Here is a 56,673-nt window from a genome sequence, read left to right as displayed (position 1 = left end):
CAAGGGCTACACGCCCGCGGTGCTGGCCATCACCGGCACCAACGGCAAGACCACCGTGACCGCGCTCACCGGCCAATTGGTCGAGCGCGCCGGCAAGAGCGTCGCCGTGGCCGGCAACATCGGCCCGACCCTGCTCGACACGCTGTCGGCCCGGATCGACGCCGACGACCTGCCCGAAGTCTGGGTGCTCGAGCTGTCGAGCTTCCAGCTCGACGGCGTCCAGGACTTCGAGCCGACCGCCGCCACCGTGCTGAACCTGTCGCAGGACCACCTCGACTGGCATGGCGACATGGCCGCCTACGCCGCGGCCAAGGCGCGCATCTTCGGCCGCAAGGGCGTGATGGTGCTCAACCGCGAAGATGCCGCCGTCATGGCGATGCGGCCGGCGCCGGTCAAGCTGGCGCGGGGCCAGGTGGCGCGCAGCGTCATCACCTTCGGTGCGGCGATGCCGCTGCGGCCCGGGGACTACGGCATCGAGCGCCTCAACGGCATGGCCTGGCTGGTGCGCGCGCTCGAAGCCGACGAGACCCAGAAACGCAAGCGGGGCGCCGCGGTCGAGGAAGAAGAGATCTTCATCCAGCGCCTGATGCCGGCCGATGCGCTGCGCATCCGCGGCCGCCACAACGCGCTTAATGCGCTGGCTGCGCTGGCACTGGCCACCGCCGCGGGTTGCCAGCTGGCGCCGATGCTCTACGGGCTGCGCGAATACCGCGGCGAGCCGCACCGGGTCGAACCGGTGGCGATCGTCGGCGATGTCGAGTACTTCGACGACAGCAAGGGCACCAATGTCGGCGCCACCGTCGCCGCGCTGGTCGGCCTCGGCGAGGAGCGCCGGCTGGTGGTGATCCTCGGCGGCGAGGGCAAGGGCCAGGACTTCACGCCGCTGGCCGCGCCGGTGGCGCAGTACGCCCGCGCCGTGGTCCTGATCGGCCGCGACGCGCCGTTGATCGAGGCCGCGCTCGCGGCCACCGGCATCCCGCTGCTGGGCGCCGCCTCGTTGGCCGAGGCCGTGACGGTGGCGGCCGGCCGCGCACACCCGGGCGACGCCGTGCTGCTGTCGCCGGCCTGCGCCAGCTTCGACATGTTCCGCGACTACGCGCACCGTGCGCAGGTCTTCTGCGAGGCCGTCGAGGCGCTGGCCGACCTGCCGTCGAACCCCGTGTCGGAGGCGTCATGAACAGCGCGAGCGCCGCCACGTCCAACAAGACCGGCCGCTTCAGCGGCTGGTTCAGCCGCGCGAAGAGCGGCATCGATGCCCTGCCCATGCACCTGCCGGTGCGGCTCGGCAACGCCGGCATGACGCAGACCAAGGCGGCGCCGGTGCGCGTGCTCGGCTTCGACCAGGCCATGGTCTGGGTCACGGTGGCGCTGCTGGCCTGGGGCCTGGTGATGGTCTATTCGGCCTCGATCGCGCTGTCCGACAGCCCGCGCTTCACCCGCGCCGGCTACACGCCGACCTTCTTCCTCACGCGCCACGCGGCCTCGCTGGTGATCGCCGCGATCGCCGGCCTGCTGGCCTTCCAGGTGCCGATGAAGACCTGGGAGCGCGCCGCGCCCTGGCTCTTCGTCGCCTCGCTGCTGTTGCTGGTGGCGGTGCTGGTACCGCACGTCGGCATCAACGTCAACGGCGCCCGCCGCTGGCTGCCGCTGGGCTTCATGCGCTTCCAGCCCTCGGAGCTGGCCAAGCTCGCGATGGTGCTCTATGCGGCCAGCTACATGGTGCGCAAGATGGAGATCAAGGAGCGCTTCTTCCGCGCCGTGCTGCCGATGGGCATCGCGGTGGTGGTGGTCGGCATGCTGGTGATGGCCGAGCCCGACATGGGCGCCTTCATGGTGATCGCGGTGATCGCCATGGGCATCCTGTTCCTGGGCGGCGTCAATGCGCGGATGTTCTTCGTCATCGCGGCGCTGGTCGTGGTGGCCTTCAGCACCATCGTGGCGACCAGCCCCTGGCGGCGCGAGCGGATCTTCGCCTACCTCGACCCCTGGAGCGAGGAGCACGCGCTCGGCAAGGGCTACCAGCTGTCGCACTCGCTGATCGCGATCGGCCGCGGCGAGGTCTTCGGCGTCGGCCTCGGCGGCAGCGTCGAGAAGCTGCATTGGCTGCCCGAGGCCCACACCGACTTCCTGATGGCCGTGATCGGCGAGGAGTTCGGCCTGGTCGGCGTGCTGCTGGCGATCGCGCTGTTCCTCTGGCTGACGCGCCGGATCATGCACATCGGCCGCCAGGCGATCGCGCTCGACCGCGTGTTCTCGGGCCTGGTGGCGCAGGGCATCGGCATCTGGATCGGCTTCCAGACCTTCATCAACATGGGGGTGAACCTCGGCGCGCTGCCGACCAAGGGCCTGACCCTGCCGCTGATGAGCTTCGGTGGGTCGGCCATCCTGTTGAACGTGGTGGCGCTGGCCGTGGTGCTGCGGATCGACTACGAGAACCGCGTCCTCATGCGCGGAGGCCGCGTATGAGCAGAACGGCATTGGTCATGGCGGGCGGCACGGGAGGACACATCTTCCCGGGCCTGGCCGTGGCCGAGGCCTTGCGCGAGCGCGGCTGGCGCGTCCACTGGCTCGGTGCGCCGGGCAGCATGGAAGAAAAGCTCGTGCCGCCGCGCGGCTTCGCCTTCGAACCGGTGCAGTTCGGCGGCGTGCGCGGCAAGGGACCGCTGACCTTGGCCTTGCTGCCCATGCGCCTGCTGCGCGCCTTCCTGCAGAGCATTGCCGTGGTGCGCCGCGTCAAGCCCGACGTGGTGGTCGGCCTCGGCGGCTACATCACTTTCCCGGGCGGCATGATGAGCGTGCTGCTCGGCAAGCCGCTGGTGCTGCACGAGCAGAACTCGGTCGCGGGCCTGGCCAACAAGGTGCTCGCGAGCGTGGCCGACCGCGTCTTCACGGCGTTCCCGAACGTCATCAAGAAGGCGCAGTGGGTCGGCAACCCCCTGCGCGCCGCCTTCCTGAAGCAGGGCGAGCCGGCCGCGCGCTTCGCCGGCCGCGGTGGTCCGCTCAAGCTGCTGGTGGTCGGCGGCAGTCTCGGCGCCCGCGCGCTCAACGCCGTGGTGCCGAAGGCGCTGGCCCTGATCGCCCCGGCCGAGCGGCCGCAGGTCACCCACCAGAGTGGCGCCAAGCAGATCGACGAGTTGCGCGCCAACTACGCCGCCGCCGGCGTCGATGGCGAACTCACTCCTTTCATCGACGACACGGCCGAGGCCTATGCCGACGCCGACCTGGTCGTCGCCCGTGCCGGTGCCAGCACCGTCACCGAAATCGCGGCCGTCGGCGCAGCAGCGCTGTTCGTGCCATTTCCCTCCGCCGTGGACGACCACCAGACCACCAATGCCCGCTTCCTTGTCGACGCCGGCGGCGGCTGGCTCGTTCAACAAACCGAACTGACACCCGAATTGCTGGCCGAATTGCTACAGAACACCGGGCGCGCTGCGCTCCTCGAACGCGCCGTGAAGGCCAAGACAATGCAGAAAACCGAAGCGGTCGACCACGTCGTCCGCGCTTGCGAGGAGCTTGCCAAATGAAGCACGCCATTCGTCACATCCACTTCGTCGGCGTCGGCGGCTCGGGCATGAGCGGCATCGCCGAAGTGCTGCTCAACCTCGGCTACAAGATCTCTGGCTCGGACCTGGCCGACAGCGCGACCCTCAAGCGCCTGGCCAGCCTCGGCATCGCGACCTTCGTCGGCCATGACGCGGCCCACATCGCGGGCGCCGACGCGGTCGTGACCTCGACCGCGGTCAACGCCGACAACCCCGAGGTGGTGGCGGCGCGCGAGAAGCGCATCCCGGTGGTGCCGCGCGCCATGATGCTGGCCGAGTTGATGCGGCTGAAGCAGGGCATCGCGATCGCCGGCACCCATGGCAAGACCACCACCACCAGCCTGGTGGCGAGCGTGCTGGCGGCGGCCGGCTTCGATCCGACCTTCGTGATCGGCGGCCGGCTCAACAGCGCCGGGGCCAATGCGCAACTCGGCAGCGGCGACTACATCGTGGTCGAGGCCGACGAATCCGATGCCTCGTTCCTGAACCTGCTGCCGGTGATGGCGGTGGTCACGAACATCGATGCCGACCACATGGAGACCTACGGGCACGACTTCGCGAAGCTCAAGAAGGCCTTCGTCGACTTCCTGCACCGCATGCCCTTCTATGGCGTCGCGATCCTGTGCACCGACGATCCGGCGGTGCGCGAGGTCGTGACCCAGGTGTCCTGCCCGGTGACCAGCTACGGCTTCGGCGAGGAAGCCCAGGTGCGCGCGGTCAACGTGCGCGCGGTGGGTTCGCAGATGCACTTCACGGCCCAGCGCCGGAACGGCGTCACGCTGCCCGACCTCGACATCGTGCTGAACCTGCCGGGCGAGCACAACGTGCGCAACGCGCTGGCGGTGATCGCGGTGGCGGTCGAGCTCAGTGTGCCCGACGAAGCGGTGCAGCGCGGCCTGGCCGACTTCAAGGGCGTGGGCCGGCGCTTCCAGCGCTATGGCGAAGTGGCGCTGCCGGGCGGCCGTCCGGGCCAGTTCACGCTGATCGACGACTACGGCCACCACCCGGTCGAAATGGCGGCCACCATCGCCGCGGCGCGCGGCGCCTTTCCGGGCCGGCGGCTGGTGCTGGCCTTCCAGCCGCACCGCTTCACGCGCACCCGGGACTGCTTCGAGGATTTCGTCAAGGTCATCGGCCAGGCCGACGCGGTGCTGCTGGGCGAGGTCTACGCCGCCGGCGAGGCGCCCATCGTGGCCGCCGACGGCCGCTCGCTGGCGCGTGCGCTGCGCGTCGCCGGCAAGGTCGAGCCGGTCTTCGTCGACGAGATCGCGGCGATGCCGCAGGCGATCCTGGACAACGCGCGCGATGGCGATGTCCTGATCTGCATGGGCGCCGGCTCGATCGGCGCCGTGCCGGCCAAGGTGGTCGAGATCGGCGCCCTGGCGCCGCAGAAGTCGGAGCGCTTCACGCGCGAAGGGAGGGCGCTGTGAGCGTCGTGGAACCCCAGGCCCTGGGCAAGGTGGCGGTGCTGTTCGGCGGCAGCTCGGCCGAGCGCGAGATTTCCATCATGTCGGGCACCGGCGTGCTGGAGGCGCTGCGTTCGCGCGGCGTCGATGCCCATCCCTTCGATCCGGCCGATCGCGATCTGGCCGAACTCAAGCGCGAGGGCTTTGCCCGCTGCTTCGTCGCGCTGCACGGGCGCCACGGCGAAGACGGCACCGTGCAGGGCGCCCTCGAGCTGCTCGGCATTCCCTACACCGGCTCCGGCGTCATGGCGTCGAGCGTGGCCATGGACAAGGTCATGACCAAGCGCATCTGGCAGGCCGACGGCCTGCCGACGCCGCGCTATGTGCGCCTGGCCTTCGACCAGCAGAGCCGCGAGCAGATCAACGCCGTGCCCGACGTGCTGGGCCTGCCGCTGATCGTGAAGCCGCCGCGCGAGGGCTCGTCGATCGGCGTGACCAAGGTCGAGGGCTACTCGCAGATGCAGGATGCGGTGGCGCTGGCGGTGCGCTACGACGCCGACGTGCTGTGCGAGGAGTTCATCGAGGGCGAAGAGGTCACCTGCGCCCTGCTGGGCAGCGGCCTCGACGCCGTGGCGCTGCCGGTGGTGCGCATCGCCGCGCCCGAGGGCGCCTACGACTACCAGAACAAGTACTTCACCGACGACGTCAAGTACCACTGCCCGAGCGGCCTGCCCGAGGCCGAAGAGCACGAGATCCGGCGCATCGCGCTGGCCGCCTACCACCAGCTCGGCTGCCGCGGCTGGGGCCGCGCCGACCTGATGATCCGGGCCAGCGACCGCAAGCCCTTCCTGCTCGAGATGAACACCTCGCCCGGCATGACCAGCCACTCGCTGGTGCCGATGTCGGCGCGGGCCGCCGGCATCGCCTACGAGGACCTCTGCCTGCGCGTGCTGGCGACGGCCACGCTCGATTCCGGAACGCCGATCCGCAGCGAGGCGAACTGATGGCCGACAGCATCTCCGTCCCCTTCGACGTCAAGCTCATGAACGTGCTCGCGAGCCTCGTGTTCGCGCTGTTCGCGCTCATGCTGCTGGCGGCGGGCGGCTGGTGGGTGCTGCGCCAACCCTTCTTCCCGCTGGCCGGCATCAAGGTCGACGGCGAGGTCACGCACAACAACGCGGTCACCTTGCGCGCCAACGTGGCGCCGCAGCTGGCGGGCAACTTCTTCACGGTCGACCTGGCGCGCGCGCGCGCCGCCTTCGAGTCGGTGCCGTGGGTGCGCAAGGCGGTGGTGCGGCGCGAGTTCCCGAACAAGCTGCGCGCCACGCTGACCGAGCACGTGCCGGTGGCGCACTGGGGCGACGAGGCCGGCTCGAAGCTGATCAACGGCTTCGGCGAGGTCTTCGAAGCCAACGTGGCCGAGGTCGACGACAACCTGCCGCGGCTGGACGGCCCGCCCGAGCAGGCCGGCCAGGTGCTGGGCATGTACCGGGTCCTGGCGCCGCTGTTCAAGCCCTACGACCTCGCGATCGACGAGCTCACGCTGACCGGTCGCGGCAGCTGGCGGGCTCAGCTCGACACCGGCGCCGTGCTCGAACTCGGGCGCGGCCAGGGCGATGAGGTGGTGGCCCGCACAGAGCGCTTCCTGCGCACCGTGACGCCGGTGGCGAGCCAGTACGGGCGCACGGTGGCGGCGGTCGAGGGCGCCGACCTGCGACACAACGAGGGCTATGCGCTGCGGTTGCGCGGCGTGACGACGGTCGTTGCCGACCCGAAGAAAAAGTAGAGAGAGCGAACAGAGGAAGCACATGTCCAAAGAGTACAAAGATCTCGTTGTCGGCCTCGACATCGGCACCGCCAAGGTGATGGCGGTGGTCGCCGAGGTGCTGCCCAACGGCGAGCTCAAGCTGGCCGGGCTCGGCATCGCGCCGAGCAACGGGCTCAAGCGCGGGGTGGTGGTCAACATCGACGCCACCGTGCAGAGCATCCAGCAGGCCCTCAAGGAGGCCGAGCTGATGGCCGACTGCAAGATCAGCCGGGTCTACACCGGGATCACCGGCAGCCACATCCGCGGCATCAATTCGAGCGGCATGGTGGCGGTGAAGGACAAGGAAGTCACGCCGGCCGACGTCGCCCGCGTGGTCGAGACCGCGCGCGCGATCAACATCTCGAGCGACCAGCGCCTGCTGCTGGTCGAGCCGCAGGAGTTCGTGATCGACGGCCAGGACGTCAAGGAGCCGATCGGCATGAGCGGCATGCGGCTGGAGGCCAAGGTGCACATCGTGACCGGCGCCCAGAGCGCGGCCGAGAACATCATCAAGTGCGTGCGCCGCTGCGGCCTCGAGGTCGACCAGCTGATGCTGAACCCGCTGGCCTCCAGCCTGGCGGTGCTGACCGAGGACGAGCGCGAACTCGGCGTGGTGCTGGTCGACATCGGCGCCGGCACCACTGACGTCGCGATCTTCACCAACGGCGCGATCCGCCACACGGCCGTGATCCCGATCGCCGGCGACCTGATCACCAGCGACATCGCGATGGCGCTGCGCACGCCGACCAAGGACGCCGAGGACATCAAGGTCGAGAACGGCTATGCCAAGCAGCTGCTGGCCGACCCCGACACCCAGGTCGAGGTGCCGGGCCTGGGCGACCGCGGCCCGCGCATGCTGAGCAAGCAGGCGCTGGCCGGCGTGATCGAACCGCGGATCGAGGAGATCTTCTCGCTGGTGCAGCAGGTGGTGCGCGAGTCGGGCTACGAGGAAGTGCTGTCCTCGGGCGTGGTGCTGACCGGCGGCAGCGCCGTGATGCCGGGCATGGTCGAGCTCGGCGAGGACATCTTCCTGAAGCCGGTGCGGCGCGGCATTCCGAAGTATTCGAGCGCGCTGTCGGACATGGTCGCGCAGCCGCGCGCCGCCACCGTCATGGGCCTGCTCGAGGAGGCCCGCTATGCGCGCCTGCGCGGCTTCAAGGTGGCGCAGAAGAACGGCTCGGTCAAGACCGCGTTCGGGCGCTTCAAGGACTTCATCGTGGGGAACTTCTGACATGAACCCCCACCGTCTCTGGCTGGCGCGGGGCAGTCCCCCGCTGCATTTCAACGAGCGATGGCGGCGAACCGGACCTCCGCCCTGACAGCGCTCAACTGCATACCCACAACAAATTCATTCATCAATAAACGGCAACTGCAAATTCAAGGAGTCAGAAAAATGGCTATCGAAATGATCGAGATCGAAGAGTTCAACCAGGGCACCCAGATCAAGGTGATCGGCGTCGGCGGCGGCGGCGGCAACGCGGTCGCCCACATGATGGAGCGCGGCGTGCAAGGGGTGCAGTTCGTCTGCGCCAACACCGATGCCCAGGCGCTGTCGCGCAGCAACGCCCACAAGACGATCCAGCTCGGTACCAATGGCCTGGGCGCCGGCAGCAAGCCCGAGAAGGGCCGCGACGCCGCCGAGGCCGCGATCGACGACATCCGCGAATCGATCGCCGGCGCGCACATGCTGTTCATCACGGCCGGCATGGGCGGCGGCACGGGCACCGGCGCGGCGCCCGTGATCGCGCGCATCGCCAAGGAGATGGGCATCCTCACGGTGGGCGTGGTGACCAAGCCCTTCGACTGGGAAGGCGGCCGCCGGATGACCAATGCCGACCAGGGCCTGGCCGAGCTCGAGGCCAACGTCGACTCGCTGATCGTGGTGCTCAACGAGAAGCTGCTCGACGTGCTCGGCGAGGACGTGACGCAGGACGAGGCCTTCGCGCATGCCAACGACGTGCTGAAGAACGCGGTCGGCGGCATCTCGGAGATCATCAACGAATACGGCGGCGTCAACGTCGACTTCGAAGACGTCCGCACCGTGATGGGCGAACCCGGCAAGGCGATGATGGGCACGGCTGCGGCCAGCGGCCCGGACCGCGCCCGCATCGCCGCCGAGCAGGCCGTGGCCTGCCCGCTGCTCGAAGGCATCGACCTGTCGGGCGCCAAGGGCGTGCTGGTGCTGGTGACGGCCTCGAAGTCTTCGCTCAAGCTGAGCGAATCGAAGCTCGCGATGAACACCATCCGCGCCTACGCATCGCCGGACGCGCACGTGATCTACGGCGCCGCCTACGACGACGCCCTCGGCGACGAGATGCGCGTCACCGTGGTGGCCACCGGCCTGTCGCGCCAGGATGCACGCCGCCAGGCACCGACGCTCGAAGTGATCCGCACCGGCACCGACAACATCGCGTTCACCGTGCCGACCCTCGGCACCGGCACCGGCCACGCTGCCAGCCAGCCGAACTACGACGGCATGGCGGTGCCCAGCGTGTGGCGCACCAACCGCACCATGGCCGCGGCCAAGGTCGATGCGCTGTCGTCGGGCGGCATGGACGACTTCGAGATCCCGGCGTTCCTGCGCCGCCAGGCCGACTGAGGCGTGCCGGGGTGACGGCTATCGGGGACATAGCGAGGCGTGCGGCGCTGCGGACGGCACGCGCCTCTAAAATGCCCTCCGTGCTGTCCCAACGAACCCTCAAGTCGATCACCCGCGCCGTTGGCGTGGGGCTGCACAGCGGCCAGCGGGTCGAGCTCACCTTGCGGCCCGCACCGGTCGACCACGGCATCGTCTTCCGCCGGGTCGACCTGCCGGAGCCGGTCGAGATCGCGATGACGGCCGAATCGGTGACCGACACCCGGCTGGCGTCGACCGTCTCGGCGGGCGGCGCCAAGGTCCAGACCGTCGAGCACCTGATGTCGGCCTGCGCCGGCCTCGGCATCGACAACCTGCTGATCGACATCACGGCCGACGAGGTGCCGATCCTCGACGGTTCGGCATCGTCCTTCGTCTTCCTGCTGCAGAGCGCGGGCATCCAGCCGCAGGCGGCGCCGCGGCGCTTCATCCGGGTGAACAAGCCGGTCGAGGTGCGCGAAGGCGAGGGCGCGGATGCCAAGTGGGCGCGGCTCGAGCCCTACCACGGCTACAAGCTCAGTTTCGAGATCGACTTCGACCACCGGGTGGTCAACTCGACCGGCCAGCGGGTCGAGTTCGACCTCGGCAGCGGCTCCTACAGCCGCGACATCGCACGCGCGCGCACCTTCGGTTTCACCAAGGAAGTCGAGTACATGCGCTCCAAGGGCCTGGCGCTCGGCGGCGGGCTCGACAACGCGATCGTGATGGACGACACCAAGGTGCTCAATGCCGGCGGGTTGCGCTACGACGACGAATTCGTCAAGCACAAGATCCTCGACGCGATGGGTGACCTGTATGTCATCGGGCGGCCCCTGCTGGCCGCCTACAGCGCCTTTCGCTCCGGCCATGCGCTCAACAACAAGCTGCTGCGCGAGTTGCTCGCCCATCCGGAGGCCTACGAGGTCGTGACCTTCGACGACGAGAAGCGGGCCCCGGCCGGCTTCGCCGAAGTCGCGCGCGCCTGGTAGCGCAGCGCCGCCGATGCTGCTGTTCCGCTGGGCCATCCTGCTGCTGCTGCTGGCGGCCGGCGTCTCGTTCGCGTTCTACGCCGGCACCGGGCAGCTCAAGTACCGGCGCTTCGGCTGGATAGTGCTCAAGTGGACGCTGCTGGCGGCCTTCGGCTTCTTTGCGGTGCTGATCGCCGAGCGGGCCTTCTGAGACCTTGCGGGACTTCCTGAGACCTTGCGGGACAGACCAAGAAACTGCGCAGCAGTTTTTGCTCTGTCCTCAACTGATTAGATCTCAGCGCGTCCGGCCGTCCCGATAACGCCCGCTGGTGCTGCGCCCCAGGACGGTTGCCTGCCCGAGCCGCGCCAGCGACGCGCCCACGTGGGCATGCGTGATCGCGATGCCGAGCGCGTCGGCCGCATCGCTGCCTGGCAGCCCCGGCAGATGAAGCAGCCGCTTGACCATCTCCTGGACCTGCGCCTTGGCGGCCCGCCCGTGGCCCGCCACGGCCTGCTTCATCTGCAGTGCCGTGTATTCCGACACCGCGAGATCGCGCGTCACCAGGGCCGTGAGGCAGGCGCCGCGGGCCTGGCCGAGCAGCAGCGTGGACTGCGGATTGACGTTGACGAAGATGATCTCGACCGCGGCCGCGTCGGGCTGGTAGCGCGCCGCCAGTTCGCCGATGCCGTCGAACAGCACCTTCAGCCGCGCCGGCAGCTCGCCGGTGCCGAGGTGGCGGGTGCTGATGGTGCCGCTGGCGACGTAGCGCAGCGCGTGGCCGTCGACGTCGACCACGCCGAAGCCGGTGGTCTGCAGTCCGGGGTCGATGCCGAGGATGCGCATGGGCTTCAGACCTGGAAGTACCAGCGCACGGCGTGGAAGAAAACGGGCGCCGCGAAGCACAGCGCATCGACCCGGTCGAGCAGGCCGTTGGCGCCGGTCACGCCGACGCCGCGCCGGCCCCAGTTCGGAATGCCGCGATCGCGCTTGAGCGCCTTCATCACGAGATGGCCCATCGAGCCGGCCACGCAGGCGATCAGCGACATCGCGAAGGCCTGGCCGAACTTGAACGGCGTGATGAAGGAGAACAGGCCGCCGACCACGCCCGCGATCGCCATGCCGAGCGCCCAGCTGGTCCAGTTGAAGCTGCGGCTGACGTTCGGGGCGAAGGGCGGCTGCATGAACAGCCGATGCCGGATCGCGCCCAGCAGGCCAGGCAGGCGCTCGGGTGCCGGCGCGCCCTCGTCCGGCATCGCCTTGCGCCGCGACACCAGGTGCTGCACCAGCATGCAGCTCTGGACCACGATCACCAGGAAGAAGACCAGGAAGGCGCTCTTGCCCTCGTAGCCCGGAAAGGACAGCAGCAGCAGGGCCGGCACGTGGCTCATGCCGTAGACGCAGACCATGATGCCCCATTGCAGCTTGGCGTTGCGCTCGAGGAAGTGGCTCGGGTCGTCGGCCAGCGCGCTCACGACCGGGATGGCAAGGAACACGTAGACCGGGATGAACACCGTGAAGAGGTCGAAGTGGGCGGTCGCCACCAGCCAGAACTGGATCGGCAGCACCACGAAGAAGGCCAGGATCAGGCTGCGATGGTCGCCGCGCCGGGTCGGCGAGAGCGTGATGAACTCGCGCAGCGCCAGGAAGGCGATCAGTGCGAACAGCAGGGTCGCCACCCGTTCGCCCAGGGCCCAGCCGACCCAGAACACCACCACCATGAACCAGGTGGTGCTCAGCAGCGCGCGGAAATGCCGCAGCTCGCGCTGCCAGATCTCGTCGTGGACCGGGTTGCGGCGCTCCCTGAAGCTCAGCAGGAAGGCGACGGTACTGACGATGAACAGCAGCCCGAAGACAATGACGAACAGGGCCGCGACCTGGTGCGTCGGGGAAAGGCTGCGCAGGTAGTTGTTCATCTAGACGTTCCGCAGCGCCACCACGGCCTCGCGCGCCCGGTCGAGAAAGGGCCGGCGTTCCTCGGCCACCTCGAGCTTGATCGGCGCGCCGAAGGTGACCGAACACAGGATCGGCACCGGCACCACCTCGCCCTTGGGCATCACGCGCTGCACGTTGTCGATCCAGGCCGGCACCAGCACGACCTCGGGGAACATCTGGGCCAGCGTGAACAGCCCCGACTTGAATTTCTGCGGCTCACCCGTGTGGCCGCGCGTGCCCTCGGGAAAGATGATGATCGAGTAGCCGCCCTGCAGCGCTTCGATCAGCGGCTGCAGCGGCGCCAGTGCTTCGGCGCTGCCCGGCGGCGCGAGCGGCGAAGGCTCCGGTTCGGGCGCCGGCTGCGACAGCGGAATCTCGAACTGCGCGCCGGCGGGCTCGGCCGCGGCGAATGCGGCGGGCGCCTCGTCGAGCGAAGGTTCGATACGGACCGCGGGCGGTGGCTCGGGCGGTGCCGGCGGCACCACCGGCGCGCCGCCGCCGCGCTCGACATAGATCGCGTGGAACACCTCGGTCGTGATCCAGCGCTTGAAGGGCGTGTTGGCCCAATAGTCGCGCGCCGCGATCGGCCGCGTGATGCCGCGCAGTTCCTCGGGCAGGGCAGCCCAGATCATCACGAGGTCGAGATGGCTCTGGTGGTTGGCGAAGTAGATGCGCTGCTCGGCCTTGGGCGGGCAGCCCCACCAGCGCGCCTGGGCGCCGGTGAGCAGCCGGATCAGGCCCAGCAATCCCCACCCCGTGAACTTTGCAAGCAACATGGGTCCCGATGATACGGGGCAGCTCTCAGGGCAATTCGGCCGCCGGCATGCGCGCAGCGATCGTCGCCGTGCGGCTCGCGAGATAGCCCGATCCCTGCCGGCGCTCGAAGAACTTCGGGCTCGGCAGCATCACGGCCAGCCGGGCCGCCTCGTTGACGCCGAGGCGTGCCGCGGGCTTCTTGAAGTAGTGCTGCGCCGCCGCCTCGGCACCGAAGATGCCTTCGCCCCATTCGACGTTGTTGAGGTAGATCTCGAGGATCCGCTCCTTGCTCAGAAAGGTCTCGAGCGCGGTGGCCAGCACCAGTTCCTGCCCTTTGCGCAGCATCGTGCGCTCGCTCGACAGCAGCAGGTTCTTGGCCAGCTGCTGCGTGATGGTCGAGCCGCCGCGCAATGGCGCCGGGCGCGGTTCCTTGCCGCGCGCCCGCATCTGGGCGGCGCGCCTGGCGGCGATCTCCTCGGCCTTGGCATTGCGTTGCCGGGCCCGCTCGATGGCTTCCCACTCCACGCCCTGGTGGTAGATGAACTCGCTGTCCTCGCTGGCGATCACGGCGCGCTTGAGGCTGTCCGAGATGCGGCTGTAGGGCATCCACTGCTGGCGCCAGTCGCGTTCGCCGTTGCTGCGCCCCTGGGTGGCGAGTTGCCAGGCCTCGGAGCGCTGGAAAGTCGTCGACTGCGGATCGATGGCCGCCATCGCGGCGATCCGGAGGATGAAGAAGAGCTGCAGCGCGAAGGCCGCGATCAGCACGCAGCCGAGCCAGCGCAGGGCGGCGATCACTTGGCCTCGACGAGGGCGCGCAGCTCGGCCAGCACCGGGGCGGTCGGCGGCCGCACGCCGCGCCAGATCTCGAAGGCCTCGGCGGCCTGCTCCACCAGCATGCCGAGGCCGTCGCGCGGCACCGCGCCGTGGGCGCGGGCCCAGTCCATGAAGCCCGCCGCGGCCGCGCCGTACATCATGTCGACCGCCAGCGCTCCGGGCTTCAGCACGCTGGCCGGCACCGGCACCTGGCCGCCGGAGAGGCTCGAAGCGGTCGCGTTCACCAGCACGTCGAAGCGGCCCGGCACGCTGTCGAGCGCCTGCGCCTCGAGCGCGACCCCATGCTGCAAGGCCAGCGCCGCATGCCGCTGCACCAGGGCGATCGCCTTGGACAGGGTGCGGTTCGCCACCACGACCCGGCGGGGTCCGGCTTCGAGCAGCGGCCCCAGCACGCCCGCGCTGCCGCCGCCTGCGCCCAGCAGCAGCAGCTCGCTGTCCGCCAGCGCGACGCCCGCGTGGACCCGGATGTCATTGACCAGCCCGATGCCGTCGCTGTTGTCGCCGTGCACGCCGTCGTCGCGGAAGCTCAGCACGTTGACCGCCTGGGCCAGTGCCGCGCGCGGCGTCAGGTGCTGCGACAGCGCCGCGGCCTCGAACTTGAACGGCACCGTCACGTTGCAGCCGCGCGCCGTGCCCGTGGTCTGGGCGCGGAACGCCGCCACCGCGCCGGCGAAGTCGTCCAGCGGCGCGAGGCGGCGGCCGTACTCCAGCTGCTGTCCGGTCAGCTCGGCGAAGCGGGCATGGATCCAGGGCGAGCGGCTGTGTTCGACCGGGTGGCCCATCACGCAATACAGGTCGGTCATCGTGGCTCGCTCATTGTCTGGACGAGAGCTGGGTCTCCAGCGTCTCGTCGCGGGTGAACTTGAAGCGCGACGGCAGCACGATCTGGTCGGTCTGGCGCCGCATCGCATCGGTGAACTTGCCGAAGCTGCCGATGCTGCGAACGATCGCCTGGGCGCGGCGGTCGAGGGTGCGGTCGCCCGAGCCCTCGACGATGTCGGTCGCGAGGATCGAACCGTCGTGGTTGACGGTCACCATCATCGTCAGCTCGCCGTAGAGCTTCTTGCCCCCCGATTCGGGGAAGTTCTCGGTGCCGCGCACCTCGATCTTGCGGCGCAGCGCGTCGACATAGGCCGCGTAGGCCGCCTCGCGCGTGGCCGGGCTGATGTAGCGCTTCTTGGGCCGCGCGTTCTCTTCGTTGACGCGGCGCTCGATCTCGGCCAGCAGCTCGACCAGCTGGCGACGTTTTTCTTCGCGTGCCGCGCTCTCGCTCGGGTTGCCCTTGGCGCGCGGATCGGGCAACGGCATGCTGGCCAGCTGCTGCTTGATCTGGGCCAGCAGCAGCATCTGCTGCTGCTGCATGGCCTCGACCTGGCGCTGGGCGTCTTCCATCGAATCGCCGATGGCGGTGAAGGTGGAGGGCGGCAGCGGGCTGGTGGCACGACCGCGGTCGAGGTCGCCGCCGCCGGCCAGCGAGGCCTGGGCGATCGCGCGGGCCTTGTCGGGCCGCTCGTTGGTCCGGGCGTTGACCAGGATCACCTCGAGCGGCGTTTCCTGGAAGACCCGGTTGAAGGACTCCGGGTCGACGAAGCGGACCGCCAGCAAGGCGGCATGCGCGGCGACCGACAGGCCGAGCGCGATCTGCAGCGTGCTGAGGTCGCGCAGGTTCATGCCGGTGCGTTCTCCGGAGCGGCCTCGCTGTCGGCGAGGTCGACCGCGATGGCGATCGGCCCGGCGACTTCTTCCTCGTCCTCGCCGCTGTCGTCCGCGGCCGCATCGGCCGGCGCGGCATCGAGCCGTTCGATGACCGTGCCGTGGACGTCGAGCGCGATCTCGTCGATCTCGCCGAGCCGAACGCGCACCCGCGCGCCGCGCTGCAGGCCTTGCGTGCCGGTCACCTCGAACACCAGCGGCAGCTGGTCGGCCCGGGCCAGGGCGCCGTTCGGCAGTTCCTTGATGAGGGTGGCCTCGAGCTCGGTGATGCCTTCCTGCTTCAGGTACTTGAGGGTCCAGAAGCGTTCCATGCCGCCCTGGTGGCCGTTGTAGGTGCTGTAGGCGGCATCGAAGCCCGAGAGGATCGAGAACAGGTCGGCGTCCTTGGGCTTGAACGGCGCCGCCAGCGCGGCGGTCTTGCCGTGGCGCGCCGCCGCGATGATCTGCCACTGGTTCACGAGGTCGGTGTAGCGGCGCAGCGGCGAGGTGCTCCAGGCGTAGCTCTTCACGCCGAGACCCGCGTGCGGCAGGGCCCGCGTGCCCATGCGCACCTTGATGCCGGGCGCCAGGCTGGCCTGGCTGCGGTAGAGGCCGGGCACGCCGAGCTCGCCGAGCCATCCGCCCCAGCTGCTGTTGGCCAGGATCATCGCCTCGGACACGATCAGGTCGAGCGGCGCGCCGCGCTGGCGGGTGCCGATCCGCACCTGCTCGTCGCCGGTCGGCTCGCCCTCGTTGCCGAGCAGGCGGAAGGTGTAGTCGGGCCGGCTGAAGTTCTCGGGCTTGCCGCGCACCACCTCGCGCTGTGCCTTCAGCTGCTTCGCCAGGCGGAACAGGAAGGACAGCGGCGCGCGCAGCGGCGCCAACGTCGCCGGCGTCTCTGCCGCGCCGACGGAAGCGTCTTCCAGCCATTCTTGGTTGATCACCGTGTCGAGCTGGTCGTGGCGCAGGTTGGCGACGATCGGCACCCGCTCGAGCCGGGTCTCGGTGCCCTGCAGCGCCAGCGTCGCCTCGTCGAAGGTCGCGTAGAGCGAGACGGCCGGGCAGTCGCGCCCTTCCTGCAGCGTGTAGGCCTCGACCACGTGGTCGGGCAGCATCGTGATCTTGTGGCCCGGCATGTAGACCGTCGACATGCGCGCGCGCGCCACCTGGTCGATGGCGCTGCCCGGCACCAGGGCCAGCCCGGGCGCCGCGATGTGGATGCCGACCACCACGGTGCCGCTGCCGAGCCCCTGGACCGACAGGGCGTCGTCGATCTCGGTGGTCTGCGAATCGTCGATCGAGAAGGCCTGCACCGCGGCCAGCGGCAGCGCGTCGGCGATCGCCGGCGCCTGCAGCGCCGGGAAGCCCGTGCCTTTCGGGAAGTTCTCGAACAGGAAGCGGCGCCAGTGGAACTGGTAGGCGGAGGCGATCGCGCCGGCCTGCTTCAGCAGTTCGAGCGGCGGGCGCTGGGTGGCGCGGGCGGCGTCGACGACCGCCTTGTATTCGGGCGCGTTCTTGTCCGGCTTGAACAGGATCTTGAACAGCTGCTCGCGCACCGGCGCCGGGCAGACGCCCGCGGCCAGCTGATCGGCCCATTCGGCGATCTGGGCCTGCACCAGCTTCTTCTTCTCGATCGCGGCCAGCGCCTGCTGGATGATCTCGGCCGGCGCCTTCTTGAAGCGGCCCTTGCCGGCACGGCGGAAGTAGTGCGGGGCGTCGAACAGCGCCAGCAGCGCCGCGGCCTGCTGGACCAGCGTCGGACGGGCCTGGAAATACTCGGTGGCCAGCTCGTCGAAGCCGAATTCGCCCTCGGGCGCGAATTCCCAGGCGAGGTCGAGGTCGACCGTGGCGGCGAGCGCGCGGCCCTCGGCGATCAGCTCGGCCGGCGCCGGTTTCTCGAAGCGCAGCACGATATTGGCGCTCTTGACCTTGACCCGCTTGCCGGTCTCGAGCTCGACCTGGGCCGAGGCTTCGGCCTCCGACAGGACGCGGCCGCCCAGGTATTTGCCGGCTTCTTCGAACAATACAAACATGGCGCGGATTCTCCCATGCGCAGCGGCGCAGGCCGCTCAGACAGGGTCGATGAAGGCCAGAACCTCGTCCAGGTGCTGGGCCTCGAAGTCCGACAGCGCGTGGTCGCCGCTTTCGAGGAGCTTGATCCGGCTGCCCGGGTAGCGGTCCGACATGTCGCGCCAGTCGAGCACTTCGTCGCCCTTGGCGATGACCGCGAAGACCTGCTCCGGCCGGTCCAGCGGCCCGACCTGGAGCGCGCGCAGCTCGGCAATGTATTCGGGGCGGAAATGAAAATGCTCGGACGGGTCGTGCCAGAGCGTCTGGTCGCCGATGTGACGCACCAGGTCGCGCGCCGGGTCGACCGCCGGATTGAGCAGCACCGCCCGGCAATAGGTGGTGGCTGTTACATATGTGGCGTAGAAACCGCCGAGCGACGAGCCCACCACCGCCATCGAACTGCGCGGCCAGCCGGCGATGCCCTGCATCACGAGCGCGACCGCCTCGCGCGGCGAGGGCGGCAGCTGGGGGCACCACCAGTGCAGGTTCGGGTGCAGTTTGGCCACGCGCTGCGCCATCTGGCTGGCCTTGGTCGACCGGGGCGAGGAGCGGAAGCCGTGGAGATAGAGCAGGTGGGTGGTGGGCGGCATGCCGCGATTATCCGGAACCGGGGCCGGAAATGGCCCTGGGGCCCATCCGAGGGGCTTCGGGCGGCGATAATCCCGACCCCATGTCGGCCGTCTTCAACCAACCTTCGCTCGCGCGGCGCCTGTTGCCCGTGTTCCAGGGCTTCGACGGCTTCCTCGCCTTTGCCGTGCTGCTGCTGGGCTGTGCCGGCATGCTGACCATGTATTCGTCCGGCTACGACCATGGCACCCGCTTCGTCGACCATGGCCGCAACATGCTGCTGGCCGCCTTCATCATGTTCGTGGTGGCCCAGGTGCCGCCGCAGCGGCTCATGGTCGCCGCCGTTCCGATCTACACCCTCGGCGTGGCGCTGCTGGTGGCGGTGGCGCTGTTCGGCATCACCAAGAAGGGCGCCCAGCGCTGGATCAATGTCGGCGTCGTGATCCAGCCCAGCGAGATCCTCAAGATCGCGATGCCGCTGATGCTGTCCTGGTGGTTCCAGCGCCGCGAGGGGCAGCTGCGGCCGCTCGACTTCATCGTCGCCACGCTGCTGCTGGCGGTGCCGGTCGGCCTGATCATGAAGCAGCCCGACCTCGGCACCGCGCTGCTGGTGCTGGCCACGGGGCTGTCCGTGATCTTCTTCGCCGGCCTGTCCTGGAAGCTGATCTTGCCGCCGGTGGTGATCGGCCTGGTCGTGGTGGCGCTGATCGTCGGCTTCGAGTCCCAGCTGTGCGCCAACGGTTTCGACTGGAAGATCCTGCACGACTACCAGAAGCAGCGCGTCTGCACGCTGCTCGACCCGACCAAGGACCCGCTCGGCAAGGGCTTCCACATCATCCAGGGCATGATCGCCATCGGCTCCGGCGGCGTCGGCGGCAAGGGCTTCATGCAGGGCACCCAGACCCACCTCGAGTTCATCCCCGAGCGCACCACCGACTTCATCTTCGCCGCCTACTCCGAGGAATTCGGCCTGGCCGGCAACCTGGCGCTGATCGCCGCCTTCATCTTCCTGATCTTCCGCGGCCTGGCGATCGCGCTCGACGCGCCGACCCTGTTCTCCCGTCTGCTGGCCGGCGCGGTCACCATGATCTTCTTCACCTACGCCTTCGTGAACATGGGCATGGTGAGCGGCATCCTGCCGGTGGTGGGGGTGCCGCTGCCCTTCATCAGCTATGGCGGCACCGCGATGGTCACCCTGGGGCTGGGGCTGGGCATCCTGATGTCCATCTCGCGCGCCAAGCGATTGATCCAGAGCTGACGTCCTTCTGGCATTCCGCTCCTAGAATGCCTTGATGATCTCCCGCGAACCCACCATCGAGCGCCTCGCCACGGCGCAGAACCTCCTGCTCACGCCCTTCGGTCTCGACGAATCGCACCTGTCGCGTGCGCTCGCCGAAATCACCGCGCACAAGGTGGACGACGCCGATCTCTACTTCCAGTACACGCGCAGCGAAGGCTGGAGCCTCGAAGAGGGCATCGTCAAGACCGGCAGCTTCAGCATCGACCAGGGCGTCGGCGTGCGCGCGGTCAGCGGCGAAAAAACCGCCTTCGCCTATTCGGACGACATCTCCGAGGCCTCGCTGCTCGATGCCGCGCGCACCGTGCGCAGCATCTCCTCCGCCGGCAAGACCGCGCGGGTCAAGGCGCCGGCACGCAAGATCGCCGGCAGCCGCTCGCTCTACAACGGCATCGACCCGATCTCGACCCTGGACAGCACGGCCAAGGTCAAGCTGCTCGAGAAGGTCGAGCAGCTGGCGCGCTCGCGCGACCCGCGGGTGGCACAGGTCATGGCCGGCCTGGCGAGCGAATACGACGTGGTGCTGGTGGCGCGCGCCGACGGCACCCTGGCGGCCGACGTCCGGCCGCTGGTGCGGCTGTCGGTCACCGTGATCGCCGAGCAGAACGGCCGCCGGGAAGTCGGCTCGGGCGGCGGCGGCGGCCGCTTCGGCCTGGCCTACTTCGACGACGCGCACATCGCCGAATACGTCGACCAGGCCGTCAAGTCGGCGCTCACCAATCTCGATTCGCGGCCGGCGCCGGCCGGCGAGATGACCGTCGTGCTCGGCCCGGGCTGGCCCGGCATCCTGCTGCACGAGGCCATCGGCCACGGGCTCGAGGGCGACTTCAACCGCAAGGGTTCGAGCGCGTTCTCGGGCCGCATCGGCGAGCGCGTCGCGGCCAAGGGCGTGACCGTGCTCGACGACGGCACCATCGCCGACCGCCGCGGCTCGCTCAATGTCGACGACGAGGGCAACGCGACCCAGCGCAACGTGCTGATCGAGGACGGCATCCTCAAGGCCTACATCCAGGATTCGCTCAACGCCCGCCTCATGAAGGCCAAGCCCACGGGCAACGGCCGCCGCGAGAGCTACGCCCACGCGCCGATGCCGCGCATGACCAACACCTACATGCTGGGCGGCAAGCGGGTGCCGGAAGAAATCGTCGCCAGCATCAAGAAGGGCCTCTACGCCACCAATTTCGGCGGAGGCCAGGTCGACATCACGAGCGGCAAGTTCGTGTTCTCGGCCAGCGAGGCCTACTGGGTCGAGAACGGCAAGATCCAGTACCCGGTCAAGGGCGCGACCATCGTCGGCAACGGCCCTGACGCGCTGACGCGCGTGACCATGATCGGCAACGACATGGCGCTCGATTCGGGTGTCGGCACCTGCGGCAAGGAAGGCCAGAGCGTGCCGGTGGGCGTCGGCCAGCCTACCCTGCGGATCGACGGCCTCACTGTCGGTGGTACCGCCTGAGCCCGACCTGTGCTAAAGTCTTTCCCCATGTCCGCAGCTCGCGCTTATTACTTTGCCTTCTTTTGGTTCCCGGTTCCCGGCGGACGAGAGGCGCGCGCGTAAAAGCAGCAGACAGCAGAACCCTCCCAAAACCGCCGGTGCCCAAAGCCCCGGCGGTTTTTTTATTGCCTCACGAAACCTGACCCTCCAAGGAAGCACACATGAGCACGAAAGCCGCCCCGCCCAGCGACACCTGGTACGCGAACGTCGAAAAAACCAGCCGGACCGACGACGAACGCATCAAGGACATCACTGTGTTGCCTCCCCCCGAACATCTGATCCGCTTCTTCCCGATCGCCGGGACGCCGGTCGAATCGCTGATCACCCGCACCCGCCATGCGATCCACAAGATCATGGCTGGCAAGGACGACCGCCTGCTGGTGATCATGGGCCCGTGCTCGATCCACGACCCGGCCGCCGCGCTCGACTACGCGCGCCGCCTGAAGGCCGAGCGCGAGAAGTACGCCGGCACGCTGGAGATCGTGATGCGGGTCTACTTCGAGAAGCCGCGCACCACGGTCGGCTGGAAGGGGCTCATCAACGACCCCTACCTCGACGAGAGCTTCCGCATCGACGAGGGCCTTCGGATCGCGCGCCAGCTGCTGATCGACATCAACCGCCTGGGCCTGCCGGCCGGCAGCGAATTCCTGGACGTGATCTCGCCGCAATATATCGGCGACCTGATCTCCTGGGGCGCGATCGGTGCCCGCACCACCGAGAGCCAGGTGCACCGCGAACTGGCCTCGGGCCTGTCGGCGCCGATCGGCTTCAAGAACGGCACCGACGGCAACATCCGCATCGCCACCGATGCGATCCAGGCGGCGGCGCGCGGCCATCACTTCCTGTCGGTGCACAAGAACGGCCAGGTTGCGATCGTCCAGACCAACGGCAACCGCGATTGCCACGTCATCCTGCGCGGCGGCAAGGCACCCAACTACGACGCCACAAGCGTCGCGGCGGCCTGCAAGGACCTCGAGGCCGCCAAGCTGCCGCCCAAGCTGATGGTCGACTGCAGCCACGCCAACAGCAGCAAGCAGCATCAGAAGCAGATCGAGGTCGCGCGCGATATCGCGGACCAGGTCGCGGGCGGCAGCCACAGCGTGTTCGGCCTGATGGTCGAGAGCCACCTGAAGGCCGGGGCGCAGAAGTTCACGCCCGGCAAGGACCCGATCGATGCGCTCGAATACGGCCAGAGCATCACGGATGCCTGCCTGGGCTGGGACGATTCGACCCAGGTGCTGGAGATCCTCTCGCAGGCGGTCAAGAAGCGCCGGAAGTGAAGGGCGGCCCGGCGCCGGTCTGGCTCAGATCAGCGCCGCCAGGTCCGGCCAGTGGTGGCGCAGCAGCGCGGCCTCGTCGCCGTCGGGCTGCATGAAGGCGAAATCGTCGAAGTCGAAGCCCGGTCCGACGGTGCAGCTCACCAGCGTGTAGTCGGGTCCCGCCGGCCCGACGATCGGCCGCGCCGCCTGCCACTGGCCGGCCGGCACGGTGTGCTGGGGCCGGGTGCCGTGGACGTCGACCGGGCCGAGCCGCAGGTGGGCGGGCGGCGTGCGCAGCGCCGCGTCGCTGGTCCACAGTGCCAGTGGCGCGCCTTCGAGATGGATCCAGACCTCGTCGGACTGCACCCGGTGCCAGCGCGAATGCTGGTCGGCTTCGAGCAGGAAGTAGATGGTGGTCAGCGCATCACGCGCCGCCCGGCCGTCGGCCGGCAGCACCTGCGCCGCCGAGCGGAACATCTCGCGGTACCAGCCGCCCTCGGGGTGGGGCTGCAGCTGCAGGGTCTCGATCAGTTGGCGGGCACGCATAAGTCGCTCATTGTGGCGCGCGCAGCGCCGACAGCAGCTTGTCGTGCACGCCGCCGAAGCCGCCGTTGCTCATGCAGACGATGTGGTCTCCGGGTTGCGCCGCCGCCGCGACTTGCGCGACCAGCGGCTCGATGGCATTCGCCACCCGGGCCCGCGCGCCCATCGGTGCCAGGGCCGCGCCCGCATCCCAGTCGAGGCCGCCGCTGTGGCAGAACGACAGCTCGGCGGCCTCCAGGCTCCAGGGCAGCTGGGCCGCCATGGTGCCGAGCTTCATCGTGTTGCTGCGGGGCTCGAACACCGCGAGGATGCGGTCCTGGCCGCGCCCGGCGGCATCGAGCTTCTGGCGCAGGCCGTCGAGCGTGGTGCGGATCGCGGTCGGATGGTGGGCGAAGTCGTCGTAGACCGTGATCGACCCCGTGGCGCGCTCCACGCTGCCGCGCAGTTCCATGCGCCGCCGCACGTTCCGGAAGCTCGCCAGCGCCGCGGCGGCCTCTGCCGGTGCGACGCCGACATGCTCGGCGGCGACGATCGCCGCCAGCCCGTTCATCTGGTTGTGCAGACCCGACAGCGCCCATTCGACCCGCCCGACCCGCTCGCCGCCGCGCAGCACGTCGAAGGCGTCGTGCGGGCCCGCGGCCTGCCATTCGCCGCCGGCGCCGAAGCGCGCGAGCTCGCTCCAGCAGCCCTGGGCCAGCACCCGCTGCAGGCTGTCCTCGGTGGCGTTGACCACCACCCGCCCCTGGCCCGGGACCGTGCGCACCAGATGGTGGAATTGCCGCTCGATCGCCGCCAGGTCGTCGAAGATGTCGGCGTGGTCGAACTCCAGGTTGTTCAGGATCGCGGTGCGGGGGCGGTAGTGGACGAACTTGCTGCGCTTGTCGAAGAACGCTGTGTCGTATTCGTCCGCTTCTATGACGAAGGGGGCCGCCGCATCGGCGCCCAGCCGGGCCGAGACGCCGAAGTCGAGCGGCACGCCGCCGACCAGGAAGCCTGGCGCCCGGCCGGCGCGCTCGAGGATCCAGGCCAGCATCGAGGTGGTGGTGGTCTTGCCGTGGGTGCCGGCGACCGCCATCACGTGGCGTCCCTGCAGCACCTGCTCGGCCAGCCACTGGGGGCCGCTGGTGTAGGGCGCGCCGGCGTCGAGGATGGCCTCCATCAGCGGGAACTTGGGGCTGCCATCCGCCAGCCGGGCGCGGGAGACCACGTTGCCGACCACGAAGACGTCCGGCCTGAGCGCCAGCTGGTCGGCGCCGAAACCCTCGATCAGCTCGATGCCGAGCGAGCGCAATTGGTCGCTCATCGGCGGATAGACGCCGGCGTCGCAGCCGGTCACCCGGTGGCCGGCTTCGCGCGCAAGTGCCGCCACCCCTCCCATGAAGGTGCCGCAGATGCCGAGAATGTGAATGTGCATCAGTCGATTCTAGGGATGCGCAAGGGCCATCCGCATGCAAGCCGCGCAGTCCGGGCAAAATGGACCGATGGACACGTCGAAGCAGGAAATTGCCGCCACCGCGGCCCGCCTCGTGGTCGAGGAGGGGCTCGAATACGGACCCGCCAAGCGCCGGGCGGTGCGCGATCTCGGGTTGCCCGCGCGCACCGCGCTGCCGAACAACGACGAAGTCGAGGCCGAGGTCCGCGACTACATCCAGCTCTACTGCGCCGACACCCAGCCGCAGGAACTGCATGCGCTGCGCCTGCTGGCGCTCGAATGGATGGAGCGCATGGCGCAGTTCCGTCCGCATGTCGGCGGCGCCGTCTGGCACGGCACCGCGACGCGGCTGTCGGACATCTATATCCAGCTGTTCTGCGACGACTCCAAGTCGGCCGAGATCGCGTTGATCGATCATCACGTCGACTACGAGCCGCGGATGGTCACCGGCTTCCACGGCGAGCAGGTCGAGGCGCTCAGCGTGCATGCCGCCAGCCGCGCGCTGGGCGAGGAGATCGGCGTCCACCTGCTGGTCTACGACCTGGACGACCTGCGCGGGGCGCTGAAGCCCGACACCCAGGGCAGGGTGCCGCGCGGCAACCTGGCGGCGCTGCGGCGGCTGATGGAAAAAGAAAAGGACAACGGATGACTTCGAGCCCGACGCGCCGAGGCTGGCTCTATGGGGGCGTGGCGCTGGTCGCCGCGGCCGCCGGGGCCGGCGGCGCCTGGTGGACCCAGCGCCGTGGCGCGGGCGGCGGCGAGAGGCTCGACGCGGCTTTCTGGGCCCAGCGTTTCGAGCGGCCCGAGGGCGGCGAGGTGGTGTTCGACAGTCTCCGCGGCAAGCCGCTGGTGGTTAATTTCTGGGCCACCTGGTGCCCGCCCTGCGTCGAGGAAATGCCAATGATCGACGCCTTCTTTCGCGAAAATGCCGCCAACGGCTGGCAAGTGGTCGGCTTGGCCATCGACCAGCCCAGTGCGGTACGCAAGTTCCTCGCCAAGACGCCGGTCAGCTACCCGATCGGACTGGCTGGGCTGCAGGGCACCGAACTGGTCAAGCAGATGGGCAACACGGCGGGCGGCCTGCCGTTCACCCTCGTGATCGATGCCGGCGGTTCGATCGCGGCGCGTAAAATGGGAAAGCTCGACGCCGGCGACCTTCAGGCATGGCGACGGGCCTAGTTCGCGGCTAGAATCCAGCCCCTACAAATCCGGTAGTTGGCGTTGAAACGCCGAAATAACCGGATCTTCAGGCGAGTTAAATTCAAATGACCGGCAAAGCCGGCGCTGGAGTCCCATGGATCTACGCAAGCTCAAGACACTGATCGACCTGGTGTCCGAATCCAACATTTCCGAACTGGAAATCACCGAAGCCGAAGGCAAGGTCCGCATCGTCAAGGGTGGCGTCGCCGCGCCGGTCCAATACGTCCAGACGCTGTCCGCGCCGGCCGCGACCGGCGCCCAGCCGGCCGCTGGCGCCCCGGCGGCCGCTGCGCCCGCCGCCGCGCCGGCCGTGGCCGCCGCCACCGGCCACGCGATCAAGTCGCCCATGGTCGGCACCTTCTATCGCTCCTCGAGCCCGGGGGCTCCGGCCTTCGTCGAGATCGGCAGCCAGGTCAAGGAAGGCGACACGGTCTGCATCATCGAGGCGATGAAGATCCTGAACGAGATCGAGGCCGACAAGTCCGGCACCGTGACCCAGATCCTCGGCGAGAACGGCCAGGCCGTCGAATACGGCCAGCCGCTGTTCATCATCGAGTGAGCATGTTCAAGAAGATATTGGTCGCCAACCGCGGCGAGATTGCGCTGCGAATCCAGCGCGCCTGCAGCGAACTCGGCATCAAGGCGGTGATGGTCTATTCCGAAGCCGATCGCGATGCCAAGTACGTCAAGCTGGCCGAGGAAGCGGTATGCATCGGCCCAGCGCCGTCGTCGCAGAGCTACCTGAACATGCCCGCCATCATCTCGGCGGCCGAAGTGACCGACTCGGAGGCGATCCATCCGGGCTACGGCTTCCTGAGCGAGAACGCCAACTTCGCCGAGCGGGTGGAGCAGAGCGGGTTCCAGTTCATCGGCCCGTCGCCCGAATCGATCCGCATCATGGGCGACAAGGTGTCGGCCAAGCAGGCCATGATCAAGGCCGGCGTGCCCTGCGTGCCGGGCTCCGAGGGCGAGCTCTCCGACGACGCCGCCACCAACAAGCGCATCGCCCGGGCGATCGGCTACCCGGTCATCATCAAGGCCGCGGGCGGCGGCGGCGGGCGCGGCATGCGGGTGGTGCACACCGAGGCGGCGCTGGTCAACGCGATCCAGATGACCAAGGCGGAGGCCGGCGCGGCCTTCAACAATCCGGCCGTCTACATGGAGAAGTTCCTCCAGGACCCGCGCCACATCGAGATCCAGATCCTCGCCGACAAGCACAAGAACGCGGTCTACCTCGGCGAGCGCGACTGCTCCATGCAGCGCCGCCACCAGAAGGTGATCGAGGAATCGCCGGCGCCGGGCATCCCGCGCAAGCTGATCGAGAAGATCGGCGAGCGCTGCGCGGCGGCCTGCAAGAAGATCGGCTACCGCGGTGCCGGCACCTTCGAGTTCCTGTATGAGAACGGCGAGTTCTACTTCATCGAGATGAACACCCGCGTGCAGGTGGAGCATCCGGTGACCGAGTTCACCACCGGCATCGACATCGTGAAGACGCAGATCATGGTGGCGGCGGGCGAAAAGCTGCCGTTCACCCAGCGCCAGATCGAGGTCCGCGGCCATGCGATCGAGTGCCGCATCAACGCCGAGGACCCCTACAAGTTCACGCCCTCGCCGGGCCGCATCACGATGTGGCACCCGCCGGGCGGGCCGGGCGTGCGCGTCGACTCGCACGTCTACACCAACTACTTCGTGCCGCCGAACTACGACTCGATGATCGGCAAGATCATCGTCTACGGCGATACCCGCGAGCAGGCCATGGCGCGCATGCGCACGGCGCTCAACGAGACCGTGATCGAGGGCATCCAGACCAACATCGCGCTGCACCGCGAGCTGATGGTGGACGCCAAGTTCATGGGTGGCGGCACCAACATCCACTATCTCGAAGAGTGGCTCGCTGCGCACAAGCGCTGAGCGGGCGAATCAGCCATGTTCGAACTCCGCCTGCTGGCGCCTGAAGACCTGGTCGAGACCGTCAGCGACGCGCTCGACGCGCTTGATGCGCTCAGCGTGTCGGTCGAGGATGCCGACGCGCAGACCGACGCCGAGCAGGCCCTGTTCGGCGAGCCCGGCATGCCGCCGCAGAAGGATGGCTGGCAGCGGTCGCGCGTGATCGCGCTGTTCGCGACCGAGGCCCTGGCGCGCGAAGCAGCGGCGCTGCTCGAGGCGCAGGACTTCTTCGCCGAGTGCCGCCTGCTGGGCCTGGCCGAGGTGCCCGAGCAGGATTGGGTGCGGCTGACGCAGTCGCAGTTCGCGCCGGTCGAGATCACCCCCGAGTTCTGGATCGTGCCGACCTGGCACGAGCCGCCGGCGCAGGCGCGCCAGGTGATCCGGCTCGATCCCGGGCTGGCCTTCGGCACCGGCACGCATCCGACCACGCGCATGTGCCTGCGCTGGATCGCCACGCGCGGCGGCCTGACCGGCCAGCGCGTGCTCGACTACGGCTGCGGTTCGGGCATTCTCGCGATCGGCGCGGCGAAACACGGTGCCACCGACATCGACGCGGTTGACATCGACCCGGCCGCGGTCGAGTCGACCGGCCTCAATGCCGACGCCAACGGCGTTCGGCTCAAGGCCGGCCTGCCGGATGCATCGGCCGGCCGCTACGACGTCGTGCTGGCGAACATCCTTGCGACACCGCTCAAGGTGCTGGCCCCGCTGCTCTGCGCGCATGTCGCGCCGGGCGGCGCGCTGGTGCTGGCCGGCATCCTCGAGCGCCAGGCCGACGAGCTGAAGGCCGCCTATGCGCCCTACGCGGCGCTGGAGGTCAGCGACAGCGAGGACGGCTGGATCCTGATGACCGCAAGGCTGTAGAACGCCGAGGCTGTTGCCTCTGGCAACAATACAATCGGCGCCACATGAGCCTGGTCACCCGCTGCCCCGCGTGCGACACCACTTTCAAGGTGGTGAGGGACCAGCTTCGCATCTCGGACGGCTGGGTTCGCTGCGGACGCTGCAGCCAGGTGTTCGACGCCACCATCGACCTGCAGGAAACACCGCCGGCCTCCTCCAGCCCCGCGGTCGCGGCGCCGGAGCCGGCGCCTGAGCCGAGCGAGCCGCCGCCGCACACCGAGTCGGAGCCGCCGGCGGCCACCGCAGCCGAAACGGCCGACACTCCTGCGGAAGCGATCGCCGAGACCGACTTCTTCGACGACGAACAGGCGTCGGGCCCGGTACCGCTGGCCCCCGCTGGTGCTTTCCTTGCTGCGAGCCCCATGTCGTGGCCCGATGCGGATTCGCTGCTGCTCGGCGATCAGGGTCGCACGGCCGTGCGGCCTCCCGTGCCGCCGCCGCTGGCCTTCCCGGACATCGACCTCACACTGCCGTCGCGTCCTGCCCCTTCGGCCAGCGCGGACACGCCGCAGGAGGCCGACGACAGCGGCCACATGCAACTCGAGAAGGCGCTGCGCCGCGCCCGCATCAAGTCGGCCAAGATCGCCCGCGCGAAAGCCAAGGAGCAGGCCGCTGCCGTGGCCGAGGTCGCGCCGGTGGTGCAGGCCGCGAGCGAGCCCGAGCCGGCAGCGGGCAGTGCCGCAGCGGGCAGTGCCGATGCGGCATCGGCTGCAGCGCCTCACGCCGAGCCGATGCCCGCCTTCCTGGGCATCGACGAGGCCCCGACGGGCTGGCGGCGACCCGCGGTGCGGCGTTCGCTGATCGCTGCCGCCGTGCTGGCCGCTCTGCTGCTGCTGGCCCAGGTCCTGCATCAGGAGCGCGACCTGATCGCAGCCCGCCAGCCCGCCTTGCGGCCGCTGCTGGACGGCCTGTGCCGGGTCACCGGCTGCACGCTGACCGCCCTGCGGCAGATCAACGACATCAAGATCGACGGCGCCTCGTTCGCGCGCGACAAGGAGGGCGACGGTTTCCACCTCGGCTTCACGGTGCGCAACAGCGCGACCCTGCCGCTGGCGATGCCCGCGGTCGAGTTGTCGCTGCTCGATACCCAGGAGCGGGCCGTGGTGCGGCGCGTGCTCATGCCTTCCGATTTCGGCGCGCCGGCGGTGCTGCCGGCGCACGCCGAGCGCTCGGCCTCGCTGGCCCTGCGCCTCAGCGGCGACGAGGCGGCTTCGATGCCGCCGGTCGCCGGCTTTCGTCTCGAGGCGCTCTATCCCTGAGCGCCACCGGCTTTCAGCTTTTTCAATCCAACCAGTGGCTCTTCCATGGCAGCAGTGATTTGCGGTTCTCTCGCGTTCGACACCATCATGACTTTCGAAGGGCGGTTCGCGGACCAGATCCTGCCGGACCAGTTGCACATCCTCAACGTGTCCTTCCTGGTGCCGGGCTTGCGGCGGGACTTCGGCGGCTGCGCCGGCAACATCGCCTACAGCCTGAACGCCCTCGGCGGCACCGCGCTGCCGATGGCGACGGTCGGCAGCGACGGCGCCGACTACATCGAGCGCCTGCGCACGCTGGGCATCAGCACCGAGTTCGTGCGCCAGGTCGGCGACACGTTCACGGCCCAGGCCATGATCATGAACGACCGTGACAACAACCAGATCACGGCCTTCCATCCGGGCGCGATGCAACAGGCGCACATCACGAAGGTGGCCGCGCGCGACGACATCAAGCTCGGCATCGTCGCGCCCGACGGCCGCGACGCCATGCTTCAGCACGCCGAGCAGTTCAAGGCGGCCGGCATCCCGTTCGTCTTCGATCCGGGCCAGGGCCTGCCGATGTTCGACGGCAAGGAACTGGCGCATTTCGTCGACCTGGCGAGTTGGGTGGTGGTCAACGACTACGAGGGCAAGATGCTGTCGCAGCGGACCGGCTGGAGCCTGGCGGAGATCTCGAAGCGGGTCGAAGGCCTGGTCGTGACGCTGGCGGCCGAGGGCTGCGAGGTGTGGACGAACGGCGAGCGCGAGCATGTGCCGGCCGTGACGCCCGCGGCGGTGGTCGAGCCGACCGGCTGCGGCGACGCCTGGCGCGGCGCCTTGCTGTTCGGACTCGAACAGGGCTGGGCGCTGGCGCGCTGCGCTGCCTTGGGCAACCACCTGGGGGCGCTCAAGATCGCCCAGCGCGGCCCGCAGAACTACCAGGTCGACCGCAAGGCGCTGGGCCTCTGACCCCATGAAAAAAGCCCGACACCTTTCGGTGTCGGGCTTGTGCCTTCAAGGCCGCTGAAAGACTCAGGGCTTGCTGGCCGTCGGGAACGGCCAGGCAGCCTGCGGGTTCAGCGTGGTCTGTGCAGCAGGAGCAGGCGCTACGGCAGCCTTGGCGGGAGCCTTCGCAGCCTTCTTGGCAGCGGGCTTCTTCGCGGCTTTCTTGGCAGCGGGCTTTTTCGCCGCAGCCTTCTTCGCCGGGGCCTTCTTGGCAGGCGCCTTTTTCGCAGCGGCCTTCTTCGCCGGGGCCTTCTTGGCTGCTGCCTTCTTGGCAGGGGCCTTCTTCGCCGGGGCCTTCTTGGCCGCTACCTTCTTGGCGGGGGCCTTCTTGGCAGGCGCCTTCTTGGCGGCGACCTTCTTGGCCGCTACCTTCTTTGCCGGAGCCTTCTTGGCCGCGACCTTCTTTGCCGGCGCCTTCTTGGCTACGACCTTCTTGGCGGGAGCCTTCTTTGCCGGAGCCTTCTTTGCAGCGGCTTTCTTAGCCGGCGCTTTCTTTGCAGTTGCCATTTCTATTTCTCCTTGATCAAGTTGAAAAAATCAACCTTTTGAAGCACTCCACGCATGTTGGTCAGCGTGAAGCGATTCATGGCGTTGGAACGGATTCCAGCACCATGAACACCGTCGCCCTCAGCAATGCCGCACTCTCCGGTGCAGTGTGTTGCTGAAGGCTATTTCTGAATGCACTTTGTTCTTGTCGGAAAGTCTCAGTCCCAGGAGAGCGCACCGCCCGATTGATACTCGATCACGCGGGTTTCGAAGAAGTTGCGCTCCTTCTTGAGGTCAATCATTTCGCTCATCCAGGGGAAGGGGTTTTCTTCGTTCGGGAAAAGCGTTTCGAGGCCGATCTGCTGCGCGCGCCGGTTGGCGATGTAGCGCAGATAGCCCTTGAACATGGAGGCGTTCATGCCGAGCACGCCACGCGGCATGGTGTCTTCGGCGTACTTGTACTCGAGCTCGACGGCCTTCATGAAGAGGGCCTTGATCTCGGCCTTGAACTCGGCCGTCCAGAGCTGCGGGTTCTCGAGCTTGAGCTGGTTGATCAGGTCGATGCCGAAATTGCAGTGCATCGACTCGTCGCGCAGGATGTACTGGTACTGCTCGGCGGCGCCGGTCATCTTGTTCTGGCGGCCCAGCGCGAGGATCTGCGTGAAGCCGACGTAGAAGAACAGGCCTTCCATGAGGCAGGCGAAGACGATCAGCGACTTCAGCAGGGTCTGGTCGGTCTCGTGGGTGCCGGTCTTGAAGTTCGGGTCGCTGATGGCGTCGATGAACGGGATCAGGAACTGGTCCTTCTCGCGGATCGACGGCACTTCGTTGTAGGCGTTGAAGATCTCGCTCTCGTCCAGGCCCAGCGATTCGACGATGTACTGGTAGGCGTGCGTGTGGATCGCTTCCTCGAAGGCCTGGCGCAGCAGGAACTGGCGGCATTCGGGCGCCGTGATGTGGCGGTAGGTGCCCAGCACGATGTTGTTGGCGGCCAGCGAGTCGGCGGTCACGAAGAAGCCGAGGTTGCGCTTGACGATGCGGCGCTCGTCCTCGGTCAGGCCGTTGGGGTCTTTCCAGAGCGCGATGTCGCGCGTCATGTTCACTTCCTGCGGCATCCAGTGGTTGGCGCAGGTGGCGAGGTACTTTTCCCAGGCCCACTTGTACTTGAACGGCACCAGCTGGTTGACGTCGGTCTGGCCGTTGATGATGCGCTTGTCGGCGGCCTTGACGCGGTGCGCGGCCGGCGCGACGGGCACTGCCGTTTGCGCGGGGCGCAGCGCTGCGCCGTCATCGAGCGTGCGCGCAGCGGAAGAAACTTGGGGAGCAATTTGCGAAGTCGGGAACTCCGACGAGCGGGCGACTGGCGCGCCGCTGTTCGATGGGTGCCGCAATCCTTGAGGCAGATCCTTTGGCAAGGAGGGCTTGACTTCTTCGTCCCAGGTCAACATAGAAAAATCCAATGCTCAAATTATGTGAGCAACGATGTGAGTTGCAAAGTGCTCCTCACATCGCGCTTCAATTATGTGGTCGTTATGTTGTTCGCATGCATCGCAATTTGTCAGTCGATGCCGCGAACCACGACAACTTCAGGCCGACATCACTGGCAGGCTTCGCAGGTCGGATCGTCGACGCCGCAGAACGCGATGTCGGTGGCGGGCATCGCGCTGAGTTGCGCTTGCGCTGCGCGCGCTGCCGCTTCGAGTGCGCTCATGCCCGATGAAGCATCGCCGCTGCCCGACGACACGGCGTTGAGGCGACCCGATTGCACGGTCGACTTCTCGGCGTGCGTCGCGCTCTGCGTGCGCAGGTAGTAGGTGGTCTTGAGACCGCGCAGCCAGGCCAGCTTGTAGGTGTCGTCGAGCTTCTTGCCCGATGCGCCGGCCATGTAGATGTTGAGCGACTGCGCCTGGTCGATCCACTTCTGGCGCCGTGCCGCGGCCTCGACGAGCCAGGTGGTCTCGACCTCGAAGGCGGTGGCGTAGAGCGCCTTGACGTCTTGCGGCACGCGGTCGATCGGGCGCAGCGAGCCGTCGAAGTGCTTCAGGTCCATCACCATCACGTCGTCCCACAGGCCCAGGCGCTTGAGGTCGCGCACCAGGTAGTGGTTGATGACCGTGAATTCGCCCGACAGGTTGGACTTGACCGACAGGTTGCCGAAGCAGGGTTCGATCGAGGCGTCGACGCCGATGATGTTCGAGATGGTGGCGGTCGGCGCGATGGCGACGCAGTTGGAGTTGCGCATGCCGTCGGTCTTGATCTTCTGGCGCAGCGCGTCCCAGTCGAGCGTCGACGAGCGGTCGACCTCGACGTAGCCGCCGCGGGCCTTCTCGAGCAGGTCGAGGGTGTCGGGCGGCAGCACGCCCTTGTCCCACAGCGAGCCCTTGTAGCTCGAGTACTTGCCGCGTTCGCGCGCCAGCTCGGTCGAGGCCCAGTAGGCGTGGTAGCAGATCGCTTCCATGGATTCGTCGGCGAACTGCACGGCGTCCTGCGAGGCGTAGGGGATGCGCAGCTCATAGAGCGCGTCCTGGAAGCCCATCAGGCCGAGGCCGACCGGGCGGTGGCGCAGGTTGGAGTCGCGCGCCTTCTTGACCGCGTAGTAATTGATGTCGATCACGTTGTCGAGCATCCGCATCGCGGTGGAGATGGTGCGCTGGAGCTTGGCCTGGTCGACCTTGCCGTCCTTCAGGTGCTGCAGCAGGTTGACCGAGCCGAGGTTGCAGACCGCGGTTTCGGTGTCGCTGGTGTTGAGCGTGATCTCGGTGCAGAGGTTCGACGAATGGACCACGCCGGCGTGCTGCTGCGGCGAGCGCACGTTGCAGGCGTCCTTGAAGGTGATCCAGGGATGGCCGGTCTCGAACAGCATCGTGAGCATCTTGCGCCAGAGGTCCGACGCCTGCAGCGTGCGGCTCGGCGTGATCTCGCCGCGGGCGGCCTTTTCTTCGTAGGCGACGTAGGCGGTCTCGAAGTCGAGGCCGAACTTGTCGTGCAGGTCGGGCACGTTCGACGGCGAGAACAGGGTCCAGCTGCCCTTTTCCATGACGCGGCGCATGAACAGGTCGGGGATCCAGTTGGCCGTGTTCATGTCGTGCGTGCGGCGGCGGTCGTCGCCGGTGTTCTTGCGCAGTTCGAGGAATTCCTCGATGTCGAGGTGCCACGTTTCGAGATAGGTGCAGACCGCGCCCTTGCGTTTGCCGCCCTGGTTGACCGCCACCGCGGTGTCGTTGACCACCTTGAGGAAGGGCACGACGCCCTGCGATTCGCCGTTGGTGCCCTTGATGTGGCTGCCGAGGGCGCGCACGCGGGTCCAGTCGTTGCCGAGGCCGCCGGCGAACTTCGACAGCAACGCGTTTTCCTTGATGGATTCGTAGATGCCGTCCAGGTCGTCGGGCACGGTGGTCAGGTAGCAGCTCGACAGCTGCGAGCGCAGGGTGCCGCTGTTGAACAGGGTCGGGGTGCTCGACATGAAGTCGAACGAGGACATCACCTCGTAGAACTCGATGGCGCGGGCTTCGCGGTCGATCTCGTTGAGCGACAGGCCCATCGCGACGCGCATGAAGAAGGCTTGCGGCAGCTCGATGCGCGACTTGCGCACGTGCAGGAAGTAGCGGTCGTACAGGGTCTGCAGGCCGAGGTAGTCGAACTGCAGGTCGCGCTCGGGCTTGAGCGCCGCGCCCAGTCGGGCCAGGTCGAACTGCAGCAGCTTCTCGTCGAGCAGCTCGTTGTCGACGCCCTTCTTGATGAAGTGCGGGAAGTAGTCGGCGTAGGCCTGGGCCCGTTCGGCCAGCGGCACTTCGCGGCCGATCACTTCCTTGAAGATCGTGTGCAGCAGCAGGCGGGCGGTGGCGAAGGTGTAGTCGGGGTCTTTCTCGATCAGCGTGCGGGCGGCCAGGATCGAGGCCTTGTAGACCTCGTCGAGCGGCACGCCGTCATACAGGTTGCGCATGGTCTCGGCCACGATCGGGCCGGCCGTGATGCTGTCGCCGAGGTCGGTGCAGGCGGATTCGATCAGGCCCTTGAGCTCGTTGAGGTCGAGCGCGACGCGCTCGCCACGGTCCAGCACGTGCAGCGTGGAGACCGCGATCGGGGCTTCCTGCTCGCCCTGCTTGCTGCGCTCCTGGGAGCGGCGCTCGCGGTACAGCACGTAGGCGCGTGCGATTTCGTGGTGGCCGCCGCGCATCAGGCCGAGCTCGACCTGGTCCTGCACGTCTTCGATGTGGAAGGTGCCGCCGCCGGGACGCGAGCGCACCATCGCGCGCACCACGGCCTGGGTCAGGCTGTCGACCGTCTCGCGCACGCTGGCCGATGCCGCGCCCTGGGTGCCGTGCACGGCGAGGAAGGCCTTCATCATCGCGATCGCGATCTTGTTGGGCTCGAAGGGCACCACCGCGCCGTTGCGGCGGATGATCTGGTAGTGGGCCAGCGCGTTGCCGGCCGGTGAGCCGGCGACATCGCGCTGCTGGAGCGGCGTCGAGGAAGCGGAATGGGAGGCGGAGGGGGTGTTCAGGGCAGTTTGCATGCGAAACCTCGGTTGGCAATTCTTGTTGGGGCGGCGGTGCCAGGGCGGCCATGGGTTTGGGCGTCGGGCGCCGGGCAGGACACACTATATCTAGGGTCCCATGGGTCTACAACCCACTAGATGTAGTGTTTTCCATAAATGTTAAAAAATGTTTTTAGGTGCATGGCGAGGCTGGAATGCGCTTGTGCCCCGTGTCCGTTGATCGACGTTAGCGCAGCCCCCGTCCGACGGGCGTTGCGGCCGTTTTTGGGCTTGGAAACCGCATGGTTGCTGCACTTGGGCCGCTCTGGGCAAGCCGTCGTGCGGACGCATCGCGAGCCGTCCGGCGATTGAAAAAAACTAGCGGCCGATGGTGTCCGGGGGAAACATCGCGCCGTCCCAGCCGAGCTGCTCGCGCAGCAGGCGCCAGTCGAAGCCGGCGCCCGGGTCTTCCTTGCGGCCGGGTGCGATGTGCTGGTGGCCGGCGATGAAGCGGATCGGGTGGCGCTGCGCAATCGCCGGGCAGAGGCTGGCCAGGGTCTCGTACTGGGCACTCTCGAAGGGCCCGCCCTCGATGCCTTCGAGCTCGATGCCGATCGAATCGTCGTTGCAGTTGGCGCGGCCGCGCCAGGACGACGCACCGGCATGCCAGGCGCGGTCGTCGCAGCTCACGAACTGCCAGAGCTCGCCATTGCGCCGCACATAGAAGTGCGCGGAGACCTCGAGGCCGCGGATGCTGCCGAAGTAGGGATGCGCGTCCCAGTCGAGGCGATTGGTGAACAGCTGCTGGACCTGGTCGCCGCCGTACTGCCCCGGCGGCAGGCTGATCGAATGCAGCACGATCAGGTCGATGTCGGCGCCGGCCGGCCGCGGTCCGAAGTTGGGCGAGCGCAGCGGGCGCGCGAAGCGATACCAGCCATCGCGCCAGAGACCGGGCTCATTCATCGGCGCCGTCGCCGTTCGGAGTCGCGATGCCCAGCCGCGCGATCCGATAGCGGATCTGTCGCAGGCTCAGGCCCAGCCGGGCCGCCGCGGCGGTGCGGTTGAAGCCGGTTTCCTGCAGCGCGCGGATCAGGATCTCGCGCTCCTGCTGGTCGAGGTAGCCCTGCAGGTCGTTCGGCACCTCGGCGGCGCCGCCCTTCGGGGGCGATGCGATGGCGGCCGCGGACGGGGCGGCGGCGGCGTAGGCCGGCGCGGCCGGCTCGCGCAGCGGCAGCTCGCTCGGCTGCAAGGTGCTGTCGACGAAGTCGAGGTGCAGCATGTCGCCGTCGCTCAAGGCCACGGCCCGGTGCAGCAGGTTCTCGAGTTCGCGCACGTTGCCGTGCAGCGGATGCTCGGCGAGCAGCTGCAGCACCTCGGCCGACAAGGTCGGCACCGGCATGCCGGCATCGCGCGCGATCCGCGCCAGCAGGGCCTTGCACAGCGCCGGCAGGTCGCCGCGACGCTCGCGCAGCGCGGGCACCGCGATCTCGATCACGTTGAGGCGGTAGAACAGGTCTTGCCGGAACCGGCTGGCCTGGACCTCGGACTGCAGGTCCTTGTGGGTGGCGCTCACGATGCGGACGTCGACCGCGTCCTCCTGGGTCGAGCCGATCGGCCGCACGCTGCGTTCCTGGATCGCGCGCAGCAGCTTGGACTGCATGGCCAGCGGCAGGTCGCCGATCTCGTCGAGGAACAGCGTGCCGCCGCGCGCAGCCTGGAAATAGCCATCGCGGTCTTGTGCGGAGCCCGTGTAGGAGCCCTTACGGGCGCCGAAGAACTCGGCTTCGAGCAGGTTCTCGGGAATGGCGCCGCAGTTGACCGCGACGAAGGGACCGTCGCTGCGCTGGCTGCAGGCATGGACGGCGCGGGCGACCAGTTCCTTGCCGGTGCCGGATTCGCCGCGCACGAGTACCGGCGCCATGCCGCGCGCCACCTTGGCGATGCGGGCCTTGACGATGCGCATCGGCTCGGAGTCGCCGACCAGCCGCTCGAGTGCGGCGGCGCCGCCGCTGCCGACCGCGCTGGCGATCTTGGCGCCGTCGTCGACCCGGTCGTCGACCGGCCGGGCCGCCCGCGCCCCGGCCAGCTGCGCGGTGGCCTGCACCGCGGAAGCCACCACGGCACGGAACTGCTTCAGGTCGACCGGCTTGGTGAGGTAGTCGAAGGCGCCGGCCTTGAGGGCCTCGACCGCGTTCTCGGCCGAGCCGTAGGCGGTCATGACGACGCAGCGCTCGCCGCGCTGGTCTTGCTGGATGCGCTGCAGGATCTCCATGCCGAGCCCGTCGGGCAGCCGCATGTCGGTGATCACGGCGTCGAAGCGGCCGGCGTCCAGGTGCTGGGAAGCCTCGGCCACGCTGCCGGCGGCTTCGACCCGGTAGCCCTCGCGCAGCAGCGTGAGTTCATAGAGCGTGCGCAGGTCGGGTTCGTCGTCGACGACCAGGATCTGGGCGGGGCGCGGCGTGGACGGATGGAGGGTGCTCACGCGGCTATTGTGTCAGCCGGGTCTCGGCGTCGGCAAACGAAACGAAGAACTCGTTGCCTTCGGGCCCGGCCGCCGACAGTGCGCGGCGCTCGTAGCCGATGGTGGCGCCGTGCCGCTCGCACAGCTCGCGGCACAGGAACAGGCCCAGGCCGCTCGAGCGGCTCTCGGACGAAAAGAAAGGTTCGAAGAGATGCCGCTGCACCGCCGGTTCGAGCGGCGCGCCGTCGCTCCAGATCTGCAGCGTGGCCCGGCCGGCGGGGTTGAGCCGGGTCGCCACCTGGATCGAGCCGTCGCGGTCGCCGGCGTAGCGCGCCGCGTTGTCGAGCAGGTTCACGAGGATGCGGCGCAGGTGCTCGATGTCGAAGCGGACGTCGCGACCCGGCGCGTCGAGCACCAGCAGCACGCCCTGCCGCTGCGAATGCAGCACCCATTCCTCGGCCAGCGTGCGCACGGTGGCATCGAGCGCCACCTGCTCGCCCAGCGGCAGCACGCGCTGCTGCCGGGCCCGGGCGACGTCGAGCACGTCGTCGACGATGCGCGACAGGCGCTGGGCGTTCTGCTGCACCATGGTGGTCAGCTGGCGGTGCGCCGGGTCGACCAGGTCCTCGGCCAGCAGGGCGCTGGCCTGGGTGATCGCGGCCAGTGGATTGCGGATCTCGTGCGCCACGGCGGCCGACATGCGGCCCATGGCGGCCAGCTTCTCGGTCCGGATGCGGGCCTCGAGCTCGCGCAGGTCCTGCAGGAACATCACGCACAGGCTTTCCGAGTTCGGGTCCGGCGAGCGGGTCAGCCGGGTGCGCACCCGCACCTCGCGCGCCGCGCCCTGGGCCTGGGCGACCGGGATCTCCTTCGACTGCGGGCTGCGCCGGGCAAAGGTCTGGCGCGCCAGCGCGGCCAGCGCGACCCAGGCCGGGTGGGCGTCGAGCTTGAACGGCAGCTCCATCTGGGCCAGGCCCTGGCCCAGGATCGCATCGGCGGCAGGGTTGGCGGCATGGACCTGGCCCTCCGAATCGAGCACCAGCACGCCCTCGCTGAGGGTCTCGATCACCAGGTCGTTGACCAGCGCGTGCATCTGCGCCGCGCTGCGGTTGCGCTGGGCCAGCGCTTCCTCGCGCGTGAGCCGGCGGGCCATCTCGTGGGCGATCAGCGCGACCACGAACAGGCCGGTGCCGGTCAGCGCCGCCTGCACGAAGCGCGGCGAGGTGTCGCCCGGTTGCTCGAGCCAGTACCAGGTCGCGTGGCCCAGCAGCAGCAGGGTGGCGGCCGCGGTGGTGCCGAGACCGACGGCGCCGCTGCCCAGCACGGCCCCCATCAGCACGGGCAGCGCGAACAGCGGCGAATAATTGATGCCCCCGACCTGCAGCACCTGCAGCGCGGCGAAGACCACGAGGTCGATGCCGATGGTCGCGAGCCAGGTCCGGCCCAGGCTGCGGATCTGCTGCACCGGCGCATAGCGCGCGGCCAGCAAGGTGGCGACCAGATAGCCGGCGCACAGGGCGACGGTGGCCGATTGCGTCGCCTGTCCGAGCACGAAGGCCAGCGCCTGGAGCAGCAGCAGCACCATCGCCACGAAGCAGCGCGCGGCCACGAAGCCACGCCACAGGCGCTTCAGCGCGGTGCTCTGGCCGTTGAAGTGTTCGAGCGAACTCCAGTCGGTCGCCGGCTCGCCCCGGGCACGCAGGAGCGCGGTCATGGCAGGCGCGGCGCGGGGTGTTTCATCGGCTCGCTGCCTGGCGGTGGGCGACGCTGCAGAACACGGCGCCGTCGGGGCCGGCGATCGCGTCGGCGGCGGGCAGGTGGAGGCCGCAGTGCGCGCAGCGGACCATGGCCTGCGGCGCGCCGACGGCGGGGGGTTTTTGCGGCGGCGGGCGCGATTGCATCTCTTCGCGCCGGTTCTTGCGCCAGAGCCAGACCGCGATGAAGACCACCGCGAAGACGAGCAGGTATTTCATGAGGTGGCGCGAGAAAGAACGACTTCGAGCACGAAGCGCGAGCCCACGTAGGCCAGCAGCAGCAGCGCCGAGCCCGCGTAGAGCACCCGCCGCGCGGTGCGGCCGCGCCAGCCGAAGCGGGCGCGGCCGGTCAGGAGGATCGCGAACGTGAGCCAGGCCAGCACCGAGAAGACGGTCTTGTGGTCCCACTTCCAGCCGCGCACCGCGCCGCCGTACAGCGTCTCGCTGAACAGCAGGCCGGCCAGCAGCGTGGCCGACAACAGCACGAAGCCCGCGGTCACGAAGCGGAAGGTGAGCCGTTCCATCGTCAGCAGCGGGACGCCGCCCTGCGGTTCGGCCGCCAGCCGGATCTGCTTTTCGGCCCGCGTCATGAGCCAGGCGTGGACCACGGCGGCGCCGAACAGGCCGTAGGAAGCGATGCCCAGCGCCAGGTGCAGCGGCAGCCACGGCGAGGCCGAGACATGCAGCGGCGTGCCGGGCAACAGCACGGCCAGCATCACCGCGACCGCGCCCAGCACCGCCAGCGCGCGGCGCACCTTGAGCTGGGGATAGAGGCTGCTTTCGATGGCGTAGACCGTCAACACCAGCCAGGCCGTCACCGAAATCGCCGGCGCGAAGCCGAAGCGCGGCGTGCCGCCGGCCAGCCCGGTGGCCAGCGTCAGGCCGTGCAGCAGCCAGGCCAGCGCCAGCAGCCACTGGGTCGAGGAGCGGCTGAGGCGGGAGGCGGCGGCGGCGGTGACGCCATAGGCGGCGGCGGTGGCGATGCCCAGTGCCACGCCGAGCGGGGAGGGGATCGCTAAAATCATCGGCTGGAGTTTAGCTTCTCGCCTTCTGCGGAATGCCGCCGCTCCCGTCTTCATACCGGTCCCGTCCAGCGGGAAGCATCATGGCCAGCGCCCTCACAGAAAAATTCTCCCGCCTCGTCAAACAGGTCAGCGGCCAGGCCCGCATCACCGAAAGCAACGTCCAGGACATGCTGCGCGAGGTGCGCATGGCCCTGCTCGAGGCCGACGTCGCGCTGCCGGTGGTGCGCGACTTCGTCGCCCGCGTCAAGGAAAAGGCGCTCGGCCAGGAGGTGCTGGGCTCGCTGAAGCCGGGCCAGGCGCTGGTCGGCATCGTGAACCGCGAGCTCGCCGCCACCATGGGCGAGGGCGTGGCCGACATCAACCTCGCCGCCCAGCCGCCGGCCGTGATCCTGATGGCCGGCCTGCAGGGCGCCGGCAAGACCACCACCACCGCCAAGCTGGCCAAGCACCTGATCGAGAAACGCAAGAAGAAGGTGCTGACCGTGTCCGGCGACGTCTACCGGCCGGCCGCCATCGAGCAGCTCAAGACGGTGACGAAGCAGGCCGGCGCCGAATGGTTCCCGAGCACGCCCGACCAGAAGCCGCTCGACATCGCGCGTGCCGCGCTCGACCACGCCAAGCGGCACTTCTTCGACGTGCTGCTGGTCGACACCGCCGGCCGCCTCGCCATCGACGAGGTGCTGATGCAGGAAATCCAGCAGCTGCACGCGGCGCTGGACCCGGTCGAGACGCTGTTCGTGGTCGACGCGATGCAGGGCCAGGACGCGATCAACACCGCCAAGGCCTTCAAGGAAGCGCTGCCGCTGACCGGCATCATCCTGACCAAGACCGACGGCGACTCGCGCGGCGGGGCCGCGCTGTCGGTGCGGCAGGTCACCGGCGTGCCGATCAAGTTCGCCGGCGTCAGCGAGAAGATCGACGGCCTCGAGGTCTTCGATGCCGAGCGCCATGCCGGCCGCATCCTGGGCATGGGCGACATCGTCGCGCTGGTCGAGCAGGTCACGGCCGGGGTCGACGTGGCGGCGGCGCAGAAGCTGGCGGCCAAGGTCAAGAGCGGCGTCGGTTTCGACCTGAACGACTTCCTCGGCCAGCTGCAGCAGATGAAGCAGATGGGTGGGCTCTCGAGCATCATGGACAAGCTGCCCGCCCAGATGGCGGCCAAGGCCACCGAGGCCGACATGACCCGGGCCGAGCGCGACATCCGGCGCAAGGAAGGGATCATCAACAGCATGACGCCGCAGGAGCGGCGCAAGCCCGAACTGCTCAAGGCCACCCGCAAGCGCCGCATCGCCGCCGGCGCCGGGGTTCAGGTGCAGGAAGTGAACCGGCTGCTCAACGAGTTCGAGCAGATGCAGACCATGATGAAGAAGATGAAGGGTGGCGGCCTCATGAAGATGATGAAGCGCATGGGTGGCATGAAGGGCATGCCGCCGATGGGCGGGGGCGGGATGCCGCGCTTCTGAGTCCTTGGATCCGCGCAGGCGCCTTTTCTGGCGCACCCCTGGTCCGCTGGGGCGCGTGCCGAGGGCACCGGGTGGCCCCCTCCGCTCATGTCCCCCGGCCTGCGGCCTCCTCCTTTACTTCGCTGCGGGGGCCACCCGGTGCCCTCGGCACGGGTAGCGCCGTGGGGTGCTGCCGAGGATGAACCACCGGCTTGACGGCTCGCGCCGATGGTGTGCTCTGCGCAGCGAAATAAAGGAGGAGCCCGAAGGGCGGGGGACATTCGCGGAGCAGAGTACGCCGTCGGCGTGAGCGCGCCCCGGCCGCAGCCACCAACGAAAAAGCCCCGCATCGCGGGGCTTTTTCTCAAAGGCTCGAACCTGCTCAGGCCGCAACCGGCCGGGACAGCCGAAGCGCATGCATCCAGGCCCTGCGCAGCACCGCCGGCGAGCGCGATTCCTCGGGAATCAGCAGAAAGCCGCGTTCGCGCAGCGCAATGCCGAAGCCGATCTGGCTGGTCAGCACCGTCAGCGGGATCGCCAGCAGCAGCGGCAGGCCCACCGGCATCAGCCAGGTCAGGGCGCTGGCGTCGATCAGCGCGATGCCGACGGCCAGCGCGGCGATCACGAAGGACATCGGTGCCAGCTGCGAGACCGCGATGCGCCAGGACACGGCGGCGGCTTCGCGCGGGGGCGACTTCCAGTCGAGCTTGAGGCCGGTGAGGGCCACCACCACGAACAGGGAGTGGGCCAGCATGCGCACCGGTGCCTGGACGATGGCCATCGCGCTTTCGAGCGTGGCGCTCTTGAGCAGGCCGCCGATGCCGCCGAACTGGCGCTGCTCGCCGCGGATCACGACCGCGACCAGGCCCAGGATGCGCGGCAGGAACAGCAGGCACAGGGTCCACAGCCAGAGGCCGACGAGTTCCATCGGCATCGCGAGCCAGTGCTCGACCACGCTCGAACCGGTCAGCCACAGCGCCGTGCCCAGGGTCAGGAAGGCCAGCCACAGCGGCGCCGAGAAGTAGGCCATGGTGCCGGTGACGAACATGGCGCGGTGCACCGGGTGCAGGCCGGGCTCGGCCATCAGGCGGGCGTTCTGCAGGTTGCCCTGGCACCAGCGGCGGTCGCGCTGCAGCTCGGACAGCAGGTCCGGCGGCTGCTGCTCGTAGCTGCCGACCAGGTCGGCGACCAGCCAGACGTGGAAGCCGGCGCGGCGCATCAGCGCGGCTTCGACGAAGTCGTGCGACATGATGCCGCCCGCCATGCCGCCCTTGCCCTTGATGGGCGCCAGCGCGCAGTGGTCCATGAAGGGCTGGACGCGGATGATCGCGTTGTGGCCCCAGTAGTGCGACTCGCCGAGCTGCCAGAACTGCATGCCGAGCGTGAACAGGCGGCCCGTCATGCGCGAGGCGAACTGCTGGGCGCGGGCGTGCAGCGTGACGTGGCCGATGGCCTGGGTCGCGGTCTGGATGATGCCGGCGGTCGGGTTGGCTTCCATCAGCTTGACCATCGAGGTCAGGCAGTCGCCGCTCATGACGCTGTCGGCGTCGAGCACGACCATGTAGCGGTAGTCCTTGCCCCAGCGGCGGCAGAAGTCGGCGACGTTGCCGGCCTTGCGGTGCGTGCGGCGGGTGCGCAGGCGGTAGTAGACCTCGACCTGCGGCTGGTTCGGGCTGTCGGCCAGTGCGGCGCGCAAGTCTTCCCAGGCGGCGCGCTCGGCGGCCGCGATCTCGGGCGTGTAGCTGTCGGACAGCACGAAGACGTCGAACTGCTTCGCGTGGCCGGTGGCGGCCACCGATTCGCAGGTGGCGCGCAGGCCGGCGAACACGGTCGCCACGTCCTCGTTGCAGATCGGCATGATGATCGCCGTCTGTGCCTCGGGGTTCATCGGATGGTCGGCGACCTGCTTGCCCGACAGGGCGTGCTTGTCACCGCGCACCGAGACATAGAAGCCCATCAGCGCGGTCACGAAACCGGTCACGACCCAGCCGGACAGCACGGCGTAGAGCGCGATCTGGCTGTATTCGAGCCACAGGTTGTCGTAGTCGGGCTGGACCCGGGCGAACAGCGTCGCGGCCGCCACCGTGCTGAGCACCGTCAGCGCCAGGAAGGTGAGGCGGCGCTGGGCCGCGGCGCGCTGCCACGGTTGCCGGGCCGAGGGCGCGGCCTGGGCGGCGGCATTGCGGCCGGCGCCGAGCTTGACCAGCAGGGCGGTGCCGATGCTGTTCCAGAAGCCGCGCCAGGGGCGGGGCGCCATGGAGCCGCGGTTGATCGGGGGCGCCGTCACCGAATTCGGGTGGCGTTCCTCGCGCAGCGGGCTGCGGTGCGAGAAATCGCTCTCGGCCAGCAGCTTCGGTTGGGCGTAGTGGGTGGGCTTCATGTGCTTCAGCCGCGTTGCTTGTCGAAGGAGGGCGTGTCGCCGATTGCCGGAAAGCGCTTGAAGACGCTCTCGGGAGCGCAATGGCCGGCGCCTGCCTGGCTTGCCAGCAACTGACCCGCGGCACGGGGCCGCGAGAGGGAAAACTGCTTTTGACGCAGGCCGTCGCGCTGCGGACGCAGTGCGAAAGAGGGGCTGGTGAGTGCTGTCATGCCTGTACAGGGGCAAACCCTGTGCCAGGGCTGAAAAACCCTTTGAAATCAATCGCTTGGATTGAATTTCCGGCTCTTCGACAGGGTTCGGGCGCCAGAAACGCCCCCCAGACCCCCGAATTTGTCGCCTGGGCCCGACAGCCTGCGAGCCTGACCGACAAAACCCAATTAAATCAACAACTTGGCGTGTCGCTGGTCAGCGACCGTTTTCGCCCCCCGGCGACGGGGCCTCGGCCTTGAAGTGGCCGGGCGTGAGTTCGTGCTTCTGCAGCAGGCGGTAGAACTCGGTGCGGTTGCGGTCGGCCAGGCGGGCCGCGTCGGCCACGTTGCCGTCGGTCAGCTTGAGCAGGCCCACCAGGTAGTCGCGCTCGAAACGCTGCTTGGCCTCGGCGTAGGTCTGGACCTCGACGCTCGGAACGCGCAGCGCGCGCTGCACCAGCGCCAGCGGGATCAGCGGCGAGCTCGACAGCGCGCAGACCTGTTCGACGACGTTGAACAGCTGCCGCACGTTGCCGGGCCAGGAGGCGGTGGTCAGCGCCTTCAGCGCCTCGGGCGCGAAGCCCGACAGCCGCTTGCCGTACTTGGTCGACAGCCGCTGCAGGAAGTGGTTGGCCAGCAGCGGGATGTCCTCGCGCCGCGCCGACAGCGGCGGCAGGCTCAGTGTCACGACGTTGAGGCGGTAGTACAGGTCTTCGCGGAACTGGCCGGCCTCCATCGCGGCATCGAGGTCGCGGTGGGTGGCCGAGATGATCCGGACGTCGACCGCGATCGACTGGCTGCCGCCGAGCGGGCGCACCGCGCGCTCCTGAAGCACCCGCAGCAGCTTGACCTGCAGCGCCGGCGGCATGTCCCCGATTTCGTCGAGCAGCAGGGTGCCGCCGTCGGCCTGCTGGAACAGGCCCTTGTGGTTGGCGACCGCGTCGGTGAACGCGCCCTTCATGTGGCCGAACAGCTCGGATTCGAGCAGCGCCTCGGGGATGGCGCCGCAGTTGACCGCCACGAACGGCTTGTCGGCGCGCGCGCTGGCGCGGTGGATGGCGCGCGCCAGCACTTCCTTGCCGGCGCCGCTGTCGCCGCGCAGCAGCACGCTGGCGTCGGACTTGGCAACCATCCGGGCCTCGGCCAGCAACTCGGCCATGCGGTTGCTGCGGCTCACGATCTCGGCGCGCCAGCTTTCGTCGCCGGCCTTGCCGGGCGCGGCGGCCGGCGCGCCCAGGGCCAGCGCCTGGCCGATCTTCTCGAGCAGCTCGCGGGCGTCGTAGGGCTTGGTGAGGTAGGTGAAGACGCCGCGCGCCGTGGCCTCGACCGCGTCGGGAATGGTGCCGTGCGCGGTCAGCAGGATCACCGGCAGGGTCGGATGGCGCTTGCGGATCTCGTCGAACAGCGCCAGGCCGTCGCGGCCCGGCAGGCGGACATCGGAGAGCACCAGCTGGGGGTGTTCGATCTCGAGCTGGGTCAGCGCCGACTCGGCCGAGGTCACGGCCGTGACCTGGTAGCCGGCCGACATCAGCCGCATCGACAGCAGGCGCAGCATGTCGGCGTCGTCGTCGACCACCAGCAGGCGGGCGCCGCGGGCCGTCGGGACCGCGGCTGTATCGGGCGGCTTCGGTGCCGGGGTCGGCGCGCTGCTCATGAAGTGACCTTCGTGCTTCGCATTGCGCTCATGGCGCCGGCTTCGGCGCCGCCGGCGCCGGATTGGGCCGCGCGAAGCTGCGCTCGATGGCGCGCAGGGCTTCGATGCGGTCGTTGAGCTGGTCGATGCGGCGCTGGCTGTCGCGCAGCTGCTGCGCCTGCTTGTCGCGGTCGTCCTCGACCTTGCGCTGCTCGGCGTAGCGCGCCGCCAGCGTGCGGGCCAGCGGCTGCAGCGGCAGGGCGTCGGCGGAAGGATTGGAGATCACGCGCTGCAGCAGGCCGCTGGCGCGCCCGAGATCGGCGGGGACCCGGGTCTGGGCCAGCACGATCGCCATCTGCATCTGCACCGCGGGCGTCTCGACCAGGTCGCCCAGGCGGTTGAGCTCGGCCGCCAGCTCGGGTGCGCCCAGCGGCCGCACCTTGTCGGCATAGGCCAGCATGGCGCCCACGGGGCCCTGGGTCCATTGCGTGAAGAGGCTGGCGGGCTGGGTCGCGGGGGCCAGGGGCTCGGCCTCGACCGGGGTGATCGCCGGCGGCGCTGGTGTCGGGGCGACCGCGACCGCGACCGGCGCGGGAGGCGGCTTGCGGGGCACGGCGCAGCCGGCCAGCAGCAGGGCGCAGCTCAAGGCGATGGCGGATCCGCGAACGATCGAAGAAAACATGGACTCAGGAATGGGCGCGTGGGCGATGAAGGTCAGGCGGAGCGTGGCAGCGCGATGCGGAATCGCGCCCCCGGTCCCTCGGGCAGCAGCGTGACGCGGCCGCCATGGGCTGCAATGTACTCCTGCACGATCGACAGCCCGATGCCGGTGCCCTTGACCGAGTGCTGGGGCTGCCGCTCGCCGCGGTAGAAAGGCTCGAAGACGCGGTCGCGGTCGCCGTCGGCGATGCCGGGGCCGGCGTCGGCGATGTCGATCTGCGCCGTGTCGGCGGTGCTCGACACCGTCAGCGTGATGGTGCCGCCGCGGGCCGAGAAGCGGATCGCGTTCGACAGCAGATTGGCCACCGCGGTTCCCAGCTTGACCGGGTCGACCACCACCGAGATCGGCTCGCCCTCGGCGCGCACCGTGAGGCCGTTGGCCTGCCACTGCAGCCGCTGGGCCTCGATCTGCTCTTCGATCAGCGGCAGCAGCGGCGTGCGTTCGCGGCGCAGTTCGCGGGCCTCGAAGGCGGCGGCGTTGAAACGCAGCAGGGCCTCGATCTGGCCCTGCAGCGCGACCGTGTTCTGCTGCAGGATCTGTGTCACTTCGTGCTGGGCCGGGTTGAGCGCGCCGGTCACGCCGTCTTCCAGCAGCGAGACGCCTTCGCGCAGGGCGGCCAGCGGAGTCTTGAGTTCATGCGAGACGTGTCGCAGGAAACGTGCCTTGTCGGCATCGAGTTCGGTCAGCCGCAGCCGCAGCCACTCGAGCTGCTGCGACACCCGGCGCACGTCGGACGGCCCGTGGATGTCGATCGGCACGTCGAGCCGGTTCTCGCCGAGGCCGACGATCGCGCGCTCCAGGCGCTTGAAGGGCCGCGCCAGCCAGACGCCGAAGGCCAGCGCCAGCGCCGCCGCCAGCGCGCTGGCGGCGATCACCAGCCGCATCAGCCGCTTGCGCGCGGTCTCGATGCGCTGGGCCAGCTCGTTGTTCTGGGTCTCGATCAGGAACTGCGCCTGCTGCGCGATCTGAGTGTTGAGCGCATCGAGTTCGCGGAACTGCACCGCCATCGAGCTCTCGCGCGCCAGCGAGGTCTCGGGGGCCCCGCTCATCAGGCCCTGGATCACGTCCAGCTGCTCGCGCCACTTGTCGGGCCCGTCGGGACCCAGCCCGTTGGCGGAGAGCCGGCCGAGCACCTGGCGGGCGTCGCGCGCGGCGTCTTCGAAGCGGCGCCGCAGCACGCCGTCGTTGAGCACCAGCGACTGGCGCCCGGCGCGCTCCATGGCGGCGCTGCGCTCGGCCAGGGACTGTGCGGCGCCCGACAGCGTGAGCGCGCGCGCCGCCGCGTCGCGGCTCTGGGTCATGAGGATGTCGTACTGGAACACCGCCCGCAGCGCCACGCCCACCAGCAGCGCGGTGATCAGGAGGAACGCGAACAGCAGCAGTTGCTGGAACGAGCCGCGGGCTGCGCTCAGCTTCGCCATCAGGCGACCGGCAGCGCGGCCGAACGGCCGGCGGCGGTGGATTCGGAGGTGACGACCTCGCCGCGCAGCGTGTAGGCCAGCGAGCGCGTGATGCGCAGGTCGACCATCTGGCCGACCAGGCGTGTGTCGCCCTCGAAGTTGACCACCCGGTTGCACTCGGTGCGGCCCATCAGTTCGCCTGCGTCCTTGCGCGAGGCGCCCTCGACCAGCACCCGCTGGACCGTGCCGACGCGGCTTTCACCGAAGCGACGGACATTGCCGTCGATCACGGCCTGCAGCTGCTGCAGCCGCGCCAGCTTGACCGCATGGGGCGTGTCGTCGTGCAGTGCCGCCGCCGGCGTGCCCGGCCGCGGGCTGAAGATGAAGCTGAAGCTGGCGTCGAACTCGAGCTGGTCGATGAGCCGCATCATCTTGCCGAAGTCCTCGTCGGTCTCGCCCGGGAAGCCGACGATGAAGTCGCTGCTGAGCGCCAGCTGCGGGCGGATCGCGCGCAGCTTGCGCACCGTGCTCTTGTATTCCATCGCCGTGTAGCCGCGCTTCATCGCCATCAGGATGCGGTCGCTGCCGTGCTGCACCGGCAGGTGCAGGTGGCTCACCAGCTGGGGCACCCGGGCATAGGTGTCGATCAGGCGCTGGGTGAACTCGTTCGGGTGGCTGGTGGTGTAGCGGATGCGCTCGATGCCCGGCAGTTCGGCGACGTACTCGATCAGGGTGGCGAAATCGGCGATCTCGGCGGTGTCGCCCATGCGGCCGCGGTAGGCGTTGACGTTCTGGCCCAGCAGCGTGACCTCGCGCACGCCCTGGTCCGCCAGCCCGGCGATTTCGACCAGCACGTCGTCCAGCGGCCGGTTGATCTCCTCGCCGCGGGTGTAGGGCACCACGCAGTAGCTGCAGTACTTCGAGCAGCCCTCCATGATCGAGACGAAGGCGGTGGCGCCCTCGACCCGGGCCGGCGGCAGGTGGTCGAACTTCTCGATCTCGGGGAAGCTGATGTCGACCTGCGGGCGGCCTTCGCGGGCGCCCTGGCTCAGCATCTCGGGCAGCCGGTGCAGCGTCTGCGGCCCGAACACCACGTCGACGTAGGGCGCGCGGGCGATGATCGCCGCGCCTTCCTGGCTGGCGACGCAACCGCCGACGCCGATCTTCACGCCCTTGGCCTTCAGGTGCTTGACCCGGCCGAGGTCGGAGAACACTTTCTCCTGGGCCTTTTCGCGCACCGAGCAGGTGTTGAAGAGGATCAGGTCGGCCTCGTCCACGTTGGTGGTCGGCTCGTAGCCTTCGGCGGCGCGCAGCACGTCGGCCATCTTGTCCGAGTCGTACTCGTTCATCTGGCAGCCGAAGGTCTTGATGAAAACTTTGGGGGTCATAGGGGCTCTCCCGGGAGCAGGTTGGAGACCGGCGCAGGACGCCATGCGCCGCAATGCGGCCCTCGTCAGTACGGCCGCAGGCCAGAGACCGGCAAAGCCGGTCTACTGGCCGAAGATCGGCAGCTGATTGAAGGGCGTCTTGCCGTCGTCGCGCGGGCCGCTGTCGGCCGAAACGAAAGGCCAGAAATTGAGCAGCGGCTTTTCGGCCGAGGCTCGCTTGGCACGGGCTTCGTCCGGGGTCAGGATCCAGACGTCGCGCACCATGCCGGCGGCGTCGCGGGTGTAGTTCACCAGCAGGTTCTGGCCGGTGATCGAGGCCGGCATCACCAGCATGCGGTCGGCGCTGCGGATGCGGGCGCCAGGGGCGAGCCGCTCGGCGTTGCCGTCGAGCTGGATCTCGGGCGGGTTCACGACCATGAAGCTGCCGCGCAGGGTGCCGGGCGGAAAGTTGCGACCGCCGTTGGCGGCTTCGTTCTGGGTCGCCGAAGGGTCGAGCTCCTGGGCCGCGGCGGGGCCGGCGAGGAACGCGCCGGCAGGGATGATCAGGGCCGCGAGGGCGATCGACAGGAGGCTGGAAAAGGGCTTCTTGCAGCGGTTCATGGGGTATATCCAGAGGCTGTGGAGCGCGGATTCTAGCGGCCCGGGGGCGCAGAATGATTCGCTCAACGTGCCATTCTGCCCAGACGCTTTACATTTCTTTACGGCAAGCGCGGGCTCTTTTCCCGGCTCGCTGCTCCAATAGTTGCCGCCGCGATATTTAGTGTGACCGCGCCCCTCGATCCATCCGATCCATCTGGAACCCCATGAAGAAGAATCTCGTTCTCGCCCTTTCCGGCGTGCTGGTCGTGGCCGTCGCGGGAGGCACCTGGTGGTGGTCGGGCGCCAAGACCCGCAGCGCCGCGGCCACCCAGGCCGCAGCCCCCGGCGCCGGCGCCCCGGCGCTGGTCACGCTGGCGTCGGCCCAGCGGCAGAACGTTCCGGTCACGGTCCAGGTCAACGGCAGCGTGGTGTCGCTGAACAGCGTGGACCTGCGGCCGCAGGTGACGAACACGGTGCGCGAGGTGCATGTCAAGGAAGGCGAGTTCGTCAAGGCCGGCCAGTTGCTCTTCACGCTCGACGACCGCCCGGACCAGGCCAACCTGGCCAAGGCGCGGGCCCAGCAGCAGCGCGACGAAGCCATGCTGGCCGACCTGGAGCGCCAGTACAAGCGCAGCCAGGACCTGGTGGCGCAGAACTTCATCGCCAAGAGCGCCGCCGATGCGACGCTGTCGCAGCTGGAGGCGCAGCGCGCCGCGGTGGCGGCCGATCGGGCGGCCGTGCAGTCGGCGCAGGTGGCGCTGGGTTATGCCACGCTCAAGGCGCCGATCGCCGGGCGCATCGGCGCGGTCAACATCTACCCGGGCACGCTGGTGCAGCCCAGCCTGTCGCTGGTCACGATCACCCAGCTCGATCCGATCGCGGTGAGCTTCCCGGTGCCTGAAGGCAAGCTGCAGGACCTGCTGCAGGCGGCCCGCGAGCACACACCGGTCGAGGCCCTGGTGACCGGGCGCAAGGCGCCGCTCAAGGGCACCCTGAGCTTCGTCGACAACACGGTCGACCCGCTGATCGGCACGGTGCGCGCCAAGGCGGTGTTCGACAACGCCGACCAGGCGCTCTGGCCCGGCCAGTTCGTCGAGACCCGGGTCACGGTGCGCACGATCGACGGCGCCACGGTGCTGCCGGCCTCGGCCCTGATGATGCTGGCCGACGGCAACTCGGTCTACGTGGTCGACGCCGAGCGCAAGGCCGCCCGGCGCAAGGTGCAGGCGATCTACAACTTCGGCACCCAGGTGGTGGTGAAGGGCGTCGAGCCTGGCGAGCAGGTGGTCACCGAAGGCAAGCAGAACGTGCGCCCCGGCGGCAAGGTGCGCATCGACGCGCCCCAGGCCCAACCCGACAAGCAGCCACAGCAGCCCGGCAACGCGGCGCCCGGGCCTTCGCCGGGCAGCGCGGCCTCGGTCGCGCCGTCCAGCGCCAGCGTCGTCGCGGACCGGGAGCGCACATGAACATCTCCGAGCTGTGCATCCGTCGTCCTGCGATGACGGTGCTGCTCTCCGCCGCCGTGGTGGTGATCGGCATCTTTGCCTACTTCCAGATTCCGGTGGCGGCGCTGCCGAGCTACAACACGCCGGTCATCAACGTCTCGGCGCAGCTGCCGGGCGCCAGCCCCGAGACCATGGCCTCCTCGGTCGCGCTGCCGCTCGAGAAGCAGTTCTCGACCATCCCGGGGCTGCAGACCATCAGCTCGGTGAACACCCAGGGCGTGACCTCGGTCACGCTCGAATTCGTCAGCACCCGCGACATCGACGCCGCCGCGGTCGACGTCCAGGCGGCGCTGCTGCGGGCCCAGCGGCAGCTGCCGGCCGAGCTCACGCAGCTGCCGTCCTACCGCAAGGTCAATCCGGCCGACGCGCCGGTGCTGTTCATCGCGATGGTGTCGAACTCGATGACGCCGGCCGAGCTCAACGACTATGCCGAGAACCTGATCTCGCCGACCCTGTCGACCATCGACGGCGTGGCGCAGGTGGCGGTCTATGGCCAGAAGCGCTTTGCGGTGCGCATCAAGGCCGACGCCAACCTGCTCAATGCCCGCAACATCACGCTCGATGAACTCGCCAACGCGGTGCGGCTGGCCAACGCCAACACGCCGGTCGGCGTGCTCGACGGTCCGCGCCAGACGCTGACGATCCAGGCCAACGAGCAGATGCTGAAGGCGGCCGATTTCGCCAAGGTCATCGTCGGCCAGCGCAACGGCGCGCCGGTGCGGCTGGACGAGGTGGCGACCATCGAGGACAGCTTCGAGTCGGTCAAGACCGCCAGCAGCTTCAACGGCGAAAGCTCGATCTCGCTGGCGGTCCAGCGCCAGCCCAACGCCAACACGGTGCAGGTGGTGGACGCGGTGCGCGCGCTGATGCCGCGCTTCAAGGCCGAGCTGCCGCAATCGGTCGAGATCAACCTGGTCAACGACCGCTCGCTGTCGATCCGCGAGGCGGTGCACGACGTCCAGCTGACGCTGCTCGGCACCATCTTGCTGGTGGTGCTGGTGATCTTCCTGTTCCTGCACCGGCTGGTGGCGACGCTGATCCCGGCGCTGACGATCCCGATCTCGCTGATCGGCGCGGTGGCGCTGCTCTATGCCTTCGGCTACAGCCTGGACAACGTCTCGCTGCTGGGCATCACGCTGGCCGTCGGGCTGGTGGTGGACGACGCCATCGTGGTGCTCGAGAACATCATGCGCTACGTCGAGAAGGGCATGGAGCCGTTCGCGGCGGCCCTGCGCGGTGCCCGCGAGGTCGGCTTCACGATCATCTCGATCTCGATCTCGCTGGTGGCGGTGTTCATCCCGATCTTCTTCATGCCGGGCGTGATCGGCCTGCTGTTCCACGAGTTCGCGGTGGTGGTCGGGCTGGCGGTGATGGTCTCGGCGATCGTTTCTCTGACCCTGGTGCCGATGCTGGCGAGCCGTCTGCTCAAGCACACGCCGCGCGCGCACGGCACGCTCGACCACGAGGAGCAGCATCCCGAGCCGGGCACCGCCATCGGCCGCGCCTTCGAACGCGGCTACCGCTGGGTGCACGGCAGCTACATGCGCTCGCTCGACTGGACGCTCGGCCACCGCCCGCTGATGCTGATCCTCGCGGCCTCGACCTTCGCGCTCACGGCCTGGATGTTCATCACGATCCCGAAGGGCTTCTTCCCCGAGGAGGACATCGGCCAGATTCAGATCACGACCGAGGCCGCCGAGGACATCTCGTTCCCGGCCATGAAGGCGCTGCAGGACCGCGTGGCCCAGGCGCTGCAGGACGACCCGAGCGTCGACTACGTGAATTCCTTCATCGGCGTCGGCGGCCCGACCGCGACGCAGAACTCCGGCCGCCTGTTCGCGGTGCTGAAGCCGCGCAGCCAGCGTCCGCCGATGGCCCAGGTGCTGGAGTCGCTGCGCAAGCGCTTCCGCGAGATCCCGGGCATCGCCGTCTACATGCAGCCGGTGCAGAACCTACGCCTCGGCGGCCGCCAGAGCAAGGCCCGCTTCCAGTACACGCTGCAAAGCGTGAACGCCGGCACCATGGGGGTCTGGGCCGACCGGCTGATGGAGAAGATGCGCGCCGACCCGGCCTTCCGCGACGTCACCAGCGACTCGCAGAACCGCGGCCTGCAGGCCACGCTGGACATCGACCGCGACAAGGCGGGCGTGCTCGGCGTCGCGGTCGGTGACCTGCGCACCGCGCTCTACAACGCCTACGGCGATCGCCAGATCGGCAGCATCTACGGCGCCAGCAACACCTACCAGGTGATCCTCTCGGCGGCCGACGACGACCGCCGCTTCGAGGAGGACATGTCGCGCCTGTCGGTGCGCAACAAGGCCGGGCAGCTGGTGCCGCTGTCGGCCTTCTCGACCGTCAAGCGCACGGTGGGCCCGACCTCGGTCAATCACCAGGGCCAGCTGCAGGCGGTGACGGTGTCTTTCAACCTCGCGCCGGACGTGCCGTTGGGCAATGCCACCGCCAAGATCGACCAGTTCAAGGCCGATCTGAAGATGCCCGAATCGATCATCACCAGCTACGGCGGCGACGCGGCGGTGTTCCAGAGTTCACAGGGCAGCCAGGCCGCGCTGCTGATCCTGGCGGTGCTGGTGATCTACGTGCTGCTCGGCGTGCTCTATGAAAGCTACATCCACCCGCTGACCATCCTCGCCGGCCTGCCGTCGGCGGCGGTGGGCGCGCTGCTGTCGCTCAAGCTGTTCGGTTTCGACCTGACCCTGATCGCGACCATCGGCATCCTGCTCCTGATCGGCATCGTCAAGAAGAACGCGATCATGCTGATCGACTTCGCGCTCGAGGCCCAGCGCAGCGAGGGCATGCGGCCGCAGGACGCGATCCGGGAAGCCTGCCGGCTGCGCTTCCGGCCGATCCTGATGACCACGCTGGCCGCCATGATGGGGGCGCTGCCGCTGGCGCTCGGTCTCGGCGCCGGTGCCGAGCTGCGCCAGCCGCTGGGCGTCGCGGTGGTCGGCGGGCTGATCTTCTCGCAGGTGATCACGCTCTACATCACGCCGGCGATCTACCTGGCGCTCGACCGCTACAGCGGCAGCGGGCCGCTGCAGGAACTGCCGGGCGAGCACGTCGCCGCGGCCTGAGGGGCGCCGCTCGAACTCAGGAGCTCGCGTGTTCGAGCTTGGTCGCCAGAGAGCTGGCGGCCCGCGGGCCTCGGGCAGATTGCCCGACGGCCGACAGCGCTGACGAGGCCGGGCTGCCATCGCCGTGAATCACGCGCAGTACCCAGTCGCACGTCAACTTCATGAAGGCCTGCTGGGACGCCTGCGAGATCAGGCCGTGATCGATCTCGGGGACGAAACGGTACTCGAGCTGGCGCGCGAAGGGCTCCTTGCCGAAGGGCCCGAGCAGGTCGCGCCGGCGGTCCTTGGTCTGGACGCTGCCGGTGAAGAACATCATCGTCCCGACACCGCGCTCGGCCAGTTGGTTCATCGAGCGGCAGAAGTAGTCGGCCGAGTCTCGCTGCTCCGTCGAGTCGAAGATGTTCTGGTTGCCGGGCGCCTGTTCCTGCGCCGGCCACAGCTTGCGCCGGATCACGCCCACGACCCGGCCGAAGAACGCACCCGGCCTGGGATCCGCGAGCGCCCGGCGCAGGCTGCGTTCCCAGCGTGCGCGCCGGCCGGGGAAGTTGGGCCCATCGAACATCAGGAGGCCGATCAGGCGGGGGTCCGCGACGGCGACGGAAAGGCCGTTGTGGGCGCCGGAACACAGGCCGATCAGCACGAAGCGATGGACGCCGAGCATCGTGCCCACCAGATTCATGGCGGCCTGCACGTCGAGCACTGCCTGGGTCCTGAAGTCCGCCGTCTCGCCGGCCGGCCGGCTGTCGCCGAGTCCGGCCAGGTCCATGCGGATGCTGCTGATGCCGCAGGCAGCCATCTGCCGTGCCAGCTTCACATTGGTGCGCCGGGGGCCGATGCGGTGGATCGCACCCATGTTCATCAGGATGCAGCCGACCGGTGTCATCGGACCGTCGCCAGGCGTCGTGATGATGCCGATCAGCGAGCCGTCGGGCCCGAACTGCACAGGGGTTTCGTTGTAGTCATCCATTGATTTCTGCCACCAAGCGTTGCAAAGCCTCGGCCGGGACCATGGCACTGTTGGGGAACGGGTCGGAAGTCCAGACCAGCGAGTGCTGGAACGGCGACAACCGGACCGGGATCTGGCGCTCGGCCTGCATCTTCGTCCACCGGTCGGCGGCTTCGTCCTCGGGGTCGGCCAGCACGATAGTCTCATGCGATGCCGTCAGCTGGAGCGACTGCGGAGTGAGCGCGCGCAATTGGTTGCGCAGCGTGGGCGAGACGGCGAAGCCGAGCAGTTCGTCGGTGAAGGCGTCCTTGTCGGCCGCCAGACGCCGGCGCCAGGCACGATCGGGAATCCAGTAGGAGGCCTCGAGCGCCGAGACGTGCTTCTCCCGCATCGTGTCGAGGTAACCCGCGCCGTCCACGATCGGGTCCCAGAGGATGACCTTCGACGGGTCGCTGCGGCCGCTGCGGGCCGCCAGCACCGCCAAGGTGGCGCCCAGGCGCGACCCCAGCCACACGATGCGGCGCGGGGCGGTCAGCCGGTGCAACTCTTCGTGCGCGGTGCAGACGTCGCGCCGCCAGCCTTCGAGGTCGCCGTCGATGTCGTCGCCGGACGAGTCGCCGGTGCCGTGGCAGTCGAAGCGCAGCACCGCCACCCCGGCGCGGGCCAGCCGGTCGGAGAGCACGCGGAA

General features: G+C 68.9%; 50 protein-coding genes (2 of these 50 running past the window's edge). 23 read left to right on the top strand and 27 right to left on the bottom strand.

Annotated features, from left to right (window positions below; genetic code table 11):
• From murD to QTI68_RS20180, 10 genes are all read left to right on the top strand, one after another.
• On the top strand, window positions 1–1,177 hold the 3' portion of the coding sequence (gene murD / locus QTI68_RS20225) for a UDP-N-acetylmuramoyl-L-alanine--D-glutamate ligase (protein ID WP_286523862.1). It extends 536 nt beyond the left edge of the window; 1,177 of the gene's 1,713 nt are visible here — the last part of the coding sequence; its start codon lies beyond the left edge, outside the window; its stop codon occupies window positions 1,175–1,177.
• Window positions 1,174–2,466 carry a putative lipid II flippase FtsW gene (ftsW, locus tag QTI68_RS20220; RefSeq protein ID WP_286523860.1) on the top strand — a complete coding sequence of 431 codons (1,293 nt, stop codon included), beginning with the start codon at window positions 1,174–1,176 and terminating at the stop codon, window positions 2,464–2,466. Before murD ends, ftsW begins: the two co-directional genes overlap by 4 nt.
• Complete coding sequence (murG, locus tag QTI68_RS20215; protein WP_286523857.1) at window positions 2,463–3,524, top strand: undecaprenyldiphospho-muramoylpentapeptide beta-N-acetylglucosaminyltransferase; 1,062 nt, start codon at window positions 2,463–2,465, stop codon at window positions 3,522–3,524. The genes ftsW and murG overlap by 4 nt, the downstream gene beginning before the upstream one ends.
• Window positions 3,521–4,972, top strand: coding sequence for a UDP-N-acetylmuramate--L-alanine ligase (murC, locus tag QTI68_RS20210; protein ID WP_286523855.1), 1,452 nt, complete (start codon window positions 3,521–3,523; stop codon window positions 4,970–4,972). The genes murG and murC overlap by 4 nt, the downstream gene beginning before the upstream one ends.
• Window positions 4,969–5,952, top strand: coding sequence for a D-alanine--D-alanine ligase (locus tag QTI68_RS20205; RefSeq protein ID WP_286523853.1), 984 nt, complete (start codon window positions 4,969–4,971; stop codon window positions 5,950–5,952). Before murC ends, QTI68_RS20205 begins: the two co-directional genes overlap by 4 nt.
• Window positions 5,952–6,734: a cell division protein FtsQ/DivIB gene (locus tag QTI68_RS20200; protein WP_286523851.1), complete on the top strand. Its 783-nt coding sequence runs from the start codon at window positions 5,952–5,954 to the stop codon at window positions 6,732–6,734. The genes QTI68_RS20205 and QTI68_RS20200 overlap by 1 nt, the downstream gene beginning before the upstream one ends.
• Window positions 6,735–6,756: 22 nt before the next feature.
• On the top strand, window positions 6,757–7,986 hold the full coding sequence (gene ftsA / locus QTI68_RS20195) for a cell division protein FtsA (protein WP_286368870.1): 1,230 nt from the start codon (window positions 6,757–6,759) through the stop codon (window positions 7,984–7,986).
• A gap of 162 nt (window positions 7,987–8,148) precedes the next feature.
• The gene (gene ftsZ, locus QTI68_RS20190; protein ID WP_286523849.1) at window positions 8,149–9,354 is read left to right on the top strand and encodes a cell division protein FtsZ; all 1,206 of its coding nucleotides are present in this window, start codon (window positions 8,149–8,151) and stop codon (window positions 9,352–9,354) included.
• 80 nt (window positions 9,355–9,434) lie between these two features.
• Entirely contained in the window at window positions 9,435–10,358 is a 924-nt protein-coding gene (gene lpxC / locus QTI68_RS20185) for a UDP-3-O-acyl-N-acetylglucosamine deacetylase (protein ID WP_286523848.1), read from the top strand.
• Between the two features lie 13 nt (window positions 10,359–10,371).
• Window positions 10,372–10,548: a hypothetical protein gene (locus QTI68_RS20180; protein ID WP_286504600.1), complete on the top strand. Its 177-nt coding sequence runs from the start codon at window positions 10,372–10,374 to the stop codon at window positions 10,546–10,548.
• An 84-nt stretch (window positions 10,549–10,632) separates the two neighbouring features.
• Here the strand turns inward: QTI68_RS20180 and ruvC are convergent, their stop codons facing one another.
• The 8 genes from ruvC to QTI68_RS20140 are packed head-to-tail and all read right to left on the bottom strand — an operon-like array spanning window position 10,633 to window position 18,212.
• Window positions 10,633–11,181, bottom strand: a complete 549-nt coding sequence (gene ruvC / locus QTI68_RS20175; RefSeq protein WP_286504601.1) for a crossover junction endodeoxyribonuclease RuvC — start codon at window positions 11,179–11,181, stop codon at window positions 10,633–10,635.
• A 5-nt stretch (window positions 11,182–11,186) separates the two neighbouring features.
• Entirely contained in the window at window positions 11,187–12,251 is a 1,065-nt protein-coding gene (locus QTI68_RS20170) for a phosphatidate cytidylyltransferase (protein WP_286523847.1), read from the bottom strand.
• Entirely contained in the window at window positions 12,252–13,043 is a 792-nt protein-coding gene (locus QTI68_RS20165) for a lysophospholipid acyltransferase family protein (RefSeq protein WP_286523969.1), read from the bottom strand.
• A 28-nt stretch (window positions 13,044–13,071) separates the two neighbouring features.
• On the bottom strand, window positions 13,072–13,821 hold the full coding sequence (locus tag QTI68_RS20160; RefSeq protein WP_286523845.1) for a transglycosylase domain-containing protein: 750 nt from the start codon (window positions 13,819–13,821) through the stop codon (window positions 13,072–13,074).
• Window positions 13,818–14,663 carry a shikimate dehydrogenase gene (gene aroE, locus QTI68_RS20155; protein WP_286523842.1) on the bottom strand — a complete coding sequence of 282 codons (846 nt, stop codon included), beginning with the start codon at window positions 14,661–14,663 and terminating at the stop codon, window positions 13,818–13,820. The genes QTI68_RS20160 and aroE overlap by 4 nt, the downstream gene beginning before the upstream one ends.
• Window positions 14,664–14,673: 10 nt before the next feature.
• Window positions 14,674–15,531 carry an energy transducer TonB gene (locus QTI68_RS20150; RefSeq protein WP_286523840.1) on the bottom strand — a complete coding sequence of 286 codons (858 nt, stop codon included), beginning with the start codon at window positions 15,529–15,531 and terminating at the stop codon, window positions 14,674–14,676.
• Window positions 15,528–17,585, bottom strand: coding sequence for a ribonuclease catalytic domain-containing protein (locus tag QTI68_RS20145; RefSeq protein ID WP_286523837.1), 2,058 nt, complete (start codon window positions 17,583–17,585; stop codon window positions 15,528–15,530). Before QTI68_RS20145 ends, QTI68_RS20150 begins: the two co-directional genes overlap by 4 nt.
• Before the next feature lie 36 nt (window positions 17,586–17,621).
• Entirely contained in the window at window positions 17,622–18,212 is a 591-nt protein-coding gene (locus tag QTI68_RS20140) for a YqiA/YcfP family alpha/beta fold hydrolase (protein ID WP_286523835.1), read from the bottom strand.
• A gap of 80 nt (window positions 18,213–18,292) precedes the next feature.
• On the opposite strand from QTI68_RS20140, the gene rodA reads away from it, so the two are divergent.
• From rodA to QTI68_RS20125, 3 genes are all read left to right on the top strand, one after another.
• Window positions 18,293–19,447, top strand: coding sequence for a rod shape-determining protein RodA (gene rodA, locus QTI68_RS20135; RefSeq protein WP_286523834.1), 1,155 nt, complete (start codon window positions 18,293–18,295; stop codon window positions 19,445–19,447).
• A 34-nt stretch (window positions 19,448–19,481) separates the two neighbouring features.
• Window positions 19,482–20,942, top strand: a complete 1,461-nt coding sequence (gene tldD / locus QTI68_RS20130) for a metalloprotease TldD (RefSeq protein ID WP_286523833.1) — start codon at window positions 19,482–19,484, stop codon at window positions 20,940–20,942.
• Between the two features lie 200 nt (window positions 20,943–21,142).
• Window positions 21,143–22,261 (top strand): 3-deoxy-7-phosphoheptulonate synthase, encoded by a 1,119-nt coding sequence (locus QTI68_RS20125; protein WP_286523832.1) that lies wholly within the window; start codon window positions 21,143–21,145, stop codon window positions 22,259–22,261.
• A gap of 24 nt (window positions 22,262–22,285) precedes the next feature.
• On the opposite strand, the gene QTI68_RS20120 is transcribed toward QTI68_RS20125, so the two are convergent.
• Window positions 22,286–22,786 carry a cupin domain-containing protein gene (locus QTI68_RS20120; RefSeq protein WP_286523830.1) on the bottom strand — a complete coding sequence of 167 codons (501 nt, stop codon included), beginning with the start codon at window positions 22,784–22,786 and terminating at the stop codon, window positions 22,286–22,288.
• 7 nt (window positions 22,787–22,793) lie between these two features.
• Window positions 22,794–24,197, bottom strand: a complete 1,404-nt coding sequence (gene mpl / locus QTI68_RS20115) for a UDP-N-acetylmuramate:L-alanyl-gamma-D-glutamyl-meso-diaminopimelate ligase (RefSeq protein ID WP_286523828.1) — start codon at window positions 24,195–24,197, stop codon at window positions 22,794–22,796.
• 67 nt (window positions 24,198–24,264) lie between these two features.
• On the opposite strand from mpl, the gene QTI68_RS20110 reads away from it, so the two are divergent.
• The 7 genes from QTI68_RS20110 (at window position 24,265) to QTI68_RS20080 (ending at window position 30,472) form a co-directional block, all read left to right on the top strand.
• Entirely contained in the window at window positions 24,265–24,864 is a 600-nt protein-coding gene (locus QTI68_RS20110; RefSeq protein WP_286504613.1) for a hypothetical protein, read from the top strand.
• A complete protein-coding gene (locus QTI68_RS20105; protein WP_286523827.1) occupies window positions 24,861–25,394 on the top strand; it encodes a TlpA family protein disulfide reductase in 534 nt (177 codons plus the stop codon). The genes QTI68_RS20110 and QTI68_RS20105 overlap by 4 nt, the downstream gene beginning before the upstream one ends.
• 115 nt (window positions 25,395–25,509) lie before the next feature.
• The gene (accB, locus tag QTI68_RS20100; RefSeq protein WP_286523826.1) at window positions 25,510–25,974 is read left to right on the top strand and encodes an acetyl-CoA carboxylase biotin carboxyl carrier protein; all 465 of its coding nucleotides are present in this window, start codon (window positions 25,510–25,512) and stop codon (window positions 25,972–25,974) included.
• Window positions 25,975–25,976: 2 nt separating this feature from the next.
• Window positions 25,977–27,326 carry an acetyl-CoA carboxylase biotin carboxylase subunit gene (gene accC, locus QTI68_RS20095; protein ID WP_286523824.1) on the top strand — a complete coding sequence of 450 codons (1,350 nt, stop codon included), beginning with the start codon at window positions 25,977–25,979 and terminating at the stop codon, window positions 27,324–27,326.
• 15 nt (window positions 27,327–27,341) lie between these two features.
• Entirely contained in the window at window positions 27,342–28,226 is an 885-nt protein-coding gene (gene prmA / locus QTI68_RS20090; RefSeq protein ID WP_286523823.1) for a 50S ribosomal protein L11 methyltransferase, read from the top strand.
• A 44-nt stretch (window positions 28,227–28,270) separates the two neighbouring features.
• Window positions 28,271–29,524 (top strand): zinc-ribbon and DUF3426 domain-containing protein, encoded by a 1,254-nt coding sequence (locus QTI68_RS20085; RefSeq protein WP_286523821.1) that lies wholly within the window; start codon window positions 28,271–28,273, stop codon window positions 29,522–29,524.
• A gap of 45 nt (window positions 29,525–29,569) precedes the next feature.
• The gene (locus QTI68_RS20080; RefSeq protein WP_286523819.1) at window positions 29,570–30,472 is read left to right on the top strand and encodes a carbohydrate kinase family protein; all 903 of its coding nucleotides are present in this window, start codon (window positions 29,570–29,572) and stop codon (window positions 30,470–30,472) included.
• A gap of 63 nt (window positions 30,473–30,535) precedes the next feature.
• Here the strand turns inward: QTI68_RS20080 and QTI68_RS20075 are convergent, their stop codons facing one another.
• The 8 genes from QTI68_RS20075 to QTI68_RS20040 all read right to left on the bottom strand — a co-directional run bounded on the left by QTI68_RS20075 (window position 30,536) and on the right by QTI68_RS20040 (window position 40,711).
• Window positions 30,536–31,015 carry a histone H1-like DNA-binding protein gene (locus QTI68_RS20075; protein ID WP_286523818.1) on the bottom strand — a complete coding sequence of 160 codons (480 nt, stop codon included), beginning with the start codon at window positions 31,013–31,015 and terminating at the stop codon, window positions 30,536–30,538.
• A gap of 197 nt (window positions 31,016–31,212) precedes the next feature.
• Window positions 31,213–32,442 carry a ribonucleotide-diphosphate reductase subunit beta gene (locus QTI68_RS20070; protein WP_286523817.1) on the bottom strand — a complete coding sequence of 410 codons (1,230 nt, stop codon included), beginning with the start codon at window positions 32,440–32,442 and terminating at the stop codon, window positions 31,213–31,215.
• A 149-nt stretch (window positions 32,443–32,591) separates the two neighbouring features.
• A complete protein-coding gene (locus QTI68_RS20065) occupies window positions 32,592–35,510 on the bottom strand; it encodes a ribonucleoside-diphosphate reductase subunit alpha (RefSeq protein WP_286523816.1) in 2,919 nt (972 codons plus the stop codon).
• Between the two features lie 339 nt (window positions 35,511–35,849).
• Window positions 35,850–36,434, bottom strand: coding sequence for a 1,6-anhydro-N-acetylmuramyl-L-alanine amidase AmpD (gene ampD / locus QTI68_RS20060; RefSeq protein ID WP_286523814.1), 585 nt, complete (start codon window positions 36,432–36,434; stop codon window positions 35,850–35,852).
• On the bottom strand, window positions 36,427–37,953 hold the full coding sequence (locus QTI68_RS20055; RefSeq protein ID WP_286523813.1) for a sigma-54-dependent transcriptional regulator: 1,527 nt from the start codon (window positions 37,951–37,953) through the stop codon (window positions 36,427–36,429). Before QTI68_RS20055 ends, ampD begins: the two co-directional genes overlap by 8 nt.
• Before the next feature lie 4 nt (window positions 37,954–37,957).
• A complete protein-coding gene (locus QTI68_RS20050; RefSeq protein ID WP_286523812.1) occupies window positions 37,958–39,646 on the bottom strand; it encodes a two-component system sensor histidine kinase NtrB in 1,689 nt (562 codons plus the stop codon).
• Between the two features lie 22 nt (window positions 39,647–39,668).
• The gene (locus QTI68_RS20045; RefSeq protein ID WP_286523811.1) at window positions 39,669–39,905 is read right to left on the bottom strand and encodes a PP0621 family protein; all 237 of its coding nucleotides are present in this window, start codon (window positions 39,903–39,905) and stop codon (window positions 39,669–39,671) included.
• Window positions 39,902–40,711 carry a cytochrome C assembly family protein gene (locus QTI68_RS20040; RefSeq protein ID WP_286523810.1) on the bottom strand — a complete coding sequence of 270 codons (810 nt, stop codon included), beginning with the start codon at window positions 40,709–40,711 and terminating at the stop codon, window positions 39,902–39,904. Before QTI68_RS20040 ends, QTI68_RS20045 begins: the two co-directional genes overlap by 4 nt.
• 80 nt (window positions 40,712–40,791) lie before the next feature.
• Here QTI68_RS20040 and ffh point away from each other — a divergent pair, with 80 nt between their 5' ends.
• Window positions 40,792–42,174: a signal recognition particle protein gene (gene ffh / locus QTI68_RS20035; RefSeq protein WP_286523809.1), complete on the top strand. Its 1,383-nt coding sequence runs from the start codon at window positions 40,792–40,794 to the stop codon at window positions 42,172–42,174.
• Between the two features lie 361 nt (window positions 42,175–42,535).
• On the opposite strand, the gene mdoH is transcribed toward ffh, so the two are convergent.
• From mdoH to QTI68_RS20000, 7 genes are all read right to left on the bottom strand, one after another.
• Window positions 42,536–44,533: a glucans biosynthesis glucosyltransferase MdoH gene (mdoH, locus tag QTI68_RS20030; protein ID WP_286523808.1), complete on the bottom strand. Its 1,998-nt coding sequence runs from the start codon at window positions 44,531–44,533 to the stop codon at window positions 42,536–42,538.
• Between the two features lie 5 nt (window positions 44,534–44,538).
• Window positions 44,539–44,742: a hypothetical protein gene (locus QTI68_RS20025; RefSeq protein ID WP_286523806.1), complete on the bottom strand. Its 204-nt coding sequence runs from the start codon at window positions 44,740–44,742 to the stop codon at window positions 44,539–44,541.
• 196 nt (window positions 44,743–44,938) lie between these two features.
• A complete protein-coding gene (locus QTI68_RS20020) occupies window positions 44,939–46,276 on the bottom strand; it encodes a sigma 54-interacting transcriptional regulator (RefSeq protein ID WP_286523968.1) in 1,338 nt (445 codons plus the stop codon).
• Between the two features lie 127 nt (window positions 46,277–46,403).
• Window positions 46,404–47,036 (bottom strand): hypothetical protein, encoded by a 633-nt coding sequence (locus QTI68_RS20015; protein WP_286523805.1) that lies wholly within the window; start codon window positions 47,034–47,036, stop codon window positions 46,404–46,406.
• A gap of 32 nt (window positions 47,037–47,068) precedes the next feature.
• Window positions 47,069–48,496 (bottom strand): sensor histidine kinase, encoded by a 1,428-nt coding sequence (locus QTI68_RS20010; protein WP_286523804.1) that lies wholly within the window; start codon window positions 48,494–48,496, stop codon window positions 47,069–47,071.
• A complete protein-coding gene (miaB, locus tag QTI68_RS20005) occupies window positions 48,496–49,863 on the bottom strand; it encodes a tRNA (N6-isopentenyl adenosine(37)-C2)-methylthiotransferase MiaB (RefSeq protein ID WP_286523803.1) in 1,368 nt (455 codons plus the stop codon). The genes QTI68_RS20010 and miaB overlap by 1 nt, the downstream gene beginning before the upstream one ends.
• A 102-nt stretch (window positions 49,864–49,965) precedes the next feature.
• Complete coding sequence (locus QTI68_RS20000) at window positions 49,966–50,463, bottom strand: hypothetical protein (RefSeq protein ID WP_286523802.1); 498 nt, start codon at window positions 50,461–50,463, stop codon at window positions 49,966–49,968.
• 203 nt (window positions 50,464–50,666) lie between these two features.
• On the opposite strand from QTI68_RS20000, the gene QTI68_RS19995 reads away from it, so the two are divergent.
• Entirely contained in the window at window positions 50,667–51,908 is a 1,242-nt protein-coding gene (locus QTI68_RS19995; protein WP_286523800.1) for an efflux RND transporter periplasmic adaptor subunit, read from the top strand.
• On the top strand, window positions 51,905–55,039 hold the full coding sequence (locus tag QTI68_RS19990; RefSeq protein ID WP_286523799.1) for an efflux RND transporter permease subunit: 3,135 nt from the start codon (window positions 51,905–51,907) through the stop codon (window positions 55,037–55,039). Before QTI68_RS19995 ends, QTI68_RS19990 begins: the two co-directional genes overlap by 4 nt.
• Before the next feature lie 16 nt (window positions 55,040–55,055).
• Here QTI68_RS19990 and QTI68_RS19985 read toward each other — a convergent pair whose 3' ends face one another.
• Together QTI68_RS19985 and QTI68_RS19980 are read right to left on the bottom strand one after the other, a co-directional pair.
• Entirely contained in the window at window positions 55,056–56,006 is a 951-nt protein-coding gene (locus tag QTI68_RS19985) for an alpha/beta fold hydrolase (RefSeq protein ID WP_286523797.1), read from the bottom strand.
• Window positions 55,999–56,673 carry the 3' portion of an alpha/beta fold hydrolase gene (locus QTI68_RS19980; protein WP_286523795.1) on the bottom strand. 132 nt of this gene lie beyond the right edge of the window, so the window shows 675 of its 807 coding nt (coding positions 133–807); its start codon lies beyond the right edge, outside the window; the stop codon is at window positions 55,999–56,001. The genes QTI68_RS19985 and QTI68_RS19980 overlap by 8 nt, the downstream gene beginning before the upstream one ends.

This window comes from Variovorax sp. J31P207, assembly GCF_030316965.1.
Lineage (GTDB): Bacteria > Pseudomonadota > Gammaproteobacteria > Burkholderiales > Burkholderiaceae_C > Variovorax > Variovorax ginsengisoli_B.
This window is presented reverse-complemented; position numbering and strand designations above follow the sequence as displayed.

Bases quoted from the DNA above. Each gene is read 5' to 3' on its own strand.
- ftsW (WP_286523860.1), top strand. From the start codon at position 1,174: ATGAACAGCGCGAGCGCCGCCACGTCCAACAAGACCGGCCGCTTCAGC.
- murG (WP_286523857.1), top strand. From the start codon at position 2,463: ATGAGCAGAACGGCATTGGTCATGGCGGGCGGCACGGGAGGACACATC.
- murC (WP_286523855.1), top strand. From the start codon at position 3,521: ATGAAGCACGCCATTCGTCACATCCACTTCGTCGGCGTCGGCGGCTCG.
- QTI68_RS20200 (WP_286523851.1), top strand. From the start codon at position 5,952: ATGGCCGACAGCATCTCCGTCCCCTTCGACGTCAAGCTCATGAACGTG.
- ftsA (WP_286368870.1), top strand. From the start codon at position 6,757: ATGTCCAAAGAGTACAAAGATCTCGTTGTCGGCCTCGACATCGGCACC.
- ftsZ (WP_286523849.1), top strand. From the start codon at position 8,149: ATGGCTATCGAAATGATCGAGATCGAAGAGTTCAACCAGGGCACCCAG.
- QTI68_RS20180 (WP_286504600.1), top strand. From the start codon at position 10,372: ATGCTGCTGTTCCGCTGGGCCATCCTGCTGCTGCTGCTGGCGGCCGGC.
- ruvC (WP_286504601.1), bottom strand. From the start codon at position 11,181: ATGCGCATCCTCGGCATCGACCCCGGACTGCAGACCACCGGCTTCGGC.
- QTI68_RS20170 (WP_286523847.1), bottom strand. From the start codon at position 12,251: ATGAACAACTACCTGCGCAGCCTTTCCCCGACGCACCAGGTCGCGGCC.
- aroE (WP_286523842.1), bottom strand. From the start codon at position 14,663: ATGACCGACCTGTATTGCGTGATGGGCCACCCGGTCGAACACAGCCGC.
- QTI68_RS20150 (WP_286523840.1), bottom strand. From the start codon at position 15,531: ATGAACCTGCGCGACCTCAGCACGCTGCAGATCGCGCTCGGCCTGTCG.
- QTI68_RS20145 (WP_286523837.1), bottom strand. From the start codon at position 17,585: ATGTTTGTATTGTTCGAAGAAGCCGGCAAATACCTGGGCGGCCGCGTC.
- QTI68_RS20140 (WP_286523835.1), bottom strand. From the start codon at position 18,212: ATGCCGCCCACCACCCACCTGCTCTATCTCCACGGCTTCCGCTCCTCG.
- rodA (WP_286523834.1), top strand. From the start codon at position 18,293: ATGTCGGCCGTCTTCAACCAACCTTCGCTCGCGCGGCGCCTGTTGCCC.
- tldD (WP_286523833.1), top strand. From the start codon at position 19,482: ATGATCTCCCGCGAACCCACCATCGAGCGCCTCGCCACGGCGCAGAAC.
- QTI68_RS20125 (WP_286523832.1), top strand. From the start codon at position 21,143: ATGAGCACGAAAGCCGCCCCGCCCAGCGACACCTGGTACGCGAACGTC.
- QTI68_RS20120 (WP_286523830.1), bottom strand. From the start codon at position 22,786: ATGCGTGCCCGCCAACTGATCGAGACCCTGCAGCTGCAGCCCCACCCC.
- mpl (WP_286523828.1), bottom strand. From the start codon at position 24,197: ATGCACATTCACATTCTCGGCATCTGCGGCACCTTCATGGGAGGGGTG.
- QTI68_RS20110 (WP_286504613.1), top strand. From the start codon at position 24,265: ATGGACACGTCGAAGCAGGAAATTGCCGCCACCGCGGCCCGCCTCGTG.
- QTI68_RS20105 (WP_286523827.1), top strand. From the start codon at position 24,861: ATGACTTCGAGCCCGACGCGCCGAGGCTGGCTCTATGGGGGCGTGGCG.
- accB (WP_286523826.1), top strand. From the start codon at position 25,510: ATGGATCTACGCAAGCTCAAGACACTGATCGACCTGGTGTCCGAATCC.
- accC (WP_286523824.1), top strand. From the start codon at position 25,977: ATGTTCAAGAAGATATTGGTCGCCAACCGCGGCGAGATTGCGCTGCGA.
- prmA (WP_286523823.1), top strand. From the start codon at position 27,342: ATGTTCGAACTCCGCCTGCTGGCGCCTGAAGACCTGGTCGAGACCGTC.
- QTI68_RS20085 (WP_286523821.1), top strand. From the start codon at position 28,271: ATGAGCCTGGTCACCCGCTGCCCCGCGTGCGACACCACTTTCAAGGTG.
- QTI68_RS20080 (WP_286523819.1), top strand. From the start codon at position 29,570: ATGGCAGCAGTGATTTGCGGTTCTCTCGCGTTCGACACCATCATGACT.
- QTI68_RS20075 (WP_286523818.1), bottom strand. From the start codon at position 31,015: ATGGCAACTGCAAAGAAAGCGCCGGCTAAGAAAGCCGCTGCAAAGAAG.
- QTI68_RS20070 (WP_286523817.1), bottom strand. From the start codon at position 32,442: ATGTTGACCTGGGACGAAGAAGTCAAGCCCTCCTTGCCAAAGGATCTG.
- QTI68_RS20065 (WP_286523816.1), bottom strand. From the start codon at position 35,510: ATGCAAACTGCCCTGAACACCCCCTCCGCCTCCCATTCCGCTTCCTCG.
- ampD (WP_286523814.1), bottom strand. From the start codon at position 36,434: ATGAATGAGCCCGGTCTCTGGCGCGATGGCTGGTATCGCTTCGCGCGC.
- QTI68_RS20050 (WP_286523812.1), bottom strand. From the start codon at position 39,646: ATGACCGCGCTCCTGCGTGCCCGGGGCGAGCCGGCGACCGACTGGAGT.
- QTI68_RS20045 (WP_286523811.1), bottom strand. From the start codon at position 39,905: ATGAAATACCTGCTCGTCTTCGCGGTGGTCTTCATCGCGGTCTGGCTC.
- QTI68_RS20040 (WP_286523810.1), bottom strand. From the start codon at position 40,711: ATGATTTTAGCGATCCCCTCCCCGCTCGGCGTGGCACTGGGCATCGCC.
- ffh (WP_286523809.1), top strand. From the start codon at position 40,792: ATGGCCAGCGCCCTCACAGAAAAATTCTCCCGCCTCGTCAAACAGGTC.
- mdoH (WP_286523808.1), bottom strand. From the start codon at position 44,533: ATGAAGCCCACCCACTACGCCCAACCGAAGCTGCTGGCCGAGAGCGAT.
- QTI68_RS20025 (WP_286523806.1), bottom strand. From the start codon at position 44,742: ATGACAGCACTCACCAGCCCCTCTTTCGCACTGCGTCCGCAGCGCGAC.
- QTI68_RS20020 (WP_286523968.1), bottom strand. From the start codon at position 46,276: ATGCTGCGCCTGCTGTCGATGCGGCTGATGTCGGCCGGCTACCAGGTC.
- QTI68_RS20015 (WP_286523805.1), bottom strand. From the start codon at position 47,036: ATGTTTTCTTCGATCGTTCGCGGATCCGCCATCGCCTTGAGCTGCGCC.
- QTI68_RS20010 (WP_286523804.1), bottom strand. From the start codon at position 48,496: ATGGCGAAGCTGAGCGCAGCCCGCGGCTCGTTCCAGCAACTGCTGCTG.
- miaB (WP_286523803.1), bottom strand. From the start codon at position 49,863: ATGACCCCCAAAGTTTTCATCAAGACCTTCGGCTGCCAGATGAACGAG.
- QTI68_RS20000 (WP_286523802.1), bottom strand. From the start codon at position 50,463: ATGAACCGCTGCAAGAAGCCCTTTTCCAGCCTCCTGTCGATCGCCCTC.
- QTI68_RS19995 (WP_286523800.1), top strand. From the start codon at position 50,667: ATGAAGAAGAATCTCGTTCTCGCCCTTTCCGGCGTGCTGGTCGTGGCC.
- QTI68_RS19990 (WP_286523799.1), top strand. From the start codon at position 51,905: ATGAACATCTCCGAGCTGTGCATCCGTCGTCCTGCGATGACGGTGCTG.
- QTI68_RS19985 (WP_286523797.1), bottom strand. From the start codon at position 56,006: ATGGATGACTACAACGAAACCCCTGTGCAGTTCGGGCCCGACGGCTCG.